The organism is Ruegeria sp. I3, assembly GCF_056532525.1.
This window is the reverse complement of record NZ_JBQFNI010000005.1, coordinates 168,648-222,718: the sequence shown is the minus strand read 5'-3', so window position 1 is coordinate 222,718 and position 54,071 is coordinate 168,648. Positions and strand designations below refer to the sequence as shown.

The 54,071-nt window shown below is 58.5% G+C and carries 62 protein-coding genes (2 of these 62 cut by a window edge); 33 read left to right on the top strand and 29 right to left on the bottom strand.

All coding sequences use genetic code 11. The annotated features are described in order from the left end of the window. Positions 1 to 377, top strand: the end of a protein-coding gene (pheT, locus tag ACR0L9_RS15195) for a phenylalanine--tRNA ligase subunit beta (RefSeq protein WP_480895991.1). Its footprint begins 2,020 nt before the window's first position; 377 of the gene's 2,397 nt are visible here — the last part of the coding sequence; the start codon falls outside the window, past its left edge; its stop codon occupies positions 375 to 377. Positions 378 to 457: 80 nt separating this feature from the next. Next, complete coding sequence (locus tag ACR0L9_RS15190; RefSeq protein ID WP_170423625.1) at positions 458 to 904, top strand: YtoQ family protein; 447 nt, start codon at positions 458 to 460, stop codon at positions 902 to 904. A 51-nt stretch (positions 905 to 955) separates the two neighbouring features. Here the strand turns inward: ACR0L9_RS15190 and ACR0L9_RS15185 are convergent, their stop codons facing one another. Further along, the gene (locus tag ACR0L9_RS15185) at positions 956 to 1,654 is read right to left on the bottom strand and encodes a glutathione S-transferase N-terminal domain-containing protein (RefSeq protein WP_170423627.1); all 699 of its coding nucleotides are present in this window, start codon (positions 1,652 to 1,654) and stop codon (positions 956 to 958) included. A 223-nt stretch (positions 1,655 to 1,877) separates the two neighbouring features. Here ACR0L9_RS15185 and ACR0L9_RS15180 point away from each other — a divergent pair, with 223 nt between their 5' ends. Continuing rightward, positions 1,878 to 2,684: a mechanosensitive ion channel family protein gene (locus tag ACR0L9_RS15180; RefSeq protein ID WP_170423629.1), complete on the top strand. Its 807-nt coding sequence runs from the start codon at positions 1,878 to 1,880 to the stop codon at positions 2,682 to 2,684. A gap of 187 nt (positions 2,685 to 2,871) precedes the next feature. Here the strand turns inward: ACR0L9_RS15180 and ald are convergent, their stop codons facing one another. Continuing rightward, positions 2,872 to 3,987 carry an alanine dehydrogenase gene (gene ald, locus ACR0L9_RS15175; RefSeq protein ID WP_480895990.1) on the bottom strand — a complete coding sequence of 372 codons (1,116 nt, stop codon included), beginning with the start codon at positions 3,985 to 3,987 and terminating at the stop codon, positions 2,872 to 2,874. Positions 3,988 to 4,122: 135 nt separating this feature from the next. On the opposite strand from ald, the gene ACR0L9_RS15170 reads away from it, so the two are divergent. Together ACR0L9_RS15170 and ppk2 are read left to right on the top strand one after the other, a co-directional pair. Then, a complete protein-coding gene (locus tag ACR0L9_RS15170; protein WP_170395646.1) occupies positions 4,123 to 4,581 on the top strand; it encodes an Lrp/AsnC family transcriptional regulator in 459 nt (152 codons plus the stop codon). 151 nt (positions 4,582 to 4,732) lie between these two features. Beyond that, on the top strand, positions 4,733 to 5,671 hold the full coding sequence (gene ppk2, locus ACR0L9_RS15165) for a polyphosphate kinase 2 (RefSeq protein ID WP_170395648.1): 939 nt from the start codon (positions 4,733 to 4,735) through the stop codon (positions 5,669 to 5,671). 51 nt (positions 5,672 to 5,722) lie between these two features. Here the strand turns inward: ppk2 and ACR0L9_RS15160 are convergent, their stop codons facing one another. Next, positions 5,723 to 6,919, bottom strand: coding sequence for a CAP domain-containing protein (locus tag ACR0L9_RS15160; RefSeq protein WP_480895989.1), 1,197 nt, complete (start codon positions 6,917 to 6,919; stop codon positions 5,723 to 5,725). Positions 6,920 to 7,215: 296 nt separating this feature from the next. Continuing rightward, entirely contained in the window at positions 7,216 to 7,422 is a 207-nt protein-coding gene (gene rpsU / locus ACR0L9_RS15155; protein ID WP_005614280.1) for a 30S ribosomal protein S21, read from the bottom strand. Positions 7,423 to 7,534: 112 nt separating this feature from the next. Here rpsU and ACR0L9_RS15150 point away from each other — a divergent pair, with 112 nt between their 5' ends. Beyond that, entirely contained in the window at positions 7,535 to 8,227 is a 693-nt protein-coding gene (locus tag ACR0L9_RS15150) for a COQ9 family protein (protein ID WP_170636679.1), read from the top strand. Positions 8,228 to 8,299: 72 nt separating this feature from the next. Next, positions 8,300 to 9,286, top strand: a complete 987-nt coding sequence (locus ACR0L9_RS15145; protein ID WP_480814683.1) for an NAD(P)H-quinone oxidoreductase — start codon at positions 8,300 to 8,302, stop codon at positions 9,284 to 9,286. A gap of 15 nt (positions 9,287 to 9,301) precedes the next feature. Here ACR0L9_RS15145 and ACR0L9_RS15140 read toward each other — a convergent pair whose 3' ends face one another. Then, the gene (locus tag ACR0L9_RS15140; RefSeq protein WP_170408392.1) at positions 9,302 to 10,159 is read right to left on the bottom strand and encodes a DUF2189 domain-containing protein; all 858 of its coding nucleotides are present in this window, start codon (positions 10,157 to 10,159) and stop codon (positions 9,302 to 9,304) included. 214 nt (positions 10,160 to 10,373) lie between these two features. On the opposite strand from ACR0L9_RS15140, the gene ACR0L9_RS15135 reads away from it, so the two are divergent. Then, positions 10,374 to 11,357, top strand: coding sequence for a quinone oxidoreductase family protein (locus ACR0L9_RS15135; protein WP_170513199.1), 984 nt, complete (start codon positions 10,374 to 10,376; stop codon positions 11,355 to 11,357). Positions 11,358 to 11,398: 41 nt separating this feature from the next. Here the strand turns inward: ACR0L9_RS15135 and ACR0L9_RS15130 are convergent, their stop codons facing one another. The 8 genes from ACR0L9_RS15130 to ACR0L9_RS15095 all read right to left on the bottom strand — a co-directional run bounded on the left by ACR0L9_RS15130 (position 11,399) and on the right by ACR0L9_RS15095 (position 16,815). After that, complete coding sequence (locus tag ACR0L9_RS15130) at positions 11,399 to 11,932, bottom strand: porin family protein (RefSeq protein ID WP_170395659.1); 534 nt, start codon at positions 11,930 to 11,932, stop codon at positions 11,399 to 11,401. 261 nt (positions 11,933 to 12,193) lie between these two features. Beyond that, positions 12,194 to 12,667 carry a YHS domain-containing (seleno)protein gene (locus ACR0L9_RS15125; RefSeq protein WP_170395661.1) on the bottom strand — a complete coding sequence of 158 codons (474 nt, stop codon included), beginning with the start codon at positions 12,665 to 12,667 and terminating at the stop codon, positions 12,194 to 12,196. A 172-nt stretch (positions 12,668 to 12,839) separates the two neighbouring features. Continuing rightward, positions 12,840 to 13,115 carry a hypothetical protein gene (locus ACR0L9_RS15120; protein ID WP_480895987.1) on the bottom strand — a complete coding sequence of 92 codons (276 nt, stop codon included), beginning with the start codon at positions 13,113 to 13,115 and terminating at the stop codon, positions 12,840 to 12,842. After that, positions 13,112 to 13,717, bottom strand: coding sequence for a glycerol-3-phosphate 1-O-acyltransferase PlsY (gene plsY, locus ACR0L9_RS15115; RefSeq protein WP_480895985.1), 606 nt, complete (start codon positions 13,715 to 13,717; stop codon positions 13,112 to 13,114). The genes ACR0L9_RS15120 and plsY overlap by 4 nt, the downstream gene beginning before the upstream one ends. Continuing rightward, positions 13,717 to 14,997, bottom strand: a complete 1,281-nt coding sequence (gene pyrC, locus ACR0L9_RS15110; protein WP_480886283.1) for a dihydroorotase — start codon at positions 14,995 to 14,997, stop codon at positions 13,717 to 13,719. The genes plsY and pyrC overlap by 1 nt, the downstream gene beginning before the upstream one ends. Continuing rightward, complete coding sequence (locus ACR0L9_RS15105) at positions 14,994 to 15,380, bottom strand: hypothetical protein (protein WP_480454241.1); 387 nt, start codon at positions 15,378 to 15,380, stop codon at positions 14,994 to 14,996. Before ACR0L9_RS15105 ends, pyrC begins: the two co-directional genes overlap by 4 nt. Further along, positions 15,365 to 15,883 carry a hypothetical protein gene (locus ACR0L9_RS15100; RefSeq protein ID WP_170395671.1) on the bottom strand — a complete coding sequence of 173 codons (519 nt, stop codon included), beginning with the start codon at positions 15,881 to 15,883 and terminating at the stop codon, positions 15,365 to 15,367. The genes ACR0L9_RS15105 and ACR0L9_RS15100 overlap by 16 nt, the downstream gene beginning before the upstream one ends. Next, complete coding sequence (locus ACR0L9_RS15095) at positions 15,880 to 16,815, bottom strand: aspartate carbamoyltransferase catalytic subunit (protein WP_170566212.1); 936 nt, start codon at positions 16,813 to 16,815, stop codon at positions 15,880 to 15,882. Before ACR0L9_RS15095 ends, ACR0L9_RS15100 begins: the two co-directional genes overlap by 4 nt. Before the next feature lie 758 nt (positions 16,816 to 17,573). Between ACR0L9_RS15095 and ACR0L9_RS15090 the strand changes: the two genes are divergently transcribed. The 6 genes from ACR0L9_RS15090 to ACR0L9_RS15065 all read left to right on the top strand — a co-directional run bounded on the left by ACR0L9_RS15090 (position 17,574) and on the right by ACR0L9_RS15065 (position 25,070). Beyond that, positions 17,574 to 18,338, top strand: coding sequence for a uracil-DNA glycosylase (locus ACR0L9_RS15090; RefSeq protein ID WP_480895983.1), 765 nt, complete (start codon positions 17,574 to 17,576; stop codon positions 18,336 to 18,338). Next, entirely contained in the window at positions 18,335 to 18,934 is a 600-nt protein-coding gene (locus tag ACR0L9_RS15085) for a metallophosphoesterase (RefSeq protein ID WP_170733549.1), read from the top strand. The genes ACR0L9_RS15090 and ACR0L9_RS15085 overlap by 4 nt, the downstream gene beginning before the upstream one ends. Then, a complete protein-coding gene (locus ACR0L9_RS15080) occupies positions 18,931 to 19,551 on the top strand; it encodes a LysE family translocator (protein ID WP_170733550.1) in 621 nt (206 codons plus the stop codon). The genes ACR0L9_RS15085 and ACR0L9_RS15080 overlap by 4 nt, the downstream gene beginning before the upstream one ends. A 6-nt stretch (positions 19,552 to 19,557) precedes the next feature. Further along, entirely contained in the window at positions 19,558 to 20,100 is a 543-nt protein-coding gene (gene moaB, locus ACR0L9_RS15075; RefSeq protein WP_480895982.1) for a molybdenum cofactor biosynthesis protein B, read from the top strand. Positions 20,101 to 20,205: 105 nt separating this feature from the next. Further along, positions 20,206 to 21,663, top strand: a complete 1,458-nt coding sequence (locus ACR0L9_RS15070) for an RND family efflux transporter (protein ID WP_170597249.1) — start codon at positions 20,206 to 20,208, stop codon at positions 21,661 to 21,663. Positions 21,664 to 21,668: 5 nt separating this feature from the next. Then, positions 21,669 to 25,070, top strand: a complete 3,402-nt coding sequence (locus tag ACR0L9_RS15065; protein WP_480895981.1) for an efflux RND transporter permease subunit — start codon at positions 21,669 to 21,671, stop codon at positions 25,068 to 25,070. Here the strand turns inward: ACR0L9_RS15065 and ACR0L9_RS15060 are convergent. Both ACR0L9_RS15060 and ACR0L9_RS15055 read right to left on the bottom strand, forming a co-directional pair. Beyond that, positions 25,037 to 25,486 (bottom strand): NUDIX hydrolase, encoded by a 450-nt coding sequence (locus tag ACR0L9_RS15060; RefSeq protein ID WP_170513167.1) that lies wholly within the window; start codon positions 25,484 to 25,486, stop codon positions 25,037 to 25,039. The two genes, ACR0L9_RS15065 and ACR0L9_RS15060, sit on opposite strands and share 34 nt — an antisense overlap. 4 nt (positions 25,487 to 25,490) lie before the next feature. Next, positions 25,491 to 26,303, bottom strand: coding sequence for a protein-disulfide reductase DsbD domain-containing protein (locus ACR0L9_RS15055; RefSeq protein ID WP_170636687.1), 813 nt, complete (start codon positions 26,301 to 26,303; stop codon positions 25,491 to 25,493). 148 nt (positions 26,304 to 26,451) lie between these two features. Between ACR0L9_RS15055 and ACR0L9_RS15050 the strand changes: the two genes are divergently transcribed. After that, on the top strand, positions 26,452 to 27,006 hold the full coding sequence (locus ACR0L9_RS15050) for a YqgE/AlgH family protein (protein ID WP_170395693.1): 555 nt from the start codon (positions 26,452 to 26,454) through the stop codon (positions 27,004 to 27,006). Here ACR0L9_RS15050 and ACR0L9_RS15045 read toward each other — a convergent pair. Then, positions 27,003 to 27,950, bottom strand: a complete 948-nt coding sequence (locus ACR0L9_RS15045) for an L-threonylcarbamoyladenylate synthase (protein WP_170513159.1) — start codon at positions 27,948 to 27,950, stop codon at positions 27,003 to 27,005. The two genes, ACR0L9_RS15050 and ACR0L9_RS15045, sit on opposite strands and share 4 nt — an antisense overlap. A 132-nt stretch (positions 27,951 to 28,082) precedes the next feature. Here ACR0L9_RS15045 and ACR0L9_RS15040 point away from each other — a divergent pair, with 132 nt between their 5' ends. From ACR0L9_RS15040 to ACR0L9_RS15010, 7 genes are all read left to right on the top strand, one after another. Then, entirely contained in the window at positions 28,083 to 29,786 is a 1,704-nt protein-coding gene (locus tag ACR0L9_RS15040; RefSeq protein WP_480895980.1) for an acyl-CoA dehydrogenase family protein, read from the top strand. Beyond that, positions 29,786 to 30,832 (top strand): MBL fold metallo-hydrolase, encoded by a 1,047-nt coding sequence (locus tag ACR0L9_RS15035; RefSeq protein ID WP_480895979.1) that lies wholly within the window; start codon positions 29,786 to 29,788, stop codon positions 30,830 to 30,832. The genes ACR0L9_RS15040 and ACR0L9_RS15035 overlap by 1 nt, the downstream gene beginning before the upstream one ends. Positions 30,833 to 30,836: 4 nt before the next feature. Next, positions 30,837 to 31,286, top strand: coding sequence for a DUF6173 family protein (locus ACR0L9_RS15030; protein WP_170395701.1), 450 nt, complete (start codon positions 30,837 to 30,839; stop codon positions 31,284 to 31,286). Positions 31,287 to 31,350: 64 nt separating this feature from the next. After that, positions 31,351 to 33,189, top strand: a complete 1,839-nt coding sequence (locus ACR0L9_RS15025) for a glycerophosphodiester phosphodiesterase (RefSeq protein ID WP_170626191.1) — start codon at positions 31,351 to 31,353, stop codon at positions 33,187 to 33,189. Further along, on the top strand, positions 33,176 to 33,730 hold the full coding sequence (locus ACR0L9_RS15020; RefSeq protein ID WP_480895978.1) for a hypothetical protein: 555 nt from the start codon (positions 33,176 to 33,178) through the stop codon (positions 33,728 to 33,730). The genes ACR0L9_RS15025 and ACR0L9_RS15020 overlap by 14 nt, the downstream gene beginning before the upstream one ends. A 68-nt stretch (positions 33,731 to 33,798) precedes the next feature. Next, positions 33,799 to 33,933 carry an aa3-type cytochrome c oxidase subunit IV gene (locus tag ACR0L9_RS15015; protein ID WP_170395707.1) on the top strand — a complete coding sequence of 45 codons (135 nt, stop codon included), beginning with the start codon at positions 33,799 to 33,801 and terminating at the stop codon, positions 33,931 to 33,933. A gap of 21 nt (positions 33,934 to 33,954) precedes the next feature. Continuing rightward, complete coding sequence (locus ACR0L9_RS15010; protein WP_170395709.1) at positions 33,955 to 34,587, top strand: hypothetical protein; 633 nt, start codon at positions 33,955 to 33,957, stop codon at positions 34,585 to 34,587. Here ACR0L9_RS15010 and ACR0L9_RS15005 read toward each other — a convergent pair. Together ACR0L9_RS15005 and ACR0L9_RS15000 are read right to left on the bottom strand one after the other, a co-directional pair. Further along, positions 34,576 to 34,908, bottom strand: coding sequence for an AzlD domain-containing protein (locus tag ACR0L9_RS15005; RefSeq protein WP_170395711.1), 333 nt, complete (start codon positions 34,906 to 34,908; stop codon positions 34,576 to 34,578). The two genes, ACR0L9_RS15010 and ACR0L9_RS15005, sit on opposite strands and share 12 nt — an antisense overlap. Further along, positions 34,905 to 35,615 (bottom strand): AzlC family ABC transporter permease, encoded by a 711-nt coding sequence (locus ACR0L9_RS15000; protein WP_170423672.1) that lies wholly within the window; start codon positions 35,613 to 35,615, stop codon positions 34,905 to 34,907. The genes ACR0L9_RS15005 and ACR0L9_RS15000 overlap by 4 nt, the downstream gene beginning before the upstream one ends. Here ACR0L9_RS15000 and ACR0L9_RS14995 point away from each other — a divergent pair. Genes ACR0L9_RS14995 through ACR0L9_RS14980 form a run of 4 tightly spaced genes read left to right on the top strand, consistent with a single transcriptional unit; the run spans position 35,614 to position 38,954 of the window. Next, positions 35,614 to 36,555, top strand: coding sequence for a formate dehydrogenase accessory sulfurtransferase FdhD (locus tag ACR0L9_RS14995; RefSeq protein ID WP_255612005.1), 942 nt, complete (start codon positions 35,614 to 35,616; stop codon positions 36,553 to 36,555). The genes ACR0L9_RS15000 and ACR0L9_RS14995 overlap by 2 nt on opposite strands. Next, positions 36,548 to 37,204 carry a molybdenum cofactor guanylyltransferase MobA gene (gene mobA / locus ACR0L9_RS14990; RefSeq protein WP_480587292.1) on the top strand — a complete coding sequence of 219 codons (657 nt, stop codon included), beginning with the start codon at positions 36,548 to 36,550 and terminating at the stop codon, positions 37,202 to 37,204. Before ACR0L9_RS14995 ends, mobA begins: the two co-directional genes overlap by 8 nt. Further along, entirely contained in the window at positions 37,201 to 37,692 is a 492-nt protein-coding gene (gene mobB / locus ACR0L9_RS14985; RefSeq protein WP_170626189.1) for a molybdopterin-guanine dinucleotide biosynthesis protein B, read from the top strand. The genes mobA and mobB overlap by 4 nt, the downstream gene beginning before the upstream one ends. Beyond that, a complete protein-coding gene (locus ACR0L9_RS14980) occupies positions 37,689 to 38,954 on the top strand; it encodes a molybdenum cofactor synthesis domain-containing protein (RefSeq protein WP_480587289.1) in 1,266 nt (421 codons plus the stop codon). The genes mobB and ACR0L9_RS14980 overlap by 4 nt, the downstream gene beginning before the upstream one ends. On the opposite strand, the gene ACR0L9_RS14975 is transcribed toward ACR0L9_RS14980, so the two are convergent. The 3 genes from ACR0L9_RS14975 to ACR0L9_RS14965 all read right to left on the bottom strand — a co-directional run bounded on the left by ACR0L9_RS14975 (position 38,951) and on the right by ACR0L9_RS14965 (position 41,043). Then, complete coding sequence (locus ACR0L9_RS14975) at positions 38,951 to 39,943, bottom strand: hypothetical protein (RefSeq protein ID WP_170566247.1); 993 nt, start codon at positions 39,941 to 39,943, stop codon at positions 38,951 to 38,953. The genes ACR0L9_RS14980 and ACR0L9_RS14975 overlap by 4 nt on opposite strands. Positions 39,944 to 39,957: 14 nt before the next feature. Then, positions 39,958 to 40,428 carry a transcription elongation factor GreA gene (gene greA / locus ACR0L9_RS14970; RefSeq protein ID WP_170395722.1) on the bottom strand — a complete coding sequence of 157 codons (471 nt, stop codon included), beginning with the start codon at positions 40,426 to 40,428 and terminating at the stop codon, positions 39,958 to 39,960. Between the two features lie 234 nt (positions 40,429 to 40,662). Then, a complete protein-coding gene (locus tag ACR0L9_RS14965) occupies positions 40,663 to 41,043 on the bottom strand; it encodes a VOC family protein (RefSeq protein ID WP_170408363.1) in 381 nt (126 codons plus the stop codon). Between the two features lie 89 nt (positions 41,044 to 41,132). Here ACR0L9_RS14965 and soxR point away from each other — a divergent pair, with 89 nt between their 5' ends. From soxR to ACR0L9_RS14945, 4 genes are all read left to right on the top strand, one after another. After that, a complete protein-coding gene (soxR, locus tag ACR0L9_RS14960) occupies positions 41,133 to 41,588 on the top strand; it encodes a redox-sensitive transcriptional activator SoxR (RefSeq protein WP_170395726.1) in 456 nt (151 codons plus the stop codon). Between the two features lie 136 nt (positions 41,589 to 41,724). After that, on the top strand, positions 41,725 to 43,371 hold the full coding sequence (locus ACR0L9_RS14955) for an electron transfer flavoprotein-ubiquinone oxidoreductase (RefSeq protein ID WP_170626187.1): 1,647 nt from the start codon (positions 41,725 to 41,727) through the stop codon (positions 43,369 to 43,371). A gap of 104 nt (positions 43,372 to 43,475) precedes the next feature. Continuing rightward, entirely contained in the window at positions 43,476 to 45,188 is a 1,713-nt protein-coding gene (locus ACR0L9_RS14950; RefSeq protein WP_170395730.1) for a tetratricopeptide repeat protein, read from the top strand. Continuing rightward, on the top strand, positions 45,178 to 45,996 hold the full coding sequence (locus ACR0L9_RS14945; protein WP_480895977.1) for a 4-(cytidine 5'-diphospho)-2-C-methyl-D-erythritol kinase: 819 nt from the start codon (positions 45,178 to 45,180) through the stop codon (positions 45,994 to 45,996). The genes ACR0L9_RS14950 and ACR0L9_RS14945 overlap by 11 nt, the downstream gene beginning before the upstream one ends. On the opposite strand, the gene ACR0L9_RS14940 is transcribed toward ACR0L9_RS14945, so the two are convergent. Continuing rightward, positions 45,989 to 46,987 carry a polyprenyl synthetase family protein gene (locus ACR0L9_RS14940; protein WP_170513123.1) on the bottom strand — a complete coding sequence of 333 codons (999 nt, stop codon included), beginning with the start codon at positions 46,985 to 46,987 and terminating at the stop codon, positions 45,989 to 45,991. The two genes, ACR0L9_RS14945 and ACR0L9_RS14940, sit on opposite strands and share 8 nt — an antisense overlap. A gap of 56 nt (positions 46,988 to 47,043) precedes the next feature. On the opposite strand from ACR0L9_RS14940, the gene ACR0L9_RS14935 reads away from it, so the two are divergent. From ACR0L9_RS14935 to ACR0L9_RS14925, 3 genes are all read left to right on the top strand, one after another. Next, a complete protein-coding gene (locus ACR0L9_RS14935) occupies positions 47,044 to 47,259 on the top strand; it encodes a putative signal transducing protein (RefSeq protein ID WP_008755664.1) in 216 nt (71 codons plus the stop codon). Further along, on the top strand, positions 47,256 to 48,023 hold the full coding sequence (locus ACR0L9_RS14930; protein WP_480895976.1) for a tRNA1(Val) (adenine(37)-N6)-methyltransferase: 768 nt from the start codon (positions 47,256 to 47,258) through the stop codon (positions 48,021 to 48,023). The genes ACR0L9_RS14935 and ACR0L9_RS14930 overlap by 4 nt, the downstream gene beginning before the upstream one ends. Positions 48,024 to 48,147: 124 nt before the next feature. Further along, positions 48,148 to 48,312 carry a YdcH family protein gene (locus tag ACR0L9_RS14925; RefSeq protein ID WP_170395738.1) on the top strand — a complete coding sequence of 55 codons (165 nt, stop codon included), beginning with the start codon at positions 48,148 to 48,150 and terminating at the stop codon, positions 48,310 to 48,312. A 4-nt stretch (positions 48,313 to 48,316) separates the two neighbouring features. Here the strand turns inward: ACR0L9_RS14925 and yddG are convergent, their stop codons facing one another. The 7 genes from yddG to ACR0L9_RS14890 form a co-directional block, all read right to left on the bottom strand. Further along, positions 48,317 to 49,183 (bottom strand): aromatic amino acid exporter YddG, encoded by an 867-nt coding sequence (gene yddG, locus ACR0L9_RS14920; RefSeq protein WP_480707106.1) that lies wholly within the window; start codon positions 49,181 to 49,183, stop codon positions 48,317 to 48,319. Continuing rightward, positions 49,180 to 50,127, bottom strand: coding sequence for a transcriptional regulator GcvA (locus ACR0L9_RS14915; RefSeq protein WP_170513880.1), 948 nt, complete (start codon positions 50,125 to 50,127; stop codon positions 49,180 to 49,182). The genes yddG and ACR0L9_RS14915 overlap by 4 nt, the downstream gene beginning before the upstream one ends. A gap of 303 nt (positions 50,128 to 50,430) precedes the next feature. Further along, positions 50,431 to 51,153, bottom strand: coding sequence for an acetoacetyl-CoA reductase (phbB, locus tag ACR0L9_RS14910; protein ID WP_170395744.1), 723 nt, complete (start codon positions 51,151 to 51,153; stop codon positions 50,431 to 50,433). 187 nt (positions 51,154 to 51,340) lie between these two features. Beyond that, a complete protein-coding gene (locus ACR0L9_RS14905) occupies positions 51,341 to 52,516 on the bottom strand; it encodes an acetyl-CoA C-acetyltransferase (protein WP_170395746.1) in 1,176 nt (391 codons plus the stop codon). A 194-nt stretch (positions 52,517 to 52,710) separates the two neighbouring features. Next, positions 52,711 to 53,544, bottom strand: a complete 834-nt coding sequence (locus tag ACR0L9_RS14900) for an EAL domain-containing protein (RefSeq protein ID WP_480895975.1) — start codon at positions 53,542 to 53,544, stop codon at positions 52,711 to 52,713. Between the two features lie 110 nt (positions 53,545 to 53,654). Continuing rightward, positions 53,655 to 53,843: a hypothetical protein gene (locus ACR0L9_RS14895; protein WP_170395750.1), complete on the bottom strand. Its 189-nt coding sequence runs from the start codon at positions 53,841 to 53,843 to the stop codon at positions 53,655 to 53,657. 90 nt (positions 53,844 to 53,933) lie between these two features. Continuing rightward, positions 53,934 to 54,071: the 3' portion of a sterol desaturase family protein gene (locus ACR0L9_RS14890; RefSeq protein WP_170395752.1), read on the bottom strand. It continues 834 nt past the right edge of the window; only the last 138 of its 972 coding nucleotides appear in the window; its start codon lies off the right edge, out of view — the gene reads right to left on this strand; its stop codon occupies positions 53,934 to 53,936.

Here is a 54,071-nt window from a genome sequence, read left to right as displayed (position 1 = left end):
TCAAGGGTCCGGCAATGGCGTTCACCATCTGGCCGGATCAGGTGCCGATGCCACGTAAATCCGGTGCGACCCGTTCTGCCTTGGAATTGCGCGACCTGCAGGCGGTCGAGCGCGATTTCGCCTTTGTTGTAAATGCGGATATCGAAGCTCTGACGTTGGTCAATGCGGCTGCGGGTGCTGATAAGGCTCTGATCGAGGACGTGCGCGTCTTTGACGAATTCATTGGCGGTAGCGTCGGCGAGGGCAAGAAGTCTCTGGCCATTACCGTAAGGCTCCAGCCGTCGGACGCGACCCTGAAGGAAAAGGATATCGAGGCGGTCAGCACCAAGATTGTCGAAAAAGTGGTGAAAGCCACTGGCGGCGTCTTGCGGGGATGAGTTGGTTTTCGCCTCCGGCGGGAGTATTTTTGAAATGATAAAGGGGCCATTGCGCCCCTTTTTCACGGGAGGAGAGAAAAATGCTGAAGGTCTATTTGTCCGGTGAGATTCACACGGATTGGCGCGAGCAGATCATTGCGGGCGCCGATGGGTTGGATGTTGAGTTCAGTAGCCCGGTCACCGATCACGGTGCTTCGGACGATTGCGGTGTCACGATCTTGGGGGCCGAGCCGAACAAGTACTGGCACGATCACAAGGGTGCCATGGTCAACGCGATCCGGACCCGCAAGGGCATATCAGACGCGGATGTTGTGGTTGTACGCTTTGGGGACAAATACAAGCAGTGGAACGCGGCATTTGACGCGGGCTATGCGGCAGCACTGGGCAAGTCGATCATTGTTCTGCACGGGGCTGATCATCAGCACGCGCTGAAAGAAGTAGATGCAGCAGCCCTCGCCGTCGCTGAAGAACCCGCGCAAGTTGTTGAGATCTTGCGCTACGTTCTAACAGGCGCGCTGCCTGGGTAACCCGATGGCCCGTGGCGGCGGATTTGGATCCCGCCGCACAGGCCTTGTGTATCAATCCCGTGAGGGGATGTTCAGTCCTCTTTGCACTGCGGGTCGATCCAGGAACCTGTCCAGATAGCGCGTAACGTTGCCATAGCTTTCCCAGCCTATGACATCCTTGACGCCGTAATAATCTAAACCGCGCAGCCAGGGCGCGATTGCGATATCGGCGATCGAGAATTCTCCGGCGATCCAGTCTTGGCCGTCCAGTTGCCGGTCGAGAACGTTCAGCAGGCGTTTGGCCTCGGACACGTAGCGTTCGCGCGGGCGGGGGTCTTCGATTTCAGCCCCTGCGAATTTGTGGAAATACCCAAGCTGGCCAAACATTGGTCCGATACCGCCCATCTGAAACATAACCCATTGGGTGACCCGGTGCTTGTCGCCTTTGTTCTGACCCAGCAGCTTACCGCTCTTTTCAGCGAGGTACAGAAGGATTGCACCGCTTTCGAACAAAGCCAACGGAGCATCGTCGGGCCCGTTGGGATCAATGATCGCCGGGATCTTGTTGTTCGGGTTCAGCGAAAGAAACTCCGGGCTTTTGACATCTGCATCGGCCAGGGTGACACGATGTGCCTCATAAGGCAGGCCGGTTTCTTCCAGCATGATCGACGCCTTTACCCCGTTGGGTGTGGGGAAGGAATAAAGCTGAATCCGCTCGGGGAACTGTGGGGACCATTTATTCATGATCGGGAATTGGATTGTGTCCAGCATGATGGGCTCCTTTTATCGCGCGTGTCTCGGTCAATCTGGTAATTTGTGGCGCTTTTGTAAGGTCCAATTCTGTGCGTGATCGGTCAGTCGATGTTTGCTGGGGAACAGCAGGGGGGAAAACTCGGAAATCCCGCACCTAGACCTGCGCGCAAAATTAGCCCAGACTTTTCAGCGATCCCGCGCCAAAAGGCGCGGGTTTGCTGTTGGCGCAAAGGAGAAGCGTGTGGAAGATGTCGTAACACAGGTGGGCGCATTTGGTCCGCTGATCATGAGCGCGATCAAAGCGTTGATCGTTCTGGTATTGGGTTGGATCGTTGCCGGAGCCATTAGCGGTCTGGTGCGGCGGCGGATCAACGCCACGCCACATATCGACCCGACTTTGGGGAATTTCGTTGCGAGCCTCGTGAAATGGGTGCTGCTGGCGATTGTCTTTGTCGCCGTTCTGGGCATTTTTGGAATCGAGGCGACCAGCATCGTGGCCATTCTGGGTGCCGCATCCCTGGCCATCGGTTTGGCGCTGCAGGGAACACTCAGCGATCTGGCCGCGGGCGTGATGCTGGTGGTGTTCCGGCCCTATAAGCTGGGCCAATATGTCGATATTGGTGGCACAGCGGGTACTGTGAAAGACCTGAACCTGTTCACGACCGAGCTGGTGACGCCGGACAACGTGCAGATCATCGTGCCAAACGGTCAGGCTTGGGGTTCGGTGATCACCAACTATTCCGCCCATGACACCCGCCGGGTCGATCTGGTGTTTGGCATCGATTACGGCGACAGCGCGGATGAGGCGATGAACATTATCCTGGATGTGGCCAAAGCTGACGATCGTATCATGGCTGATCCTGAGCCTTGGGTGCGCGTGACAAATCTTGGGGATAGTTCGGTTGATCTGACCGCGCGCCTGTGGTGCGCAGCGGCTGACTATTGGGATGTGAAGTTCGAACTTACCAAAGCGATCAAAGAAGCGTTTGACGCCAAAGGCGTATCCATCCCGTATCCGCATTCTGTGGAGATTCACAAAGAGGCGTAAGCCTCCCGCCCGTCGATCGGGCATTGAAATGCCCTCCTCTGGTTGGGCCGGGCACCGCGCTAAGGCGCGGTGCTTTTTTGTGCGACCCTTGGTCCAGAAAAAACAGCGCCGCGCTATTGGCGCGGCGCTGGGCCCAAGTCTGTAAAGCGTCCTTTGGAAAAGGACGCTTTCAGAGGCGGGAGCGCTCTTAGTTCAACAGAGTTGTTGGATCGACAGAGGCGATGTTGAGGGCGGTGCCCACCGCTTCGTAAGTCAGCTTGCCGGCGTGGACGTTCAAACCTGCCAGCAGGTGTACGTCGTCCTTACAGGCCTGCTTCCAGCCCTTGCTTGCCAGCGACAACATAAACGGCATGGTTGCGTTGCCCAGTGCGATGGTCGAAGTCCGGGCAACCGCACCGGGCATGTTGGCGACGCAGTAGTGCATGATGCCGTCAACTTCGTAAACCGGATCGGCGTGGGTGGTGGCTTTCGAGGTTTCAAAACAGCCGCCCTGATCGATCGCAACGTCTACCAGAGCCGCGCCGGGCTTCATGGTCGACAGCTGTTCGCGCGAGATCAGTTTGGGAGCAGCTGCGCCCGGGATCAGGACCGCACCGATGACCAGGTCGGCATCCTGGATCAGCTCGGCTGTCGCACCAGCGGTTGAATACTGGTTCTTGAAGGTTCCGCCGAACACATCGTCCAGATAGCGGAGACGCGGCAGCGAACGGTCCAGTACGGTCACATCCGCACCCATGCCTGCGGCAATCTTCGCTGCATGGGTGCCTACGACGCCTCCGCCGATGACGATCACTTTGGCAGGGCCTACACCCGGTACACCACCCATCAGAACGCCGCGGCCACCGTTGGCCTTTTGCAGAGTCCAGGACCCGACTTGCGGAGCCAAGCGACCGGCAACCTCGGACATCGGCGCCAGCAGCGGCAGGCCGCCATTGGAGTCAGTCACGGTCTCATAGGCAATCGCGGTGCAGCCGGATTCCAGCAGATCGTGGGTCTGGTCTGGATCGGGTGCCAGGTGCAGATAGGTGAACAGCAACTGACCTTCGCGCAGCATTTTACGCTCGACCGCCTGAGGTTCCTTGACCTTGACGATCATATCAGCCGTGGCGAACACTTCTTCTGCAGTGTCGACGATGCGGGCACCTGCCGCTACATAAGCGTCGTTATCAAAGCCCGAGCCCATCCCGGCACCGGTTTCGATAATGACTTCGTGACCGCGGGCCACAGCTTCGCCAGCAGCGTTCGGGGTCATCCCGACGCGGAATTCCTGAGGTTTGATTTCCTTGGGGCAGCCGATTTTCATGTGAGACTCCATTCATAAACTGCCTAAATTATGGGCATAAATTGGCGCAATTTTTGTGAAACCCCACTTGCTAAACACACAATATGCGGGAAAATATTCAGCGTATAGACAACTTGACGCAATGGATGTGCGCAAATGACGATTGACGCAACAGATAGGAAGATTCTGGCTGCCCTGCAGCGTAAAGGGCGGATGTCAAATTCGGAATTGTCCGAACAGGCGAATCTATCCCCTTCGGCCTGCCACCGGCGCGTGCAGCGACTTGAGGCTGAGGGTTATATCAAGGACTACGTCGCCCTGTTGGATGCACGGAAGTTGAACGTTCCAACCACTGTGTTTGTCGAGATCACGTTGCAGGGTCAGGCGGAAGAAGTGCTGGAGGCGTTTGAAAAAGCCGTAGCACGGATTCCGGATGTGCTGGAATGCCATTTGATGGCGGGCACGGCGGACTACATTCTGAAGGTCGTCGCAGAAAATACCGAGGATTTTGCTCGCATCCATCGGCAATACCTGTCTCGCTTGCCTGGGGTGGCGCAGATGCAAAGCTCATTTGCTTTGCGCACGGTGTTCAAAACCACGGCTTTGCCTGTCTGAAACCAACTATTGGGGGTTAGCCTTGCGTCAATTCTGCCGCTTGTATCTGTCGTGCGGTCGGGCCAAAATCCATGTTTCCGACCTTATGTACGACCTCGGCACTTTGCGCTGACACTCCGTGGTTACACTGGCCGTGTACGGTCCGAACCCGATGAACGATAAGGAGCAGACCTTGGCTTACGAAAACAACAGCACGCCGAAAGATTGGCTGGAAGCTGAACTGGAAGACACGCTGGACGAAGATTTCGAGATCGAATTCAGCGAACCCATGCTTTCGATGGAAGTGCGCAAGATTTACAAGGACCAGCATCCTGACATGCTGGATCGCAAGGTCTATTTTCGCAACCTTTTGCGGCTGCAGGCTGAACTTATCAAAGTTCAGGATTGGGTGGTCCATACAGGGGCCAAGGTCTGTATTCTATTTGAAGGGCGCGACAGCGCCGGGAAAGGGGGCGTGATCAAGCGGATCACGCAGCGTTTGAACCCTCGTGTAGCGCGTGTGGTCGCCTTGCCTGCACCCAGCCGACGCGAACAAAGCCAGTGGTATTTTCAGCGCTACGTGCCCCATTTGCCTGCGGCCGGTGAGATCGTGTTCTTCGATCGGTCCTGGTACAACCGCGCTGGTGTTGAACGCGTGATGGGATTTGCCAACGAGGATCAGGTCGAACAGTTCTTTCAGGACGTTCCCGAATTCGAACGGATGCTGGTGCGGTCGGGGATTATCCTGCTGAAATACTGGTTCTCGATTACAGACGAAGAACAGCAATTGCGATTCCTGATGCGTATTCACGATCCGATGAAGCAGTGGAAACTGTCACCGATGGATCTGGAATCCCGCATCCGGTGGGAGGCATACACCAAGGCCAAAGAGGATATGTTCTTTCGCACCAACATATCTGAGGCGCCTTGGTATATCGTTGAAGGCAACGACAAGAAACGCGAACGGCTCAATTGTATCGAGCACCTGCTGACCAAGATCCCCTATGAGGATGTGCCGCAGGAAAAGGTCAATCTGCCGGATCGGCGCTATAACCCCGAATACGAACGGCGCATTTTGCCGGATGAGCTACACGTGCCTAAGATATATTGATTTGGCAGGAAAGTGGTGCGGGAAAAGGATCCCCGCACCTGAACGGTTTGATTAACCCCAATCAAATCCGCAGTTCGTTTCGAAAACATACACGCCGCACATGTCGTCATTCATGTCTTCGACTGTGGCTTCAACGGTTTCGATCATGTCGTCAGCGAAGTCGGTGTCGAACACCAGATCGAAATCATCCATCTCCGGGGTCGTGTCAGCCTGCTGCACCGGAGACCATTCGAACTGGTCAAATTGGGCTTGCAGCGCATTAACAAACGCTTCGATCCCGGCAAGGAAGGCCTGAACGTCAAAGCAGTCCGCGCCCGGTGCACCATTGTCAACGACAACTTCAGGTGTTTCTGGCTCGGGTTCTTCGACCTCGGTGACGTCGGTCTCCGGAGTTTCGGGTTCCTCGACCTCGACGACTTCAGTATCCGGCACATCGGGTTCCGGCTCTTCAGTTTCGGTCACGTCTGTTTCCGGAGTCTCCTCAACCGGGTCCTCGGTCTCGGTAACGTCAGTTTCTGGCGTTTCGTCTGACGGTTGCTCGGTTTCCGTCACATCAGTGTCGGGTGTTTCGTCCGATGGTTCTTCGGTTTCGGTGACGTCTTCCTCCGGGGTCTCCTCTGCCGGTTCTTCGGCATCGGGAACTTCCGCTACCGGTGTTTCGTCAACTGGTTCCTCAGTCTCGGTCACATCGGTTTCCGGCACTTCTGGTTCGGTCGGGGTGGTAACCTCTTCCTCTTCTGGCTCAACAACTTCTTCAACCGGAGGCGTCACCGGCGGGGTGGTGCCGCCGTTATCAAGATCGACATCGCCCTGAGTCGCCGCAAAGTTCTGCGTCACCATGACAGCGTCGTACCCCTGCATGTCGCCTTCTTCGATCCCGATGCCGATATATTTGAAATCGGGGTTCAGAATGTTGGCGCGGTGACCGGGGCTATTCATCAGGTTCTGGTGCAACTGGGCGACATCATCGCTGATACCGGGTGCGCCACGCTCGGATTGCCAGGCGATGTTTTCTCCGGTGCGCCAGCTCCCGGACAGGTCGAACCCTGCGGCTTGCATCCGTTGGGTCGCGGATGAACCACCCTGACCGGTGTGGCTGAACCGGTCGGTGTCCAGCATCCAGCTGCTGTGGTCCTCGGAAGATTCGTTCAGGTTGCGTTCAAGTTCCAGGGGATCAAGACCGCGGGATGTGCGCTCTTGGTTGATCAGCGCGAGCATTTCGCGCTCGACCGTACTTGCTGTCGACATCAGTGCCTCCGTTTTTGGTTATGTCTGAGTGGACGGCCTCACTTACAGACGATCAAAGAACGCTGAATAGGGCGGGTACGGCGATGGGCGTTTTTCGGCGGCAGAATGCAACCGAACGGCGATTCGCTGCGCTGTAAAATGCCGACTGCGGCGATTGCATCAAAATCGGCAGGTTGCCGCGAGGGTAAAGCCGGGAATTGGCGGGATCATCCGCCCTAAAAACGACAAACCCCCGGGCAGGGCCTCGGGGGTCGTCAAATAGTGTCATCCAAAGCTGGACGAGTCGCAGGAAGCTCTTAGAGCAAACCTTCGCGCTGTGCTTTCTTACGTGCCAGTTTACGGGCACGGCGGATCGCTTCAGCTTTCTCGCGCGCTTTTTTCTCGGACGGTTTCTCGAAATGTTGCTTCAGCTTCATTTCACGGAACACGCCTTCGCGCTGCAGCTTTTTCTTCAGGGCACGAAGCGCCTGATCGACGTTATTGTCGCGAACACTAACCTGCATGTGGTTGTCACCACCTTTCTAGATAGAGTTGCAAGGAAATTGCAGGAAGTGGCCGTATAGCAAAGCACGCCTAACTTGTCTAGTACTGGACCCGCAGCCTCGGAGACCCGACATGACAGCAACCTATGAAGACACCAAAGAGCAGCTTCTTGATGCGATTCTGAACCATGTGCCGTTCGACGGCTGGTCGGAAACCAGCTTTCGTGCGGCCATCAGCGATTGCGATCTGGAGCCTGCGCTGGCCCGAGCGATCTGTCCGCGTGGTGCCGTCGATCTGGCACTGGCCTTTCATGCGCGCGGGGATGCCGCGATGTTGGAGCGGTTGAAATCCGAAGACCTGAGCGGGCTGAAATTCCGTGAAAAGATCGCCGCCGCCGTCCGTTTCCGCCTGCAGGCGGTCGAAGACAAAGAAGCAGTGCGCCGAGGTATGACTTTGTTCGCGTTGCCGATCCATGCCGCGGATGGGGCCAAGGCGGTCTGGGGCACCTGTGACCAGATCTGGATAGCGCTTGGCGATACTTCCGACGACGTGAACTGGTACACCAAACGTGCCACTCTGTCGGGCGTCTATTCTTCGACACTGTTGTATTGGCTGGGTGATGACAGCCCGGATTATCAGGCGACATGGGAATTCCTGGATCGGCGGATCGAGGGCGTAATGCAGTTTGAAAAGTTCAAGGCGCAGGTGAATGGCAACCCGCTGCTGAAACCGTTTCTGGCCGTCCCCAACTGGCTTGCGGGTCAGGTGAAGGCTCCGACGAAGTTGCCCGACAACCTGCCCGGTTCGCTGTCATCGGGAAAATAGTCGCAGCGTTTCCACTTGCCGCTGGGCCTCTGCGTTTTCGCCTGCTAGGCATTGGGCAAAGGAGATATGCCCATGACCCAGACAATGCGCGCTGTCGAGATCACTGAAGCTGGTGGCCCGGACGTTCTGCAACTGACGGAACGCCCGATGCCGGAACCAGCAGAGGGTCAGGTGGTTCTGAAAGTCGCGTACGCCGGGGTAAACCGTCCTGATGCGCTGCAGCGGGCAGGGGCGTATGATCCACCTCGCGGTGCAAGCGATTTGCCGGGGCTGGAAGCCTCAGGAGAGGTCGTCGCCATCGGCTCGGGTGTCGAAGGTCTGGTCGTTGGCGATCGGGTTTGCGCCCTGTTGCCCGGCGGCGGTTATGCTGAATATGTCGCAACGCCCGCCGCTCATTGCCTGCCTGTGCCTGCGGGTATGGGTTTGAAAGAAGCTGCCTGCCTGCCCGAAACCTTCTTTACTGTTTGGTCCAATGTCTTCACCCGTGGCGGCTTGAAACCAGGGGAGCGGTTTCTGGTCCATGGCGGTTCCAGCGGGATCGGCACGACGGCCATTCAGCTGGCCAATGCGTTTGGCGCCCGCGTCTTTGCAACCGCCGGGTCGGCTGAGAAATGTGAGGCTTGTATCAAGCTAGGTGCCGAAAAGGCGATCAACTATCGCGACGAAGATTTCGTGGCTGCGATGCGCGCCGAGGGCGGGGCGAACCTGATCCTGGACATGGTCGGTGGTGATTATATCCCGCGCAACATCAAGGCTTTGGCGGAAGACGGGCGGCTGGTTCAGATCGCTTTCCTGCAAGGTCCGGTAGTCGAACTGAATTTTGCGCTGATGATGGTGAAACGCCTCACCCTGACTGGCAGCACCTTGCGCCCACAAAGCGATTTGGCCAAGGCGCGCATCGCGCAAGACTTGCGTGAAGCCGTGTGGCCATTGCTTGAGGCCGGGAAGGTCGCACCGGTGATGGATTCAGAATTCGATCTTTCTGATGCCGCCGTTGCACATGCGCGGATGGAAGCATCGGGCCACATTGGCAAGATCGTTCTGAAGGTCTCTGGTTAAGCTGCTGCCATGTAGTCAGGCGACCGCCCGGCGATACAGGTGCCATGTGGCGTGGCCTAGAACGGGCATGACGACGATCAGCCCCAGCAACATCGGGATCGCGCCCAGTACCAACATCGCGGCCACAATGGCCCCCCAGGTCAAGATCACACCCGGGTTCTGACGCAAGACCCGGACCGAGGTTACGACGGCCACGGGAACGCCCACTTTGCGATCCAGCAACAGCGGAAAGCTGACCACGCTTAGCGCCAATGCGACCAGTGCAAACAGGAAACCGGTGGCGGTGCCGATGATGATCATGCTCCAGCCTGCTCCGGTGGTGAACACTTCTGTCACGAATGCCATGGCCGAGGCCGGAGGTTCTGGCCCTAGGGTTTGCGCATAGATGCCTTGCGCGACCATCAGCCAGATCATCAATAGCATGACCAGATAGAAGCCCAGTGCCAGTATGGCTCCGAAGGAAGGCGAACGGAATACGCCGAACGCGTCCAGCCAATGAACGTCTCCGCCCTGTTCCCTCTTGCGACTGATCTCATAAAGCCCGACGGCGGCGACCGGCCCGATCAGGGCAAAGCCCATGACAAGCGGGGCCAGCAGGGGCACCATGTCTTTGTTGAGCCCAATACCGAACATCAGCAGACCTGCGATTGGATAGATCAGAACGACAAAGATCGCATCGGCCCGGGTTTCGAGAAAATCGTTATATCCAGCTTTCAGGCATTCGCGCAGATCCTGCAGGGTCAGCGTATGCACCGTCGGCAGAGCCTGAACATCCGCGCTGCCGATCTCGGTCACGGATTCAGTGACATGATCGCTGGTTGCCCGCAGATTTCGGGCGACCCAGGTGATTGGGTTACCGATTGTCTTGTCCATGTTCATCCCCTTTTCTGGCGTGGGTGCGCCGCGGGATGCATCCGGCGTGGCAATTCGCGTGACCGGATCAGCCGGCAACGTCTGCCCAATTACAACGTCTCGTTGCATTATAGCACATATTGCGAAATTTTGCCCGATCACCCTTGCAGAGCCGGAAGGATTGCTCTGCCGCACAGGCGTGTTAGCTTTGTTTCCACAGGCAAGGGAGGCATTCATGCAGCAGACAGCACGCACAGTCGTCATACACGAATCCGGCGGCCCCGAGGTTCTTCGGATTGAGGATCGCCCGCTTGGCGATCCCGGCCCGGGTGAGGTGCGCATTCGCCATCATGCCTGCGGATTGAATTTCATCGATGTGTACCAGCGTACCGGCCTTTATCCGCTGGAGTTGCCTCATGCGTTGGGAATGGAAGCGGCCGGAGTCGTTGAGGCGGTAGGCGAAGGCGTTACGCATCTTACCCCCGGCCAACGCGCGGCCTATGCCGCAGGCCCATCGGGAGCATATTCCGAAGCGCGCGTGATGCCTGCAGCACAGGTTTGTCCGCTGCCCGAGAGTATCTCGTTCCGCACCGCCGCGGCCATGATGCTAAAGGGCATGACGGTTGAATACCTGTTTCACCGCACAACGCCGCTGCGGCGCGGAGATACCGTGTTGTTCCACGCGGCTGCCGGAGGTGTGGGACTGATCGCCTGCCAATGGGCGAAATCCGAAGGCATCAAACTGATCGGGACAGCGGGAACGGATGAGAAATGCAGCCTGGCGCAATTCAATGGCGCGTCACATTGCATCAACTACCGGACCGAGAATTTTGTCGAGCGTGTGGCCGAGATCACCGGAGGCAAAGGGGTTGATGTGGTGATGGACTCCATCGGTGCGGACACGTTTGAGGGATCGCTAGATTGCCTGAAACCCTTGGGCATGATGATCTCATTCGGAAACGCTTCGGGGCCAGTGCCGCCTGTCGATCTGGGAATGCTTGCGCAGCGGGGATCTCTGAAGGTGACGCGGCCAACCTTGTTCACGCATATCTCGGATCACGCCACCTGTCAGGCGATGGCGCGACGCTTGTTTGGCAAAGTGGACGGGCGCGAGGTCAAGATCCATGTCGATCAGGAGTTTCCGTTGGATCAAGTTGCTGATGCGCATCGTGCTTTGGAAGCACGACAAACCACCGGCAGCACAGTCTTGGTGCCCTAGCGGCACGGGCCCGGCGCAAATAGCCGGGCCCTACTTTCTCATCAAAACCGATATGCGACGCGCAGTTGAACTGTAGTTGCGTCAACATCGACGCCCGATGAGTTGAAGTCGTCGAACTCATGATACAGAATCTCGCCTCCAACGCTGATATTGGGGGCTACGATCTGCTCATAGCCTGCGCCGATGAACCAGCCATCGTCACTGCCCAGATTATCGGTATCCGCATCGGCATAACCGGCGGTGCCATAAAGCAGGCCCTGCGGGTTCACCTTGTAGCCCGCGCGCGCTTTGAGCCGCCAGACATTCTCGACCGTGGCGGCGCCGGAAAGGTCTACGTCGCTCCAGTCATAGTCGAAGCCACCTCCGACGACCCAATCGCCCAGATCGTAATCATATCCAAGGATGATACCGCCGATCGCACCATCGCCGTCGACGCCTGATACGTTTGTGTCGATGTCCGCATAACCAAACTGTGCACCGCCGTAGAATCCAGTCCAGTTGCCTGAGGATTGCGCCATGGCGGATCCCGCAGCCAATACGGCGACCGAGGTGATCAGTGCCAATCTTCCTGTCATCGTCTCATTCCTTTCGCTCGAAACCTGCTGCCAATCAAATCTAATGGCAGCGTTATGATTGAATCTACGTTCCGGCCCTTAGGCCGGATCAGTGATGTTTTGACTGTCCCGAACAACTTTATTCTGGCCGGTGCCCCGGCGTGGGCCCACTCAGGTTGGGCTCTTTTCTCACATGCTAGATAGGGTGAAACATGATGCCTTCAAACGAAGATCGGCGGCAGATACGATCTGCCGCCGATGCACAAAGGTCTTGTCAGCGAATTATTGCTGTAGTTCAGCCGGGTCTTTGTCGGCGATGTCTTCCCAGTTCGCGCTGGCTTTCTCAACAAAGCCCGGAATGTCGCCTTCCCAACGCTCCTGAATGTCTTGTGACAGGTTCAGATACAGCTTGTTGTCGACGATTTTCCAGTAGTTCGGGTCACCATCGAACTTGAAGCCCATTGCGGTGCCAAATGCGCAATAGCCGCCGTAAGCAGGCAGATAGGCCTCTGGGTTCGCCTCAAAAGCGGCTTTGTTCTCTTCCGATGCAAAACGGTACAGGGCGTCGTTGTGCAGCGTGGTGATTTTGTAATCACCCTTGGTTGCTTCGCCAACGGTGAAATAGGCAACCGGGTCATAGCCCTGCATTGCCAATCCGGTCGAGCTTGCGTTGATTTCGACGCCAGCCGCCATTGCTGAGCTTGCGATCGCAACAGACAGCGCGACTCCGCTGATGATGGATTTGAACGTGTTCATGACTTCACCTTTCGTGAATAGGCTCGCTGAAGAGCACTGTAATTTTGCCCGGGCGAACCGGATTTGATTGTCGCGACGCCTGTAATTGGCCGTCACAAAATCCCAGTTGGGGAATGGCCCGATCACGTTCAAAGCAATCAATTGTGATTGTGCAATCACAAAGACCGGTTGTTCATTCCTGCACGTCAGGCACCAGCGCCAGGACAAAATCGACCACCTTTTCCGCAGGCATTTCGCAGGGGCGAAGCAATGCGCCGCTTTTCTGTGTGAGATAAAGGTTCAGGCTGATGTAATCCGGCCCGCCCAATTGATGAGCCACCAGTTTGTGAGATTTCCCGCAGACCATGATCTGATGCGATACCAAATATCGATGCGGCCCAACGGAACCGGTGAACGTGCCGACCGGCAGATCATGGAACGCTTTCAGAAACGCGCTGGGCGCTGTCACGATTTCCCGATTTTCGGTTCTGTCCCCGCCTTGATCCGCGCTAGGTTGGCGCTGTGCCGCCAGTAGAGCAGCAAGGTCAGAGCAATTCCAAGAACGAAGGTACTGCCATCTGTCAGCACCATGATCCAGGTGGTGGATAGGGCGGCGGCGGCCAGCGCACCAACGGATGAAATACGCCAGATCAGCGCCGCGACCAGCCATGTCAAGCAGCAGGCGACACCCACGCGCCAGTCAAGTGCCAGCCAAAGGCCCAGAAAAGTCGCAACGCCTTTGCCGCCTTTGAAGCCCAGCCAGACCGGAAAGCAATGCCCGAGGAACGCGGCCAACGCGGCGATCTGCGCGGCATCTTCACCAGCCAAAGCGCGTGCCAGCAGAACAGCAACGGCACCCTTGGCTGCATCAAACAGCAATGTCAGCGCTGCCGCTGCCTTATTGCCGGTTCGCAGGACGTTGGTTGCGCCGATATTGCCCGACCCGATTTGCCTCAGATTTCCCAGACCCATCACGCGCGCGACGATCATGCCAAAGGGTATGGAGCCTAGCAGGTATCCCAACGCGGCCCACAGTATGAGCTGAATCATTGTGCTGTCGATCAGGGGCATCAGGCTCTCCGGTACACTTCTTGTCCAGCGACAAAGGTTGCGGTGACCTTACCCTGCATCCGCTGACCGTCAAACGGTGTGTTCTGCGATTTCGATTTCAGCGTAAATCGGTCCAGAACAAAGGGAACATCCGGGTCGAACTGCACCAGATCGGCAGGCGCGCCTAGGGCCAGGCGACCGCTCTCCAACCCCAGCCGTTTGGCCGGATTGAGGGCCATGGCGCGGAACAGGGTCGGCAAGTCCAGCTGTTCGGAATGATATAGCCGAAGCGCAGCAGGCAGCAGTGTTTCCAGCGCCACCGCGCCCGAGGCCGCCTCTTCAAACGGCAGTCGCTTGCTTTCCTCATCCTGCGGCGTGTGCATGGAGCTGATCGTATCGATCAGACCGGTTCGCACCGCTTCGATCACGGCTTGCCGGTCATTTTCGGATCGCAGTGGAGGCTTAATCTTGAAGAAGGTGCGATAATCGGACACGTCCAATTCGTTCAACGTCAGATGGTGGATCGAGGTGCCTGCTGTGATGTCCAGCCCGTTGCGCTTGGCGCGCTCCAGTGCAGGCAGGGCGCGGGCCGTGGTGATCTGATCGGCGTGATAGGCGGCCCCGGTCATTTCAAGCAGGGCGATGTCGCGGTCCAACCCCATACGCTCGGCCATAGGCGATACGGCAGGCAAGCCTCGCAGTGCGGCGAATTTGCCGCTGGTAGCCGCGGCACCGCTGCTCAGGCCCGGCTCCTGCGGGTGGGCAATCACAAGAGCGCTGCAGGATTTGGCGTAGGTCAGCGCGCGTGAGAAGACCTTGGTATTGGTCACGACATGATCGCAATCGGTAAACGCCACGGCCCCTGCGTCTTGCAGGAACCCGATCTCGGTCATCTCACGCCCTTCGCGTTCTTTGGTCAGGGCGGCCATTGGCAAAACGTTGACCGGAGCGTCCGCTTGCGCGCGGCGGGTGGCGAACTCCAGCGTCTCGGGTGTGTCGACGGCAGGCAGCGTGTCTGGACGGGTGACGATGGTCGTCACTCCCCCGGCGGCAGCGGCCAAACCCGCAGATTTATAACTCTCCTTGTGTCGCTCACCGGGCTCGCAAACCTTAACGCCAATGTCGACGATACCGGGCGCAAGGCATTGCCCACCGCAATCGACCACCTGCGTGTCAGCGTCTGGGGCCGTGCCTTCACCAAGCGCTGCGATCCGACCATCGGCAATCTGCAGCCAGCCGATGCTATCTGTGCCAGCTTCTGGGTCGATCAGGCGAGCGTTAGTAAAAATCAGATTGCTCATGCCATGGCCCTTTCGATTGCAGCTTTGGTGGCGGCGGGGTCCGCCTGATATTTGATCAGGTGCTTGTCGCCGCCTTTTGTGACGATCTGGACAAAGCTGCCAATGGTATTGACCGCCTGAATTTGGTTCAGCGCCACCTTACGCGGACCAGGACCAGTGAGAGTGGTGCCCGTCATTTCCCACTTGGCGACCAGTTCTTCCGAAGCCAAATACCAAGCGCGGATGGTGATGGCGGCCAACCCTGCGGGTGCGCCGGTCCAGACGTAAGGATTGCCGATCAACCATAGCACGACCATTGCGGCCGCCATTGCAAAGGCGGCGAGCCATGCGTTGGTGCGGACATAAGCGCCCTTGTCTGAGGAGAAGGTCACAGGATCAGCCACAAGGCACCTCCGACGGCGATCAGAATCAGCAAGGCAATGACGGCTGAACCGATGCGGCTTGGTTTATTATCCACTGGCGGGCTTTGCGGGGCCGAGAACGGTTTTGCGCTTTCGGTCTCAATCGTGCCGCCGGACCAGTTGGTAGCCTCTTCGGTGAACAGGCCAATCAGATGCAGGCGGGGATCGAGGGAAAGGGTTGCAGATCGACCACCCAGCGCCGCACTGCGCAGGACCATCACCCAGCCTTCAATGGCGTCCAACTTCGCGCGATCCAACTGGTCTTCCGAGACACCACAGCCTTCGCTGAGATAGCCATAAAGCCCGAGATCTTCGAGGTCGGATACCGGAAAAATGTCGATCTGTTCTGGATCCAGCCCCTCGACACCCAACACCTGATCAACAGCCCCCGGTTCGCGCAGGAATTTCGCCTCTTCTGGGCGCATGTCCAGCGAGAACAGGCGGATCACGCCGCGCTCATGGGGGGCGATGGCCAGATCGTTCATGCGGCTTCTCGTACGTTGCGCGCTAGCAGGTCCATGGCGGCCATGCGGACGGCGACGCCCATCTCGACCTGCTCTTGAATAACGGATCGGTTGATGTCGTCCGCCAGCGTCCCGTCAATCTCGACCCCGCGGTTCATTGGACCGGGGTGCATCACGATGGCGTCTGGCTTGGCCAGCGCCAGCTTTTCAGCGTTCAGACCGTAGCGGTGATAATACTCGCGTTCCGAGGGGATAAAGCCGCCGTCCATCCGTTCCTTCTGAAGACGCAGCATCATCACAACGTCGACGTCTTTCAGACCCTCATTTATATCATCATAGATCTCGGCCCCGAATTCCGCGAATTGCGACGGCACCAGCGTCGGCGGGCCGATCAGACGGATGCGGTTTTCCATCTTGCCCAGCAAGATCAGGTTCGAACGCGCCACGCGCGAATGCGCCACGTCTCCGCAAATCGCGATGTTCAGCCGGTGTAGGCGGCCTTTGGCACGGCGGATGGTCAGCGCGTCCAGCAGGGCTTGCGTCGGGTGTTCGTGCCGCCCGTCGCCTGCGTTCAGCACAGCGCAGTTTACCTTCTGCGCCAGCAGGTCCACCGCGCCGGAATGAGGATGCCGTACCACCAGCAGATCGGGATGCATTGCGTTCAGCGTCATAGCCGTATCAATCAGCGTCTCGCCCTTTTTGATCGAACTGGCCTGCATCGCCATGTTCATCACATCCGCGCCCAATCGCTTGCCCGCAATTTCGAAACTCGCCTGCGTACGGGTCGAGTTTTCAAAGAACATGTTGATTTGAGTCAGGCCCGACAGCACATCGGAATGCTTAGCCGATTGCCGGTTCAGATCGACATAGGTTTCGGCCAGATCAAGGATAGCGGTGATATCGGATTGCGACAGATGCTCGATGCCAAGAAGGTGACGATGGGCGAAACGCATGGGCGGGCTCCTGTCTGACAATCGGACCGCTTATAAGAAGCCATGCAGGCCAAGGCAACCTAAGGTTCCGACCCTTCGGTTAGTTTCTCACATCCGCCTTCGGGCAGGCATTGTTCGCCGGGTTTGCACCACTTGCCGTAGCCGCAATCGATAGCCTTGATCGGAACGCAGCCCTGATGAGCCGAGCATTTAAAGCCGGGTCGGCATTGCGAACCGGTTTCTTCACACAGAAACCAGCCGGGGCGCGAACATCCGCCGCCCGGCAAGCAGGATGAACCGGCTCCGCAACTCCTGCCATCGGCGCAGGTTGTGGGTGGAGCGGGGACCAAATCCGGTCTGCTGCGCTCGCATTCACCGCGTCCGTTGCAGAAGCTACCACCGGGGCAATCCAAGCGCGAGGTGCACTTATTCGCCCCAGCAGGGGCGCAACGGGTTCCTCCTGCCACGCAGCGCTCGAACGGGCCGCAGGTGCGCCCACCTCCACAATAGGTGTGTCCCGGCGGGATACAGCGGCCATCAAAGCTGCAGCGCTGGCCTGCGGGGCAACAACCGCGCCCGCATTGCAACTGTCCGGCGCGGCATTGTGTATCCCGATCAAACAGCTGCGCACTCGCCGAACCGCCAGAGGTTGCCAGCAATAGAGCAATCAGAAGGAATCGCAGAAATGACAGCATGACCCTGCCATGGTCGGTGCGACCCTGTGCCATGGCAAGGTCTATTCGCTTTCCCTCGGTCAAAAGCTGGTTAGATTGAGGGTTATGGAATCGGGCTTGGACCATCATACCGCGCGGGCGCTGCTGGAATGGCAGATCGAGCTGGGCGCAACCGAGGCGATCGGCGACGCGCCGGTGGATCGCTATGCGTTGCCGGACAAAGCGGCCAAGGCTAAGAAACCAGCTGCGGTTGAACCTGCGAAAAAACCAGAGCCGGTCGATGCCGCAGCTGTTGCAAAACAGGCGGCGAAAACCGCTGCATCGCTCGTCGATTTGCGTGCGGCGATGGAGGCGTTTGATCTTTGCGACCTCAAACGCGGCGCGCGGCAGTTGGTGTTTTCCGATGGCACCCCCGGCGCACGGGTAATGATCATCGGCGAAGCGCCCGGCCGTGATGAGGATCGCGAAGGTAAGCCCTTTGTCGGGCGCGCTGGGCAATTGCTGGACCGGATGCTGGCCGCGATTGATCTGGATCGGCGCGAGAATGTCTACATTACCAACGTGTTGCCGTGGCGGCCCCCGCAGAATCGCGATCCCAAGCCGGAAGAGATTGGCATGATGAAGCCGTTTCTGGAGCGGCATGTGGCGTTGGCCAAGCCCGAGGTGCTGGTGGTGATGGGCAATATTAGCTGTCAGGCCTTGCTGGGCAAACGCGGTATCACGCGGCTGCGCGGGAAATGGGATCAGGCGCTGAACCTGCCGGTCATCCCGATGTTCCACCCGGCCTACCTGCTGCGTCAACCGCTGATGAAGCGACAGGCCTGGGCCGATTTGCTGGATTTGCAAGCAAGGCTGAGGGGCGCGGGATGAGAGTTCTGGCGTTTTCCGATCTTCATATGGCGCGCAACCGGGCCGCTGATCTGGTGGTCGCCAGCGCCGAGGCTGATCTTGTCATCGGAGCGGGGGATTTTTGCAATGCGCGGCGGGGCCTGAATGAAGCGATGCAGATGCTGTCGGGCATTGCAGCGCCGCTGATCCTGGTGCCGGGCAACGCTGAGAGCGCCGAGGAACTGACAGCCGCTGCGCCCGAAGGCGCGCATGTTCTGCACGGGACGGGCATGACATTGGATGGTCTGCGCCTGTTCGGGCTGGGCTACGGCGTGCCGGTGACGCCTTTTGGAGACTGGTCCTGCGATCTTACTGAAGCTGAAGCATCGGAACTGCTGGACCGGTGCGAGGCTGCGGATGTTCTGATCGCGCACTCTCCGCCAAAAGGATATGGGGATGTGACATCTCAAGATGTGTCGGTCGGCTCGACCGCAGTTCGGGACGCGGTTGAACGAATCCAACCCGATTTTGTCTTTTGCGGTCATATCCACGACAGCTGGGGATATCGCGGCATGCTGGGGCGGTCTCAGATTGCCAATCTGGGTCCGAAACCACATTGGTTCAAGGTAACAACGTGATCGAGACAGTGACATTGATGGCCTTCATCCCAGCCGCACTGGTGCTGAATTTTACACCCGGCGCTGACATGATGTTCTGTTTCGGGCAAGGGTTACGGTCCGGGTCACGCCCAGCGATGATGGCCAGCCTCGGTGTTTCGACGGGTCTGATGGTGCAAGTTTTGCTGGCGGGGCTTGGACTTGGGGCGTTGGTATCAGCCTTGCCTTGGCTGTTTGACGTTATCCGGTGGATGGGCGTTGCTTATCTGTTGGCCCTTGCATGGGGCGCAATCCGGAAAGGGGCAGTGTCGGACGATGCAGCAATCAAGCCTGCTCATTTCGCGTTTCGCGAGGGGTTGCTGGTGAACCTGACCAATCCCAAGGTCATTCTGTTTGTTTTGGCCTTTATCCCTCAGTTCGTGGACCCAGCAAACGGCCCGGTTCTGCTGCAATTCCTAACCTTTGGTGCAATTATCACCTTGGGCAGCATTCTGGTGAATGGGGTGGTCGGTATCTTTGCGGGCGGAGCAGGGCGCATTTTGATCTCAAACCCACGCGCTTCACGTATCATTGGATGGGTCACGGGCGGGATATTCGCGGCTCTTGCCATCCGGCTTGCCATTATGGAAAGGGCTTGACGACATATGTCGCGCATTGATGAAAGCATGGAATTCATCCCCGTCCGCATTGCGGTTCTGACTGTGTCGGATACTCGCTCGCTGGACGACGACCGCTCGGGCCAGACGCTTGTCGACCGGATCGAAACGGCTGGACATTCAGTGGCGGACCGCAAGATCATTCAGGACGAACGCGCCCAGATTGCCGAGCAATTGCGCAGTTGGATCGCGGATCCTGAAATCGACGTCGTGATCTCGACCGGCGGCACAGGTCTGACGGGTCGCGATGTTACAGTCGAGGCGCACCGGGACGTTTATGAAAAAGAGATCGAAGCGTTTGGCACCGTTTTCACCATCGTGTCTATGGAAAAGATAGGTACTTCTGCCGTGCAGTCCCGCGCCACAGGCGGAGTTGCAGGCGGAACCTATCTGTTTGCGTTGCCGGGCAGCCCGGGTGCCTGCAAAGACGCTTGGGATGCGATTCTGGAGAAGCAGTTCGATTATCGCCACCGGCCCTGTAATTTCGTTGAAATAATGCCCAGGTTGGACGAACACCTGCGACGGAAGTAGACTGGTTCTGCGTTTAATGGATCATAACCGCTTTGTGGCTTGGCATTTTTTGCGACCCGGCTACCTTTGCGGAAGGCAGCATGTGCGACCAAAGGTGAGTGACCGATGCGATTTCTGCGGCAAAGCCTTGTTGGGGTCTTCCTGGCGTTTCTGACGCTGGGCCTGCTGATCGTTGCCGCACAGATGATCTCGGGCGCGGTTCAGGATGTGCTGACGCGGGACAATCAGGCACCTGAGGCGCGGGAACGCATATTCGCCGTTACCGTACGAACCGCCGAGCCGGAAACCGTCACTCCTTATCTGGAAGCGTTTGGCCAGATTCAAAGCCGCCGCCGGTTAGAGCTGCGCGCGGCCTTGGGTGGGCGCGTTGTATCACTGGCCGAAGACTTTGAAGATGGCGGTACAGTAACGGCGGGAGAATTGCTGGTCGAACTGGACCCAGCCGATATGCAATCGGCTCTGGACCGTGCCAAATCCGATCTTCTGGATGCCCAGTTTGAAGAGCGGGACGCCGAACGCTCGCTGCTGTTGGCGCAGGATGAGTTGAAATCAGCCGAGGCACAGGCCGAACTTCGCGACCGGGCGCTGCAGCGCCAGCAGGACCTGCAGACGCGAGGTGTCGGGGCTGCTGCAAGCGTCGAAGAAGCGGAACTGGCCGCAACATCGGCTCATCAGGCAGTTCTCGCGCGCAGGATCGCTTTGGCGCAGGCCGAATCTCGTGTGGATCAGGCAACAACCTTGTTTGCGCGGGCTCGTATCGCGTTGGAAGGGGCCGAGCGTGACCTGGAGGATATGACGATCCATGCCGGGTTTGATGGGACGCTGACCGAGGTCACTTTGGTTGAAGGCCGCTTGGTCGCGGCCAACGAAAAGCTGGCCGAACTCGTCGACCCCAATGCGCTTGAGGTCGCGTTTCGGGTTTCCACCGCGCAATTCGTGCGTTTGCTGGACGCGCAGGGTGATCTGATCTCAGCCCCGGTGACTGTATCGCTTGAGGTCACGGGGACCGATCTCACTGCCACCGGCCGGATCAGTCGCGATAGTGGCGCGGCGGGTGAAGGGCAAACCGGGCGTCTGATCTATGCGCGTCTCGACGACGCGCCGGGATTCAAGCCGGGGGATTTTGTCACCGTTTCGATTGAAGAACAGCCGCTCGATAATGTGGTCCGTCTGCCATCCTCGGTTCTGGACGCCACGGGCAATGTGCTTGTTCTCGGCCCCGATGACCGGCTGGAACCGTTGGCTGTGCAATTGATCCGTCGTCAGGGCGATGAGGTGCTTTTGCGTGGTGAAGGCCTGGAAGGCCGCGAGGTTGTGATTGGCCGGACGCCTCTGCTGGGTTCGGGTGTACGTGTGCGGCCCCTACGGATTGAGGCGAATGCCGAAGCTGATCCGGGCATGGTCGAGCTTTCGGACGAAAAGCGCGCTCAGCTTGTGGCTCAGGTCGAGGCCAGTGATGCCATGTCTCAGGAAGACAAAGCCCAAGTATTGGGCCAGTTGAGCGAGGCCAAAGTGCCCGCCACCCTAATACGCCGTCTTGATGACAATCGGGCCGGGGGCTAAGCGCGATGATCCGCGACATTCCCAACGCGGCGGGCGGTATCCTCAGCTATTTCACCCGGCACCGGACTGCGGCCAATCTGTTGCTGCTGATCATGCTGGTGCTGGGGGCCGCCGCGATCCCCAACATGCGGGCACAGTTCTTTCCTGATGTGATTCTCGAACGCGTCGATGTGAATGTCCAATGGGACGGCGCAGGCCCCGAGGATGTCGACAATGGCATCATCCAATTGCTGGAACCTGCGCTTTTGGCGGTTGAGGGCGTTGCCAGCACGGAATCGACCTCACGCGAGGGAACGGCGCAGGTCCGGCTGGAGTTTGAGCCGAACTGGGACATGTCTCGCGCGGTTGAGGAGGTCCGGACCGCCGTCGATAGCGTCACCAACCTGCCCGAAGACGCCGAGGAACCAACCATCAGGCGCGGCGCTTGGCGGGATCGTGTCACGGATGTGGTCATCACGGGGCCCATCGAAGCTGAACAACTGGCCAAATTCACCGATGAATTGATAAGCCGCCTGTTTGCAGTTGGTGTCACGCGCACCACGATCCGGGGACTGGCCGCGCCACGTGTGGTGGTCGAGGTGCCCACCGCACAGTTGATCGCCAATGATATCTCGCTTTCGGACATTGCCGAGGCCATCGCGGCAGAAGTCACCGCGAACCCTGCGGGCGATGTCACAGGTGCCAATGCGCGTATTCGGACAGGCGTTGAGAAACGCACCCCGGAAGAGATCGAAGGTATCGCCCTGCGCAACTTTGCCGATGGCTCAAAGCTGGTTGTGGGCGATGTGGCTGAAATTCGGGTCGAAGGGGTCACGCGCAACCGCAGCTATTTCGTTGGTGACAATCCGGCGATGTCGATCCGCGTCGACCGGTCCAATTTGGGCGATGCCATCGGAATTCAGCGCGATGTCGAGGATGTCGTGGCCGAGATGCAGGCCAGCCTGCCCGAAGGTATCACGATTGAGCTGATTCGCACCCGCGCACAAGCGATCACCGACCGACTGGATATTCTGGTCGACAATGGGCTGGTTGGGCTTGGGCTGGTGGTTTGTCTACTCTTCCTGTTTCTGAACGCCCGCATCGCTTTCTGGGTGGCTGCCGGTATTCCGGTGGCAATGTCCGCGGCGATTGCGCTGATGTATCTGGGCGGGTTGTCGCTGAACATGGTGTCTCTGTTCGGTCTGATCATTACCTTGGGCATCGTGGTTGATGACGCCATCGTCGTGGGAGAGCACGCCGATTTTCGTGCCCGCCGGTTGGGCGAAGCGCCAATCGTAGCTGCAGAACGCGCCGCTCGCCGTATGGCGATGCCGGTGTTTGCTGCAACAGTGACCACGGTCATCGCCTTCTTTGGTCTCACCGCCATCGGTGGCCGCTTCGGAGAGCTGATCCGAGACATCCCGTTCACCGTTATCGCTGTCCTGATTGCCTCACTGATCGAATGCTTCCTGATCCTGCCGAACCATATGGCCCATGCCATCGCGCATTCGGCTAAGGAGCATTGGTATGACTGGCCCAACCGGGTTGTGAACAAGGGCTTCCGCTGGGTGCGCGACCACCTGTTCCGCCCGTTGGTCGCTTGGGTGGTCTGGGCACGGTATGTGGTTGTTGCACTGATGGTATTGATTCTGGCCAGTCAGATCGCTCTGTTCATTCGGGGTGATGTGAATTGGCGGTTCTTCAACGCACCGGAACGCGGCTCGGTCACGGGCAATTTCATCATGGTCGAAGGCGCGACGCGCGCTGAGACGCTGGAAATGATGCGCATGGTCCAGAAAGCCACGGAAGAACTGGGTCAGGTTTACGAAGAACGCCATGGCCGCAATCCAATCGAATACGTTCTAGCCGAGGTTGGCGGTTCGGCCGGATGGGGGCTGCGCGCGGCGGATGGCAAGGATGACGATTTGCTGGGCGGCATCTCGATCGAGCTGATCGATGCCGACTTGCGCCCCTATTCCAGCTTTGAATTTGTGGGCGAGCTGCAGGATTTCGTGCCGCGCCACCCGAAGGTCGAGCTGCTTAGCTTCCGTGGTTGGCGTTCAGGGCCCGGTGGCGATGCGATTGACGTGCAGTTCTACGGTGCGGATGTGAACACGTTGAAATCTGCATCCGAGGACCTCCAGGCGGAACTCGCGAAATACCCTGAAGTTTCAGCGCTCGAGGATAACCTCGCCTATGACAAGGAAGAGTTCATTCTGGACCTCACCGCGCAGGGTCAGGCGCTGGGTTTCCGCATCGAAACACTGGGCCGCGTGTTGCGAAACCGGCTGAATGGGATTGAGGCCGCGACCTTCCCGGATGGTCCGCGTAGCACCGAGATTCGGATCGAACTGCCCGAGGGCGAACTGACTGCTGATTTCCTCGAACGCACATTGATGCGGACTCCGGATGGCGTTTATGTCCCGCTCGCCGATATCGTCTCGGTCGAGCGTAAATCGGGTTTCTCGACCGTCCGGCGCGAAAATGGTCTGCGGGTCATCTCGGTGAATGGTGATATTTCCGAGGACGACCCGGCGCAGGCTGCCGAAATCGCCCGCGCCATGCGCGAAGAGATATTGCCAAACATAGCCGCCGAACGGCAGGTCGAATGGCGCATGGCTGGCCTGAGTGAGCAGGAGGATGAATTCCTATCCGAGGCCCGCACAGGCCTGATCCTGTGTCTGACCGGAATTTATCTGGTATTGGCTTGGGTCTTTGCCAGTTGGACAAGGCCCTTGGTGGTCATGGCGATCATTCCCTTTGGCCTCGTGGGCGCGATCTGGGGGCATTACCTGTGGGGCGTGCCGTTAAGCATGTTCACCGTCGTCGGCCTGTTGGGCATGACCGGGATCATCATCAACGACTCGATTGTTCTGGTGACCACAATCGACGGATACCGGAAAGAGCGCGGGTTGGTGCCGTCAATCGTAGAAGGTACGGCAGATCGTTTGCGGCCTGTGATGCTGACCACGCTGACCACGGTACTGGGGCTGACGCCCTTGATGTACGAAAGTTCGCAGCAGGCGCAGTTTTTGAAACCGACCGTGATCACACTGGTCTATGGGCTGGGCTTTGGCATGGCCCTGATCCTGCTGCTGGTGCCTGCGTTGCTGGCCATCCTGAACGACATCTCACGCCCGATGACATCGATGAGACGGGCCTTGCGCGCGCCGGACAGGGTGGTACGCAATGCCGTGCGCGCAACGGGCGCAGCGTTGGCGATCTGGCTGGGTGCCTCGATGATCTGGCCCGTAGTGACAGGTGCGCCGTTGGCGCTGCTCTCGGGTCTCTACCCAGCCGCCGAAGGTCCAAGTGTGCTGCAAATGGGCTTTGGCGTTTTCGTGGCGGGTGCGACCGTGATCCTGCTGGTGGGTGTCGTGCTGTCCAGCGTGCTTTATGCACGCTTGTCGGATCGGGTTGAGGCTTGATCCATCTCTAAAGCACGCCGCAAAAGATCGGGAACGCGGTCGCTCATTAGCAGGTCGCCGCTGGTGATCTGGTCCACCGGAAACCACTGAGCGTCCTGCGCGTCGTCTGCAGCGACAGGCGTGCCGGTTACATAGCGACACGCAACTCCGACCAGCAGGTAGTGCGCCCGGGTCTGCCCGCTATCATCGCGCAGCAAAAGGTCGAGATTGTCGAGATAGACCAAAGGCTCAGCAATCACACCGGTCTCTTCCCGCAGCTCGCGGGTGGCGGCGTCCAGAACCGTTTCACCCCATTCCACATGGCCGCCTGGAAAGCCCCACAACCCCTGATCGGGTTGCTTGCTGCGTTGCACCAAAAGTACCTGGCCATCGTGCAGCACGACAGCCAAGGCACCGATCTTTGGGGTCTGGCTCATCCGGTCAGCCTGCGCTGCATCCTTGGATATCAACAGCGTGGTTTGCCCCCAGAACCGTGATGCGCACTTCGGACCGATCCAGCGCAAATGGCCCGCCGGAGGCACCGATAATCTCAGAGCTTGCGATCAGGGTGTTGCCCTGACGGCGTGTATCGGGCTGCGATGCCCAGAGTGCCGGGTTTCCTGGTTCAATGACGGCGAATTCGGACCCGCCCGCTGAAGGCATGGTGATACGCGCCTCGATCCGCATTCCGTCTGCAGTGGGAGTCAATTGGCACGTCGCATCCGCCACGCCTGCTTCGCGTTCGGAAAACGGGCGCTGGGCGAGGGCTGCGGCGATGGCCGGATTGCGTGCAGCGTCGGCATCCATTGTGTGATCGAATTCCAACCGACCCGGCACGCAGACATCCTTACACACGCCCAAGTCCATCTCGCCGCGCAAACGCACGGGTTTGGCAGGGTTTTTAGGCGTAATTTCAACGGGCAGTACAAGTTGATCCTCATACCCGACCGAGCGCAGCCCGTTCTGATCAAACACATGCGGCGCGGGCCATGTGAAGGCTATGTCTGCAATATTGCGAGAGCCTTTCCAATCAAACTGCGGCGGAATGCCCGCATCGCCGGGTGCGCGCCAATAGGTCTTCCACCCGTCCTTGAGCTTTAGACGCAAGGCCCCCTGATAGGTACCTTCGGCGGTTTTGCCGCCGTCCAACACCTCAAGCTGAACCAGATTATCAACCCCCTGCGCAATGGCGGGGGCACCAAAACAAAGGCTAACGGCCAACACGGCTGCAGCAGGTTTGCAAAGCGCTTTCATATGCAGAACATGCGCATTCCGGTCGGGATTGCCAAGTCACGTTCCGGTCACTTCTGTGAAATGCACCGAAATCCCGGCTGATCCCTTGCCATTCCCCGGTTCACAGGGTCATTCTAGGGATATCCTATGGCGCAAGAGATATCTGCTGATGGACCTTACGGGAAAACTGTTGATTGCGATGCCCGGAATGGGCGACCCGCGATTCGAGCATTCGGTCGTCTATATCTGCAGCCATGGTGATGACGGCGCGATGGGATTGATCGTGAATAAGCCTTCGGACTTGCGGATCAAGACCTTGCTGGAACAGCTCAACATCCCGTGTCGGATACCTGTAATTGGCGAACGGCTGGTGCAGTTTGGCGGCCCGGTCGAGATGTCGCGTGGCTTTGTCCTGCATAGCGCAGATTACGAGGCGAATCTGCATTCAATGCAGATTTCCGAAGATTTCAGCATGACCGCAACGCTGGATGTGCTCGAGGATCTGGCCTCGGGCAAGGGGCCGCTGAATTCGATGCTGACTTTAGGTTATTCCGGCTGGGGGCCGGGTCAGTTGGAAGATGAGATCGCGATGAATGGTTGGTTAACGACTGATGCGTCGTCGAAACTGGTCTTTGATGTCCCTGATGACGAGAAATGGGAGGCGGCTTTGGCTACGCTTGGTGTTGATCCGCTGACCCTATCAGCCAGTGCAGGCCGCGCCTAATCGCGTGGGGCCGCTGCGCGGCGTAGACGGTCGTTGATGGCCGCACCTAATCCGTGTTGGGGAATTGGTGATACGGCGATTGGCTGACCGGTATCGTTAAGTTTGTGAAGGGCGGCAAACAGGTTGGCGGCGGCCTCGGGCAGGTTGCCGGTGCTGGAGAGGTTCAGATCACAATCAACGGGGCCAAAACCCAGCAACACCTCGTCCCCCTGCCGTGACCGGGCGTTCAGCCGCACCGGCGCGTCCGGCGCGTAGTGGGATTGCAACTGCCCCGGCGCGGTAAGCAGATCGCCGGGTTGGTGGTGATGCAGTTCTGCCTTTAGAACCTCTTCGATTTGTTCCAATGCGACACCACCTGGACGCAACAAGGCAGGGGTGCCGGCCAGACCCACAATAGTGGACTCAAGCCCGACACCGCACGGCCCATCGTCCAGAACTGCGGCTATGCGTCCCTCCAGCCCCGCTCGGACATGGGCCGCCGTCGTTGGGCTGATCTGACCAGAGGGGTTGGCCGATGGCGCTGCCACAGGACCGTCAAAAGCGGTCAGTAAAGCGTGCGCTGTGGGATGCGCAGGCACGCGAACGGCCAGAGTATCCAAGCCAGCTGTGACCAGCGACGAAATCCCGTGATCGGGGCGCAGAGGAAGAACCAGAGTTAACGGTCCGGGCCAGAAGGCATCAGCCAACAAATCAGCCTGATCGGTCCATTCGACGAAGCGTTTCGCGGTCTCGGTTGAGGCGACATGGGCGATCAGTGGGTTAAAACTGGGTCGCCCCTTGGCCTCATAGATCGCGGCCACAGCCTCGCCGTTCCGTGCATCGCCACCCAGTCCATAGACGGTCTCGGTCGGGAAAGCGACCAGCAGCCCCTGCCGCAACAGGTCAGCGGCCTTGGCGAGCCCGTCGGCGTTTGCTGGTAAGTCTTGAGTACCGAGAAGGGTCATGGATCGTGACGCCGCGTTTTGGTTGCTTGCAGTTCAGGTAACGGTAGGTAATCGTGCCAGCCCAGATGAATACCGGCGTGGGGCCGGGATTCCAACCCCACGCTGACAACTTGCCAGAACCAGAGGGAAACCATGCCCTATCGCGCCCCGATCTCAGACTATGAATTCCTGTTCCGCAACGTGATCGGCTTTGACCAGATCGCCGCGACCGAAAAGTTCTCGGAAGCCAGCGAGGATGTGGTCAGCGCCATTCTGACCGAAGCCGGAAAGCTGTGCGAAGAGATCATGGCCCCGCTTCAACGCCCTGGTGATCTGGAACCCGCGCGGCTGGAGAACGGCGTGCTGCGGACCTCTCCGGGCTATGCCGAGGGCTGGAGGGCGATTGCCGAAGGCGGCTGGATCGGGATGAGCGGCGATCCCGAATATGGCGGTATGGGTCTGCCCATGACCATGACCACTGCCGTGAATGAGATGATGAGTGCTGCTTGCCTGTCGCTGCAACTGGCCCCGCTGATGACCCAAGGTCAGATCGAGGCGCTGGAGCATCACGCAAGCGATGCGTTGAAGGCGCTCTATCTGCCCAAGATGATGGCGGGTGAATGGTCAGGCACCATGAACCTGACCGAACCGCAGGCCGGATCGGATGTGGGCGCGCTGACCTCGAAGGCCGAAGACAATGGCGACGGCACCTATTCGGTGTCCGGGCAGAAGATCTATATCTCTTGGGGCGACAACGACTTTGCCGAGAATGTCTGCCATCTTGTTCTGGCCCGCCTGCCAGACGGTGTTCCGGGGACCAAGGGGATTTCGCTGTTTCTGGTGCCGAAATACATCCCCGACGAGAACGGCAACCCCGGCGTGGCCAATGACCTCAAGGTGGTCTCGCTGGAACACAAAATGGGCCTGCACGGCTCGCCAACCTGCGTGATGCAATATGACGGGGCCAAAGGCTGGCTGGTCGGCAAGGAACATGGCGGGATGGCCGCGATGTTCACCATGATGAACAACGCGCGTTTGGGCGTGGGTGGCGAAGGTGTGGGTGTCGCCGAAGGGGCCTACCAGCATGCGCTGGCCTATGCGTTGGAGCGTAAACAGGGCAAGACGCCCTCGGGCGCGATCATCGACCATGCGGATGTGCGGCGGATGCTGATGTCGATGCGCGCAGATGTGTTTGCGGCGCGGGCGATCATGCTGGCCAATGCAGCTGCAATCGACATGGCGCAGGCCACGGGTGAGGCCGATTGGGCGGCACGTGCGGCGCTGCTGACGCCGATCTGCAAGGCTTTTGGCACCGAGACCGGCATGCGCGTTTCCGAGACCGGCGTTCAAGTGCATGGTGGCATGGGCTTCATCGAAGAAACTGGTGCTGCACAATATTATCGCGATGTCCGTGTGACCGCGATCTACGAGGGCACCAATGGTATTCAGGCCATGGACCTCGTAGCGCGCAAGATGATGGATGGGGGTGAGGCGGCCTCGAACCTTCTGGATGAGATCGAGGATCAAGCCGAGAAGGCGCGCGCCACGATGCCTGAACTTGCTGGTCCTGTTTGGGAAGCTTCCGAGTCGCTGCGGGAAGCGACGGAGTGGCTCGTTGCTCAATCGGATATGAACAACCGGTTTGCTGGCGCGGCTTCGTATCTAAAAGCGTTCGCGCGGGTTCTGGGCGGGCATTACCATTTGTCAGCGGCTCTGGCCGATCCCGATGGACCGCGCGCCAAGTTGGCACGCTATTATATCAATGTGCTGCTGCCTGAACATACAGGCTTGCTTGCGCAGGCGCAGAACGGGGCGGATGACCTCTATGCCCTCAGCCCAGAGGAACTGGCGGTTTGATGGATGGCGAGGCTCCGCAAGTGATGCGATATCCGTGGGAGGAACCACCCGCTCCTGGCGAATGGGTCGAAGTTGCAGAAGGAGTTCTGTGGATCAGGCTGCCTTTGCCGATGGCGCTGGATCATGTGAATGTCTATGCATTGGATGATGGCGACGGCTGGACCATCGTCGACACAGGGCTTTCTTCAAAGAAAACACGGGGAATCTGGCAGGCCCTGATGGAAGGGCCATTGGCTGGCAAACCCGTCCGTCGCGTTGTCGTGACTCATCACCATCCTGACCATGTCGGCAATGCGGGCTGGTTCCAGTCCGAGCATGGTGCAGAACTGGTCACCAGTCGTACCGCATGGTTGTTCGCGCGTATGCTGACGCTGGATGTGCAAGAGAATTGGCCGAAGGAAACGTTGGATTATTACCGCAGCGCGGGGATGGATCCGGACGTGCTGGCCGGTCGGATGGCCGAGCGTCCGTTCAACTTTGCAGACGCCGTGTACCCTATGCCGCTGGGATTTACCCGTGTCAAACAGGGCGACGTGATCCGCATGGGTGGCCGCGACTGGGATGTTCACATGGGCAACGGCCATGCGCCTGAGCATTGCACCTTCTGGAGCCGCGAGGACAATCTGGTGCTGACCGGCGATCAGATCCTCAGTTCGATCAGTTCCAACTTGGGCGTCTATGCCACCGAGCCGATGGCAGATCCGGTGGCCGACTGGTTGGAGGCGTGTGAACGCCTGCAACCGCTGGCCCGGCCCGATCATTTGGTTTTGGGCGGGCACAAACTGCCGTTCACCGGGTTGCCGATCCGCATGCGGCAGTTGATCGATAACCACCACGGCGCGCTGGAGCGTCTGCTGAACGATCTCGATCAACCCAAAACTGCCGCCGAGTGCTTTGCCCCGCTGTTCAAGCGCCAGATCAGGGGCGGGGAATACGGCCTCGCGCTGGTCGAGGCGGTTGCACATATGAACCATCTCTACCACATTGGAACTGTCGCCCGGACGCGGCGCGCGGACGGAGCTTGGGAATATCAGCGCAAAGGGTAGAGCAATGGACAAGATCGAAACCTCAGCCGAGGCAGCGGAATCTGCGGCGTTGCCGCGGTGCTATGAGGTGCACGCCAACCCTGAAGCGGCATCGGGGAACAAGGATTTGCCCAAGCCATTGCAAAAGCCGGTCGAAAGCAAAAGCCCTGCTCAATGGGCCTATGAGCGGCTGATCATGTATATTCAGAATTTCGAGAAGACTCTGGATGGCGATCACGAGGTTGCCATGGGATTTACCGGTGGTGATGCCGGTGTAATGCGGATCGAGGGCATGGGCTATTTCGATCCGGATGTGATTACCTTCTATGGCTCGGACGGAGGCGGCGCCAAAACGCAGCTCGTCCAGCATGTCAGCCAGTTGAATGTGATGCTGCGTGCCTTGCCGAAATCGATCGAGGATAAACCAGCCAACCGCATTGGTTTCCGGCTGGCGGCTGATCTGGAAGAAAGCTGACGCCCACTCTTGCAATTCACACTTACGCAGCCTTGAATGGATAGACCATTCTGGAGGCAACCGCGTGACCAATTTCTCAGCCGTTACAACTGCCTACCGGGGCGCATGGGCGCGGCGGCGCGTGTTTGTGCCTGTTTATGTCGCCGTCCGGTTGCTGCTGGTTGCACTGATCGCTCCGGGCGTTGCCATCGCCGTCAATGTTGCTGTTTCATTGTCTGATCAATCGGCGCTGACGGATCAGGACATTGCGATGTTCCTGCTGTCACCAGCGGGCTTCATCGCCGCGGTTGTAGTTCTCAGCCTGTTCTTACTGGCCGAGGTCTTTGTCTTCTCGGTCATGGCCGGATCATTGCGGATGGGTGAGCGTGACCCTTGGCGCGCGGGCAGTGCTTCCATCCGGTTGATCCTGACGCGTTTACCTGCGCTTTTCGGCTTTGCCGCACGGTTCATTTTGCGTGTGCTGGTACTTGCGCTGCCTTTTGTCGCCGTGGCTGGCCTGATCGCCTGGTGGATGCTGACTGAATACGACATCAACTATTACCTCACCTTCCACCCGCCTTCATTCTGGGTGGCGGTAGTGCTGATCGGATTTGTGGTGCTGTGTCTGGCTTGGGTTCTGATCCGCAGGCTCTCGGCCTGGGCGCTGTCGCTGCATCTTGTATTATTTGAGGGCTGCAAACCCGCCGAGGCCTTCTCCGCCAGCACGGATCGAATGGAAGGCAAACGCGGTCGCCTCAAGATCGAGCTTGGCCTTTGGCTTGCGATGCGTCTCGTGATCGCCGCACTGATTGCCTTTGTGGCCGGACTGTTGTTCGATCTGGTACCGTTGCAGGAAAGCACGAACCTGCGCTTTGCGCTGATCTTCAGTATGATCGTAGCGGGCCTCTGGTCGCTGGCTGGGCTTGTGCTTGCAGCCGTCGCTCTGGGAGCATTGGCGGTTCTGCTGGATGGGTTCTTCGACACACAAGGCCGAGAGGTCCCTCATCCCGAACCAGGCAACCTGCGCGCGCCGCTTTACGCTGTGGTCGGTGGCGCGGCAATCGCCCTGCTGATCGGGCTCTGGTCCGGGCAGGAGTTGCTGGTCCGCATTCAGGCCCCCGATCATGCGGATGTCATTGGTCATAGAGGTGCGGCGGCGATAAGGCCGGAAAATACCATGGCGGCAGTGTTGAAGGCTATCGAAGATGGCGCCGATTGGGTTGAGATCGACGTTCAGGAGACCGCGGATGGTGTGGTCATCATCGCGCATGACAGCGATTTCATGAAACTGGCTGGTGTGCCGCTCAAGGTCTGGGACGCGACCATGGAGGATGTGGCCGAGATCGATATCGGCAGTTGGTTCGGCCCCGAATATGCCTCGGAACGGACGCCCACGCTGCGCGATGTTCTGGAAGCTGCGAAGGGCAAATCCAAGGTCATCATCGAGCTGAAATACTATGGCCATGACGTCGACCTGGAAAACCGAGTCGCCACAATTGTCGAAGAGATGGGGATGCAGGACGACATCGCCACCATGTCGCTGAAATACCCGGCAGTACAGAAGATGAAAGCGCTGCGCCCCGATTGGCGGGCAGGCGTTCTGGCCGCAACCGCCATCGGCAATCTGTCGGGGCTTGAGGGCGATTTTGTGGCCGTAAACGCAGCAACGGTGTCACCGGGTCTGATCCGCTCGGTCCATGAGGCGGGCAAGGACATCTATGTCTGGACGGTGAATGACCCGTTGCAGATGTCGGCGATGGCATCGATGGGGGTCGACGGGCTGATCACCGATCGTCCTGCCATGGCCCGCGAAGTGCTGCGTGTTCGTGCCGAGATGGGACCGGGCGAACGCCTGATGCTTTGGTTGGCGACGACATTCGGATTGTCCATTGATACTGCCGAGATGCGTGATGCGGAACCATAGACTGGCCGCCCTTCTGGTCTGTTGCGCGCTGCCTGCAGCTGCGCAGGACCTGATGCGTAGCGTGGAAATGCCCGCTCACCGGGCGTTGGCCGACACGATAGAAGGCGCTGAACTGACCCCCTTTGAAACGGATGGCTGTTCGGGCGGATTATCTTCCAGCTGGCGTATGGTTGCCGAGGCCTTTCCGAAGTTCAGTCTGCTTTATGAAGAACACCCGCCATGGGAGTACTGCTGCGTTACTCACGATCGCGCCTATTACAACGCAGGCGGCGCATCGCAGGCCGAGGCCAGCTTTGACGCCCGGCTCGCTGCCGATGACGCGCTGCGCGCCTGTGTCAAAACCCACGGCGAAAGCCATGCTGATGAATATGCCGAACGCTATGATATGTCGCCGGATCAAATCCGCTCGGTTCATTCGATCACCTCCGAGGCGATGTTTCTGGCCGTGCGTTTTGGGGGTGGTCCCTGCAGCGGGTTGCCCTGGCGCTGGGGGTTTGGTTATCCAGGCTGCACGATTTTTGGACCAACTGCGCGCGAATGACGTCGTGACAGGCCCTGATTTTTGCATTATCCAACATTTCAAATACGCGAATTGGGATTCTAATAAACATGGCTGATCACAAGCACGGCGAGATGGACATCACCGTTCAAACAAAAACCTTTGACGGTTTCATCAAATTCACCACGTGGTGCGTGGTGGCAATTGTACTCCTTTGCCTGTTCCTGGCGGTCTTTGCGGCCTAAACGGTACACGAGGCGCATCTCTTGTTCAGGATTCTGATTGCCTGCCTGCTGGCAGTGACAGTTGCGGGTTGCGCGGGATCGCAGCGCCCGCAGGCTGATCCCTCGGAAATCGTGGCCCGGTCCTATCGTGATCCGGGGCCATCGACACTGACGCTCTATACGATGATCAGCACGCGCACCGGGTCGGGGGCACACACGTCGCTGATGATCAGCGGGAGCGAGCGGGTCATATTTGATCCTGCCGGATCGTTCCGGGCGGATGTGGTGCCGATCAAGAATGATGTCCTTTATGGCATCACGCCAAATGTCGAACGCGCCTATCGTAGCAGTCATGCGCGCGAGACGCATTATGCCCGTATTCAGACGATCGAAGTGACGCCACAGCAGGCCGAGATCGCGCTGCAATTGGCCAAGCAAATGGGCCCGGTTTCGCAGGCTTTTTGTGCAAATTCGACCTCGCAATTGCTGCAACAGGTCCCGGGGTTCGAGCAAATCAAAACAACATTCTACCCGGTGAAGCTATCCGATCAGTTTGGTCAGATTCCAGGCGTTGTCACCACGGATTATCGTGAGAATGACTCGGCTGATCTGCAGCAGGGGCTGGCGGAAAACAATGCGCGACTCAATCAGCTTGAAGCGGTCTCAACCAACTAGGTAAAGCAGACCGTAAAGCGTGGCGGCCCCTGAAAAGATGGCCGCTATGACGTTTTTCGTTACAATTCCCACCGTCAACGCAACTGCCGCAGCCGCCATGCGCGGCATATCCGGTTGTCCTTCGGTGGCTGTCGGCCAGACTACCAAAGGTGCGATCAGGGCAGGCAGAATCGCCACTGCTGTGTATCTCAGGTGCCGCAGAAGCCAGGGCGGCATCGGGCGGTCGCCAACCAGCCCGATAAAGGTAAAGCGCAGAAGGTAGCTGCCTATCGCCAGACCTACGATGATGATCCACATGGTTGTCGGGTCGATCTGCGTCATGACTTTTTTCGCTCTAACATCAATTCAGCCTGCGCACCTGCCATCATCCCGGCTATTCCTGCGATCAACAGTCCAAGATTGAACGGCACTGCCACGCAGAGCAGGGCGACAACAATCGCCACCAGCGCGGCTACAACATGCGCCATGGTGCGCATCATCGGTCCGATCATGGACAAGAACGTGATCGGCAGCGCAAAATCCAGAGCCCAGCTTTCCGGAATCTGCGCCCCCAGAACAGCACCCAGATAAGTGGCGAGTATCCAAAGCGGCGTGATCGGCGTGACCGAGCCGACAAAGTACGCCATGCGCTGAGGCACGGACATATCCGGTTCTTTCTCGAATCGGACAATCGAACAGGCGTAAGACTGATCAACAATAAGATAGGCTCCAAGGGCCCGTTGCCACAGCGGAGCCGCCCCCAGATAAGGGGTCAGTGAAGCCGAATACATGGCCACCCGCAGGTTCACAGCCAGGGCCGAGATCAGAACGATAACCGTTGGTGTATTGTCCTGCAGCAATTGCAATGCGGTGAACTGAGCAGCGCCGGCAAACACGGTGGCGGAAAAGGCCATCGTCTGGATGATATCCAGCCCTGCTTCTGTGGCAAAAACACCAAACAGAAGGCCAAAGGGCATGGCGACGAAGATAAACGGCGTCCCGTCGCGAAAACCTTTCCAGAAGTATGACTTGGATGTGGCAGAGGCCATGGCTAAATCCTATGGTGACGCGAGCAGCAGTAGCCGTCTTGGGAAGGGGTTGCAATTGGCCACGGAGATCGACCTGTCAGACTACCTCATTGCGCCCGATCCGGGGGCTGCGCGCCTGACGCGCGGTGTCGAGGGTGTGGACCAGAATGGTGAGATAAGTCAGATCTCGGTGGTCGAGGAACGCCCGCTGACCATTTTCCTCAACTCACAGGAAATCGTGACGGCAATGACCATCGGCGACTATCCCGAATACCTTGCGCTCGGGTTTCTGCGTAATCAGGGGATGCTGCTTGCAGATGATGAAATTACTCGGGTCGACTATGACGACGATCTGGAAACCGTGGTCGTGCGTACCGCGCGTGAGACCTCATACGAGGACAAGCTGAAGAAGAAGACCCGCACCAGCGGTTGCGCAGTAGGCACTGTGTTCGGAGACATGATGGAGGGGCTAGAGGACGTGCGCCTGCCACAGGTCTCGGTGCGCACCTCGTGGCTGTATGAGTTGGCGTCGAAGATCAACCGCACCCCGTCTCTGTACCTTGAGGCGGGTGCCATCCATGGCACGGTGCTTTGTCATGAAAGCCACCCGTTGGTTTATATGGAAGACGTGGGCCGCCATAACGCGGTCGACAAGATCGCAGGCTGGATGCTCTCCGAGGGTGCGACTGCGTCTGACAAGATCCTCTATACGACCGGTCGTTTGACTTCGGAAATGGTGATCAAAACGGCAATGATGGGCATCCCTGTTCTCGCTTCGCGATCGGGATTCACCGCCTGGGGTGTCGAGATCGCGCGCGAGGTCGGTTTGACTCTGATCGGCCGGATGCGCGGGCAGCGGTTCGTGTGTTTGTCGGGCGAAGACCGATTGGTGCGCGATGTTGATCCGTCGAGCGTGGCGATTGAGGACAAAAAACATCGCAGGAAAAGTGCCGATGGCTGAACAGTCGCAAAAACCGCTGGGGGTTATTCTGGCAGGCGGCCTCGCAACGCGAATGGGAGGCGGCGATAAAGGGCTGTTGCAGATCGGCGGGCAGAGCCTGCTGGATCGGGTGATAGACAGGCTGCGCCCTCAGGTCGGCGGGCTGGCTTTGAACGCCAACGGCGATGCCGAACGGTTTACCCGCTTGAACTTGCCGGTTGTTTCGGACTCGATCGAGGGCTTTGCAGGACCGCTGGCCGGTGTTTTGGCCGGGCTTGATTGGGCCGCTGAACAGGGCGCTCAATCTATCGTGACGGTTGCGGCGGATACTCCGTTCTTTCCGCATGATCTTGTGGCGCAACTGGTGCACGCATCCGAAGGTCAGAAACACCCACTCGTTCTGGCAACCACCCCGCGCACGGGTGACGAGGCTTTGAAATCCGGCGGCGGCAAGCGGGTCAATCGGCACCCGACCTTTGGGCTCTGGCCGGTGGCATTGCGCGATGATCTGAGGGAGGCGTTGAACGCTGGATTGCGCAAGGTTGTCCTGTGGACTGACCAGCATGATGGGCGAGAGGCGCTGTTTTCGGCCCAGCCGTTTGATCCGTTCTTCAACGTCAACACTCCCGATGATCTGGCCCGCGCTGAAACCTTGTTGGAGCAGGTATGAGGGTCTACGGCGTCACCGGTTGGAAAAACGCGGGCAAAACCGGTCTAGTGGAACGGCTGGTGGCTGAAATCACCGGACGTGGGTATACCGTTTCCACCGTCAAACATGCGCATCATTCCGTCGACGTCGACCAGCCGGGTACCGACAGCCAGCGGCATCGCGCGGCGGGTGCGTCCGAAGTGCTGTTGGCATCCGGCCAGCGGATCGCACTGATGCAGGAGTTGCGCGGTGCGCCCGAGCCGAAGCTGGACACCTTGCTGTCGCGTTTGTCTCCGGTCGATCTGGTGTTGATCGAAGGCTTCAAACGCGAGCGTCACCCCAAGATCGAAGCGTTTCGCGCAGAACCCGGAAATCCGCTGATCGCCACGGATGATGAGACGGTTCGCGCGGTTGCAAGTGATACGCCTTTGGAATTGGATTGCCCGGTGTTTGATCTGGATGATACGGCGGCCATTGCAGATTTCATCCTGGAAGAGGTCGGATTATGAGCACGCCGGATATCTCACCTCCGCCCTTGCGCAATGATTGTTTCGCCTTGCCTGCAGGGGTGAACTGGACACCCGTTGATGAGGCTCTGGCGCTTTTGCGAGACAGATTGTCGGTGGTAGCTGGGGTTGAAAACGTGCCCGTGATGCGGGCGGCGGGCCGAGTTCTGGCGGTGGACGTGTCGGCCAAACGATCAAACCCGCCTCAGCCCAACACCGCTGTCGATGGGTACGGATTTGCCGGTCCGGTGCCGGACGGACCCTGTGTCATGCCTTTGGTAGAGGGCCGGGCGGCTGCGGGTGTACCCTTTGACGGTGAGGTCCCAGAGGGCCATGCGATACGCATTCTTACCGGAGCTGCACTGCCAAAGGGTGTTAATACGGTCATATTGGAAGAGGATGTGACCTTTGATCATGGGCACATTGCATTCCGAGGTCCGTTGAAACAGGGCGCGAACACGCGAAAGGCAGGCGAAGACGTGGTTGAAGGCGCGCTGACCTTGCCAGTTGGGCGGCGTTTAACACCAACGGATCTGGCGCTTTTGTCGGCGGTTGGTCTGGCTGAGGTTTCCGTCCGCAAGGTTTTGCGCGTCGGGGTACTATCGACCGGGGATGAGCTGGTCGAGCCGGGTGACAGCGCCGGACTGGGGCAGATTTATGATGCAAATCGTCCGATGCTGCTGTCACTGGCCGAGCGGATTGGATTCAAAGCGGTTGATCTTGGGCGCGCCGAGGATGATCGCGCGGCGCTGAAACAGCATTTGGATCGCGCGGCTCAGCAAGTGGATGTAATCCTGACCAGTGGCGGGGCCTCCGCCGGCGATGAAGATCACGTCTCGGCATTATTGCGAGAGGCCGGGGCGATGCAGGAATGGCGCATCGCATTAAAACCCGGGCGACCATTGGCGCTGGGCATGTGGGATCAGACGCCGGTGTTTGGCTTGCCGGGCAATCCGGTGGCAGCACTGGTTTGCACGTTGATCTTTGCCTGCCCGGCACTGAACCTGCTGGCCGGTGCAGGCTGGCAAGAGCCGCAAGGCTTCGACGTGCCCGCCGCTTTCGAAAAGCGCAAGAAACCGGGGCGTCGCGAATATCTGCGGGCACGAATCCGTGAAGGACGGGCCGAGGTGTTCCATTCGGAAGGATCTGGCCGGATCAGCGGGCTGAGCTGGGCCGAAGGCTTGGTCGAAATCGAGGACGGTGCCCGCGATATCAAGCCCGGCGATCTGGTGAGGTTCATACCCTACGGGAGTTTTGGGCTTTAATCGAACGTCCCTGCGACACGCCCCACCAGCATGAAGGCACGCGCTGTGCGGGTTTCGCTCAGGGCTGTAAGCTCGGCATCGCTGGCATTAGGTTCGAACTCGACGATCATATGGTCAAAGCGGCGCAGGAAATGGTGTGCGGCATCGCGAAAGATCGGATCCTGTTTCATCCGCGCCGCAGTCAGCGCCAGTGACGAACGGTCCCGAATGCCACCCAAGGCAGCCACCGACCGCCCGCGCGCGCCTTGGGCAAATTGCCGCCAGACTTCGGGTCGCGCCATATCGGGGCGCAGGTCATCCATATAGATGCCTTCCTGGCTGAGAAGGGTCAGAACATCTTGTGAGGCCTGCACAAGTTTCGAGGTCTTGCGATCTTTCAATGCAAGCCGCAGCGCGTTAAATCCCTCGGCATCGCTTTGCGTCTCGGGGAAGTTCAGGGCGCGGATAAAGATGTCGGTGGGCAACGGGGGCGCAATTTCTTCCGCTGAGGTGCCAAGTTCCAACGAAGTCTGATTGGCCATGTCCGGCGCGGGCCTTTGGGTGCGCCCGGGTTCACCGCGATTGGTCGAGAATGTCGCCAGCGCGCTCTCGGTCTTTTTTGCGCTTTCGGCGATTTCATCCAGTTTCTTGCCGACCGTCGGTTCATACGTGCTGGCCGCGCGTTGTTGCTGAACGACATAGCTGTTGCGGATCGCATCGATGGCTGTCTGCAGGCGGGCGCTTTCTTCGCGCATCACCCGGCTGGCGCGCATCGCGAGGGCTGCGACCCAGATCATTGCAACCGGCATGAACACCGCCAGGAAGGTGACGATGAACCCTCCTTGTTGCCCGCCGGGCAGTACCAGAAACACGACCGACACCACCAGCCAGATCAGGCTGAGAACAACTGCTGCAATCTCGATCTCGGTGACCGAACGGTGCGCCGGACGGTCGTAGATACCCAGCGAGGTGGGTTTCTCGGGTTCTTGCTCAGGTTCAGACCCTGACATGACAAACGCTCCGGTCAGGCGTATTCGATACTCAGAACTTCATAAGAGCGCACGCCTCCGGGGGTGCGGACCTCAACACTGTCGCCTTCTTCTTTGCCAATCAGGGCGCGGGCGATGGGGGATTTGATGTTCAGAAGGCCCGCTTCGATATTGGCCTCATACTCACCCACGATCTGCCAGGTCTTTTCTTCGTCGGTATCTTCATCCACCAACGTGACCTTCGCGCCGAACTTGATGGCCCCTGACAGTTTGGCCGGATCAATGACATCTGCCAGCGACAGGATGCCTTCAAGCTCTTTGATGCGGCCTTCGATAAAGCCCTGCTTTTCGCGCGCCGAGTGGTATTCGGCGTTTTCTTTCAGGTCGCCCAGTTCGCGGGCTGAGGCAATCGCCTCGATGATCGCCGGGCGCTCGACGGATTTCAGATTCTTCAGCTCTGCCTCGAGCGCGGCATTGCCCGAAGGCGTCATGGGGATCTTTTCCATTGTCTTGTCGTCCACGCAGAAATTGTTACGCCCCGCCGCACAATAGCGTCGGGGCGAAGGATGGGTTGGCATTTACCTGACCCAAATGAGGCGTGAATTGCAAGAGGGGAGGTGTGCGTTGTCAGTAAACTCGCAACTTAGCGCCGCCGTTCCGGGGGGCGGGTGCGCCTGTGGCGCTGTCCCAACAATTCTCCACTTCGCCAACGGCTGGCTTCGTGCCCAAGCCACAGCATCTCAATCATACTGAACCACTTCGAATTCGATGCCATTGTCATCTTCGAAATAGAACCGCTTGCCTGGCTCATAGTCTGCGTGGTTGTGCGGTTCAAATCCCGCTTTGCGGACCTTTTCCTCGGTGGCGTCGATATCCTCGACCAGCACACCTACATGGTTCAAGCCGCCCACGAAATCATAGCTGTTTTCGCCTGATGGCTTGGGATCGCCGGGGGCGTAGAGTGCCAGATAGGTATGTGGGCTGCCCACATGCACCGTATAGCCACCGGCAATAGCAGGGCCTTCCCAGCGTGTTTTCCAGTCAAAGACTTTCTGCATCCACGCCGCAGATGCCTTTGGGTCGCGGACCGTGAAATTAGTATGTTCCAGCGTCGCCATCATGGGATTCTCCTTCCAATTTGAGGCTTGTCCCGACTCACTGTAATTTCTAAACCTAACTTTAGGTCAAGAGATTTCTTTGGGAGGATGTAATGGTTGTTTCGGAAGGTCTGGCGATTGGAGCATTGGCCCGGCGCACTGGGTTGGCAGTGTCGGCGATCCGATACTACGAGGCGCAAGGTTTGATATCTCCATGGCGTAACGCGGGTGGGCAGCGGCGTTATCAGCGCGCCGATATCCGACGGCTAAGCTTTGTGATGATCGCGCAGCAATTCGGTCTGACTTTGCCCGAGATCCGCGAGGTATTGTCGGGCTTGCCAGGAAACCGCACACCGACGCCTCAGGACTGGAAGAGTATCAGCGAACGGCTGCGCACGCATCTGGATCAGCGAATCGATACGCTGATGCGACTGCGCGACAATCTGGATGGATGTATTGGTTGCGGCTGCCTCAGCCTGCCGAAATGCAAGCTTTACAACCCCGATGACAGGGCCAAATCCCATGGTAGCGGTCCCAGATACCTCATGGGGGACGCACCCGAAGCCTGAAGTGTCGAATAGCGGCGTTGTTACGCCGTGTTTCGATTGACCAAAGTCTTTATGACCATGTAATCAGCCGTGAAACAATATTGCGCCGACCGCATGAAGAAAGCGCCAATTCGGAAAGTTAGCTAAGGAGCCCGCGATGGCCGAGATTGAACGCGAAGCGATGGAATATGACGTGGTGATCGTGGGTGCTGGCCCTGCGGGCCTGTCTGCGGCCATCCGTCTGAAACAGCTGGATGCCGACCTGAACGTCGTGGTTCTAGAGAAGGGTTCGGAAGTGGGTGCGCATATCCTGTCGGGTGCGGTGCTGGACCCTTGTGGTCTGGATGCTCTGATCCCCGATTGGAAGGAAAAGGGTGCCCCGCTGAACGTGCCTGTGCATGAAGACAATTTCTACATGCTGGGCGAGGCTGGCAAGATCCGCATCCCCAATTTCCCGATGCCGCCGCTGATGAACAACCACGGCAACTACATCGTCTCGATGGGCAATGTCTGCCGCTGGATGGCCGAACAGGCCGAAGAGCTGGGCGTCGAAATCTTCCCCGGCATGGCCTGTTCCGAGCTGGTCTACGGTGAGAACGGTGAAGTCAAAGGCGTTGTAGCCGGTGTATTTGGTCTGGAGCCAGACGGATCCTACGGCCCCAACACCGAGCCGGGCATGGAACTGCATGGCAAATATGTCTTCCTGTCGGAAGGCGTGCGCGGCTCACTGTCCAAGGAAGTCATCGCCAAATACGACCTGTCTGCCGGTAAAGAGCCGCAGAAATACGGCGTCGGCATGAAAGAGATCTGGGAGATCGACCCGGCCAAGCACAAAGAAGGCAGCGTCACGCACACCATGGGCTGGCCGCTGGGCAGCAACGCGGGAGGCGGGTCGTTCATCTATCACCTTGAAAACAATCAGGTATATGTCGGCTTTGTGGTTCACCTGAACTACAAAAACCCGCACCTGTACCCCTACATGGAATTCCAGCGCTTCAAGCACCACCCGATGGTGGCTGACCTGCTTAAGGGCGGCAAGCGTGTGGCTTATGGTGCCCGCGCGATCACCGAGGGTGGCTACCAGTCGATGCCGAAACTGGTCGCACCGGGTGTTGCGCTGTTGGGTTGCTCGGCGGGCATGGTCAACGTGCCACGCATCAAGGGCAACCACAACGCGATGCTGTCAGGCAAGGCCGCGGCCGAGGCCGCCTATGATGCCATCAAGGCCGAGCGTTCGGGTGATGAGCTGACCGCTTATGAGGCCGACGTTCGCGATGGTGCAATCGGCTCGGATCTGAAGAAGGTGCGCAACGTCAAACCTCTTTGGTCGAAATACGGCCTGACCGCCAGCCTGGTACTGGGCGGTATGGACATGTGGACCAATACGCTGGGCTTCTCGCTGTTGGGCACGCTGGGCCACGGCAAGAACGACGCGGAATCGACCGAAGATGCCAGCAAGCATCAACCCATCGACTATCCGAAACCCGATGGCACACTGTCCTTTGACCGCCTGACGAACGTATCGTTTGCGGCCACCAATCACGAGGAAAGCCAGCCTTGTCATCTGAAACTGGCCGACCCGGACATCCCGGTTAAGGTCAACCTGCCCAAATTCGACGAGCCAGCACAGCGTTACTGCCCCGCAGGCGTCTATGAGATGGTCGAGGATGAAGACGGGCCGCGATTCGTGATCAACTTCCAGAACTGTGTTCACTGCAAGACCTGTGACATCAAGGATCCCAGCCAGAACATCACCTGGACTACACCGCAGGGCGGCGACGGGCCGAACTACCCCAATATGTAGGCAAGAACACGGGCGTTGGCAGGGTCGTGAAGGCTCTGCCATTGCCTCTCGCCCAGCAAAGCCCTAGCTTGTCGGTCAGTCAACGACAGCAAGGCAGATTATCAGTGGTTTCCCTGGTTCGACGCGCGGCTCTGGCCGTGATCCTCAGTTCTTCAATCGCGTTTCCTGCGGTATCGGATACCGGATCGGGGTCGTATCTGGCCGGGCGTCAGGCGATTTATGAGAGCGACTATCCCGCTGCCGAGCGTTACTATGCGCAGGCGCTTCGCGCTGATCCCCAAAATCCGAAACTGCTGGAAAACGTGGTCGTCGCCCGGCTCGCTTTGGGTGAGATTGAGCGGGCCCTGACCGTCGCCGAAGTTATCGAGGAAAATGAACTGCCCAGCCAGGCCGCTCGGATGGTGATCGCCGCCAATCTGGTGGCAGATGGCAAGCTGGATGAATTTCTGGCCCGCGATCCTGAAACGCAAGGGGTTGGACCGCTGGTTGATGGCCTGATGATTGCTTGGGCTCATATGGGGCAAGGCGCCATGACCAAAGCGATGGAACAATTTGACGTTGTTACCACGCAGGAAGGTCTGAAAGAATTTGCACTTTATCACAAGGCCATGGCGTTGGCGTCGGTCGGAGACTTTGAGGGGGCCGAGGCGATCCTTGCCGCAGATGATGGCCTGGTCGCCCGTTTTTCACGCCGGGCTGCGCTGGCGCGTGCCGAAGTGCTATCGCAGCTGGATCGCAACGACGATGCGCTGGAATTTCTGGATAACGTCTTTGCCGCCGGCAGTGATCCGACCATCGAAGGTTACGTCACTCGGCTGTCTGATGGCGAAACGCTGCCCTTTACCCATGTCCGTTCTGCACAGGATGGCATGGCCGAGGTTTTCTTCACCGTTGGCGCTGCGCTGAGTGCGGAGGCCGCGCAGGATTATGTTCTGCTATATGCCCGCGTCGCGGCCTTTCTGCGGCCTGACCATATTGATGCGCTTTTGCTAAGCGCTGAGTTGTTGGATGGGCTGGAACAATATGATCTGGCGGTTGATGTCTATCGGCAGGTGCCTCCGGACAGCAGCGATTATCATGCCGCCGAGCTGGGGCGCGCCGAGGTCCTCAGTCGCTCTGACAGAAAAGAAGCTGCCGCCGAAGTCCTGCAAAACCTTGCCGCTCAAAGCCCCGATTTGCCCGGTGTGCATGTAGCTTTGGCCGACCTGCGGCGCCAGCAAGAGGATTACGCGGCAGCGGTCACCTCTTACGACAAGGCGATTGGCCTGACGGAAGAGGGTGCAGGCGGAAACTGGTTCCTGCATTATGCCCGCGGGATATCGCATGAACGTCTGAAGAACTGGGACGAGGCCGAGGCCGATTTCCGCCGCGCGCTTGAGTTGAACCCGGACCAACCACAGGTGCTGAACTATCTCGGGTATTCGCTGGTCGAGCGGCGCGAGAAATTGGACGAAGCGTTGAATATGATCGAACGCGCAGTCGCAGCGCGCCCTGACAGCGGCTATATCGTTGACAGCTTGGGCTGGGTGTTGTTCCGCCTGGGCCGGTACGACGAAGCAGTCGACCACATGGAGCGCGCCGTTGAACTGATGCCGGTCGATCCGGTGGTAAATGACCATCTGGGCGATGTTTACTGGGCCGTAGGTCGCGGGCGTGAAGCCGAGTTCCAGTGGAAACGAGCACTATCTTTCATTGATCCTGAAGATACCGACGGTGAAGCCGATCCTGAACGCATCCGCCGCAAGATTGAAGTCGGATTGGATGCGGTTCTGGCCGAGGAAGGTGCCGAACCCCTGAAGGTCGCCAATGAAGGCTGAGGCATTTGCCCCCGCCAAGATCAACCTGACCCTGCATGTGACCGGCCAACGCGCGGATGGCTATCATCTGCTTGATTCGTTGGTGGCCTTTGCCGATGTTGGGGATCAGTTGAGCCTCAGTTCCGACCCCGAGCTGTCTCTGTCGGTCACGGGTGAGTCTTCGGATGGCGTACCGACCGATGATCGCAATCTGGTCTGGCAGGCCGCCGAGGTCGCAGGCTGGACCGGTCGCATTCATCTGAACAAACAACTGCCGCACGGTGGCGGTGTCGGGGGCGGCTCATCGGATGCTGCGGCGGTTTTGCGCACCGTGACGAAGGGGGGAGAGTGGCCCGATAGCGTGTCGCTGTCGCTCGGCGCGGATGTCCCGGTATGCATACATGCTGCTGCAGCGCGTATGCGCGGGATTGGTGAACAGATTGAGCCGATGGCGTTGCCGCCCCTCCCGGCGCTTTTGGTCAATCCGGGTATTGAAGTTCCCACCGGCCCGGTGTTTTCCGCTTTGCACAGCAGAGACAACGCACCGATGCCTGCTGAGATCCCTGCATTCAAAACACCGGAAGACTGCGCCACGTGGTTGCAGGTTCAGCGGAATGATTTAGAGGCACCTGCAATATCTGTAGCGCCGGGCATTGCGGAGGTCATAGCGGCGTTGGAAGGCACCCGAGACGCGTTGATGGTTCGTATGTCGGGTTCAGGCTCAACCTGTTTCGCACTTTTTCCAACGCTCAAAGCAGCCCATTTTGCCGCCTATGAGATCGGCGCGGCCCAACCCGGTTGGTGGTGCCGCGCAACGACGCTCAGTTAAGGCGCGATACGACGTAATCGGCCAGATCGCCTAACAGGGTGCGGATTTCGTGATCCGGAAGAGGCGCCAGCGCAGCCTTGGCCTTGGCCGCCCAACCAAACGCATCCGCGCGGGTTGCATCCAGCGTGCTGTATTTGGCCATCAGCGACAAAGCGTGATCCAGATCACCCTCTTCCTGCCGCCCGCGACCGATCGTCCGTTCCCAAAACGCGTGTTCCTCGGCAGTTGCCTGAGCCACGGCTTTGATCACTGGCAGGGTCAATTTGCGTTCACGGAAGTCGTCGCCGACGTTTTTGCCTGTGGCCGCACTATCGCCCTGATAATCCAAAAGATCATCTGCGATCTGGAACGCGATTCCAAGCGCATCGCCATAGTCATACAGCGCCTTGACCTGAGCCTCAGTCGCGCCTGCGATCACACCACCCACTTCGGTTGCAGCAGAAAACAGTGCCGCTGTCTTGCCGCGCACAACCTGCAGGTAGACACTTTCATCCGTGCCCAGATCGGTGGCCGCTGTCATCTGCAGCACCTCGCCTTCGGCGATTGTGGCCGACGCATTTGCAAGGATATCCAGAACCCGCAACGAACCGGTTTCGACCATCAACTGAAAGCTGCGGGAAAACAGGTAATCGCCAACCAGAACACTGGATTTATTGTCCCATAGCAGGTTTGCCGTCGGTCGCCCGCGCCGCTGCCCGCTTTCATCTACGACATCGTCATGCAGCAGGGTTGCGGTATGAATGAACTCAACCGTTGCAGCCAGCTTGACGTGATGGTCGCCTGAATAGCCGAACAGCTGCGCCGCCGCCAGGGTCAGCATCGGGCGCAGACGCTTGCCGCCCGCCTCGACCAGGTGCGCGGTCACTTCGGGAATGCGCGGGGCGTGTTCCGACGCCATACGCGTCCGAATCAGCGTATTTACTGCTGCCATTTCGCCCGCAAGCATCTCTGCCAGACGCTCATGCGGTTTCGAGATCGTGCTGACGTTCATCACTCTCCTGATACAAGGCTCGACATCCCTGTCACCTTGCCCTTACATCCATCCCCATGAAAGAACTATTGCGCAGCACCGATCCGACAATCCTAGCCTTTGCAACGGCTCTCCTTGAGGGCGAGGATATAGACTGCTTTCAGATGGACGTAAATATGAGCATCCTAGAAGGTGGCATCGGAATCTTTCCCCGTCGCCTGATGGTGCGGGCAGATGATCTGACCCGCGCCGAACGGGTCATGCGCGATAACGAGATCCCGCTAGGGCGATGAGCAGCTTTTCCGACAGTGATCTGACCTGCAATGATTTTCTGGGCGGGCGTGTGCGTCTGTGGCAGCCGCGCTCAGGATATCGTGCAGGGGTCGATCCGGTCTTACTGGCGGCATCGGTGCCGGCACAAGCTGGCCAGTCGGTGCTGGAATTGGGCTGCGGGGCAGGGGCTGCTATTCAGTGCCTAATGGCGCGAGTGCCGCACCTGAAGGCAACTGGGGTTGAACTGCAGGCTGGCTATGCAGATCTGGCCCGCCGCAATTCGGAACAAAACGCAGCGATCACCGTGGTTGAGGCGGATTTGAACGCACTACCGAATGATCTGCGACAAGAACAGTTCGATCATGTGATCGCCAATCCGCCCTACTACCGGGCAGGCGCGCACAGCCCTGCCACCGACGCGGGTCGGCAGATCGCACTAGGTGAAGACACGCCGCTTAAGGACTGGATCAGTGTCGCCGCTCGACGTCTGGCGCCGCGCGGTTATCTTCACATGATCCAGAGGGCAGACCGGCTGCCCGATATGCTTGCGGGGTGCGCGGGCCGCTTGGGCTCGATTCAGGTGCTACCTCTGGCCCCTCGTGCGGATCGCGCGTCCGAGCTGGTGATTTTGCGTGCCAGAAAGGGCGGGCGCGCCGCATTTCGGCTACACGCACCGCTGATTCTGCACCTCGGTGACCGGCACTTAGAAGACGGTGAAAGCTATACCCCCAAGGTCTCGGCGGTGTTGCGCGATGGGGCGGATTTGACCGGGCACTTTGCCTGATCGGCAATGACCAGCCGAATTTGTCGGATTTATTATAGATTTCGTGCGTCTGCAGCGTGACAGGCTGGAAATGATGTGATCAACTTCCTACGTGACACTTACAAACCAGAGAAGGAGGACCGCCATGAGCGTGAGCGCACATCTGACGGAGTTGAAGAAAAAACACGAAATTCTCGGTCTTGAAGTGGAAGAAGCGCAACGCTCACCTGGTATTGACGATCTCCATATCGCACAGCTTAAAAAACAGAAGCTGAAGCTAAAAGAAGAGATCGAGCGCCTGTCGACCTAAGGTTCTAGGCCTTCAGGCTGGCGCGGGCCGCGATGGCAGCGCCACCGGTGACAAACAAGGCCGCGATCGCCAAGCCCCAGGACGGGGCGGCGATCCCGGCCAGAACCAGTACAAGCGTCGATAACAAAGGTGCCGCGTATGAGGCGGTGCCCAGGATTTGGATGTCTCCGCGCTTGACCCCGATATCCCAGACATAGAATGCCAGCCCCACAGGCCCGAGGCCGAGCGCAAGGGTCGAGGCCCAGCCGAATGCGCCTTGCGGCCAGATCGTTTCTTCCACCGCGAAATGCAGGCCCCATGAGGCGATGGCCGTCAGGACGCAGAACACCGCGACCGAGCTTGTGGGCACATCGCCCAGCCGACGCGACAGTACTGAATAGCTGGACCATGTCAGCGCGCAGAGCAAAGCCAGCCCGTAACCGGGCAAGTGTTGAATCTGGAAGCCAGCGCTGCCTCCACCGGTGATGATGACGGCGGCTCCGGCAAAGCCAAGGCAGGCTCCGATAAGGTGGCCCGGTTTCAGATGCTCTCCGGGCAGCAGGCCTGACAGAAGAACGATCAGCAAAGGCCAGAGATAAGCGATAAGCCCAGCCTCGGCTGCAGGGGCCATGCGAAGGGCTGAAAAGTACAGCGCGTGGTAGCCAAAAAGGCCAATTGATCCAAGCAGGTATGTCGTCCACGCGACCCGGCGCAGTTGACCCAGCCCGCCGCTGGCGAATGTCCAAATCAGACCCAGCGTACCGCCGATGGTAAAACAGATCGCGTTCAACAACAAAGGCGGCGTCGGGGCCGAACCCACAGTGAACAGCGCCAGCAGAGACCATAGCAAAACGGCGACAAAACCAATCGCGGTCGCGCCCATTCTGCTCATTCACCAGCTACCTTCTCAACAGGGATGATTTCAAACTCATCCGATATATGCGCGGTCTTTTCAATCTCGGAAATGAACCAGTCGCGGAACGCTGCGATCTGCGGTCGCTTCTCTGCCCCTTGCAGGCAGAGGAAACGAAATCGCCCGGCGGTCTCCAGTGCCACTTTGAACGGCGCGACCAGTCGCCCTTCGGTCAGGTCTTTCAGGATCATGGCGCGCCGCCCCAGAACCACGCCCACCCCGGCCACGGCAGCGTCGATGGCGTGATCGGCGTTCGAAAAATGCGCCCCATGGGTCGGAGTGAAATCCAATCCAACCGCACGGAACCACGCGGGCCAGTCGCAACGCGGCTTGAGGAAACTGATCGAATCGTCATGGATCAGGGGGGCGTCGCGCAACGACGCAGGCGTGGGGAATTGTTCGGCCAGCTCCGGGGTCATAACCGGTGTCAGCCACTCCTTGCGGACGGGAACCGAATAGAGCCCCTCATCCGGCCCGTAGCCAAAGCGGATCGCCACGTCCACGTCATCCCGTTCAAGGTCCATGTTGCGCAGAGTGGCCGAGAATTTCAGGTCAATCCCCGGATTTGCACGGGCAAACTCATAAAGGCGCGGTGCCAGCCATTTCGCTGTCAGGGCAGGGCCTGCTGTAACCGTGAGGCTGGTTTCATCCTGCAGCCTCCGCGTCGCCTGCCACGCGGCTTGCAGGGCGGCAAAGCCATCTGCGGTTCCGGGTGCCAATGTGCGCCCGGCTTCGGTCAGTTCGACAGCGCGATTGAGCCGGCGAAACACGGGGTGGCCCAGATGCTCTTCTAACGACTTGATTTGAAAGGACAGAGCCGCAGGTGTCACATTCAGTTCCTCCGCCGCCTTGGCAAACGACATATGTCGTGCGGCGGCATCGAAGGCGCGCAAAGCAGTCAGCGGAGGCAGGCGGTCGGTCATGACGGTTAAGTTTTTCTGAACTGAAGGATAGAAAACTCTCGTTTGTGCAATTTAAAATCAAAGGCCATGTTGATGGCAAGACAAATCCAACTTGATTGAGAAGGGTTCAGCATGATCGAGATGACAACAAACCCAGCCATTCAGAACGCCATTCACCGCGCGCATGAAGAGCGCGGCAAGGCGGTTGTAGGATTCTGGTCCTGGCTATTCGGTTCCCGCTGATCGCAGCGCGCGTGATCTTACGGGATAAAAGAAGGGCCGGTCCTTGATGGACCGGCCCGTTTTCATTCTCAGATCGTCGGTTTAGACGAAGAACTGTGCACCGTTTGCGGAAATGGTCGAGCCGTTGATGAACTGCGAATCGTCCGACGCCAGGAAGGCCACGCAACGCGCGATTTCTTCCGGTTCACCCAGACGACCAGCCGGGATTTGACCGATGATCGATTCGCGCACTTTTTCCGGCACGGCCATGACCATTTCGGTCGCGATGTAGCCGGGGCAGATCGCGTTGGCCGTGATACCGGCCCGCGCACCTTCCTGCGCCAGAGATTTCACGATGCCCAGATCGCCCGCTTTGGTTGCGGCATAGTTGACCTGCGCAAACTGGCCTTTCTGACCGTTGATCGAGCTGATCACGATGATACGACCAAATTTACGCTCGCGCATACCCGGCCATACCGGGTGCACGGTGTTGAAAACACCAGTCAGATTGGTGTCGATGACCTGATGCCACTGTTCAGGTGTCATCTTGTGGAACGGTGCGTCGCGGGTGATACCGGCGTTGGCGACCACGATGTCGATCGGGCCAACCTCGGCCTCGACTTTTTCGATGCCCGCTTTGGATTCGTCGTAATCCGCAACATTCCATTTATAAGTTTTGATACCGGTTTCGTCGGTGAACTTTGCGGCGGCTTCGTCATTGCCTGCATAAGTGGCGGCAACATTGTATCCTTCGGCCTTCAGCGCCTTGGAAATTGCTGCGCCGATGCCGCGGGAACCGCCGGTTACGAGTGCTGTACGTGCCATTTAGGACTCCTCCAAATTTAGTCGTCTTGGTAATTCTGTTACTCTGAGAGTTAAGGATGCGCAATATCGTTTCGTGATCGATCTTGTCTTTCTGTCCGGCGATATTGTCGCATCTAAGGGGTATGATCCGATTGTAACAAAAAAGGGCGCCCAGTGGACGCCCTTTTGTATTTAGTTTTCAGCGCACTTAGTCACGCTCCACACACAGGGCGACACCCATGCCGCCGCCGATGCAGAGGGTCGCGAGACCTTTCTTGGCATCCCGGCGCTTCATTTCGAACAGCAGGGTGTTCAGAACCCGGCAGCCGGACGCGCCGATTGGGTGTCCGATGGCAATTGCACCACCATTGACGTTTACGATCGACGGATCCCAACCCATGTCTTTGTTTACAGCGCAGGCTTGCGCTGCGAAGGCTTCGTTTGCTTCGACCAGATCCAGATCATCGACCGACCATCCAGCTTTCTCCAGCGCCTTGCGCGAAGCGTAGATCGGGCCAACGCCCATGATCGACGGGTCAAGTCCGGCGGTCGCGTAGGATGCAATTCGGGCCAAGGGCTCAATCCCACGCTTTTCGGCATTCTCAGCCGACATCAGCAGGGTGGCAGCGGCACCGTCATTCAGGCCCGAAGCGTTTGCGGCCGTGACAGAACCGTCCTTGGCGAAGGCGGGGCGCAGTTTGCCCATGGCTTCGATTGTCGCGCCGTGGCGGATGTATTCGTCCTTGTCCATCACGATGTCGCCCTTGCGGGTCTTGATGGTGAAGGGCACGATTTCATCGGCGAACTTGCCAGCGTTCTGGGCCGCTTCGGCTTTGTTTTGCGAGGCGACCGCAAATTCATCCTGCATATCGCGGCTGATCTGCCATTTCTCGGCGACGTTCTCAGCCGTTTGACCCATGTGATAGCCGTTGAAGGCATCCCACAGACCATCGCGGATCATCGTGTCGATGTATTTCATGTCACCCATTTTATGACCGGCGCGCAGGGCGGCGGCATGGGGCGACAGGGTCATGTTTTCTTGTCCACCAGCCGCAACGATGTCGGCATCGCCCAATTGGATATGCTGTGCACCCAGAGCAACAGCACGCAGACCCGAACCGCAGACCTGGTTGATGCCCCAAGCCGCGCTTTCCTGCGGCAGGCCCGCATTTATATGCGCCTGGCGCGCTGGGTTCTGACCTTGGGCGGCAGTCAGGACCTGGCCCATGATGGTTTCGCTTACTTCGCCCTTGTCGATCCCGGCACGTTCGACAACTGCTTCAAGGACGGCAGCGCCCAGATCATGTGCGGGGGTGTTCGCAAACGAACCGCTAAAGCTACCGACGCCCGTACGTGCGGCGGATGCGATTACTACGTTGGTCATAAAGTCAATCCTTTACCGTCATGGTCCTGTGGGAAATCTGACGGCGCGGTTTGAGGAGAAGTCTTCTCCGGGTGCAAGAGCGCCTCGTGATCCCCCGCTCAAGCATCTTCTGCAATAACGCAATGCTGCATCTGCAGCAACGGACAGCTTGTCTCAGAGTGAGCCTTGGCGGTGTTCCGCGCGACCAGCTGCTATCAACTGCCCGTTTTTGCAGCTTTTTCCGAGCTCCAGGGCGGAGTGACTGAAGGCGCCCCATATAGGAAGCCCTGCAGACAATCGACACCGTTTGCGATCAGGAAATGAGCATCTTCGTCACTTTCGACCGATTCGGCGGTAACAAGAATTTCGAATTCCCGCGCAACTGCAATCAGTGCGCGCACCAACGATTGATTGTCGGGATTGCTGCTGATGCCCCTGATGAACTGCCCATCGATCTTGGCGGCATCGAACAGAAATTCACGAAAGTGGCGAAAGCCAAAGTTACTGGCCCCAAAATCATCCAGCGCAAAGGCGATACCGCGGGCTTGTTGGCGATCCATGAAATCTACCACCAGTTCGGGCACCTGCATCGCCGAAGATTCTGAGATTTCCAGAATCAACCTTTCGCCCAAGCTTGCGTCTTTTTTCAGAAACCTATCCAGCACACTCGACCAGTTGGAATAACCGATGGACCGCGCGGACATGTTGATCGACAGGCGGATGCTAGGGTTGCGGATCAGAGTGCGCAGCCCCATTTCAAGCGCGACGCAATCAAGGTCCCGGCCAATTGGCGTGTTTTCAACCTGTGGCATGAACTCGCGCGCGGGGATGACGCGGCCGGTTTCATCCAATACACGGATGAACCCTTCGTAGAACGCGATGCCCTGAGGAGGATGTGCTTGAACGACAGGCTGGAACGCCAGCCTGCATTGTCTATGCTTCACGGCTTCGGTCGCCATCTGTACCACCGATCGATCCCGTGAAGTGACGGCGGCGCTCAAAGGGTCGTCCGATCCCTCGGGCAGGTCTGCGCGTTTCCTGTTTCCCATGACGTACCGTTCCCCTGATCCCGATGATTTTGGCCGGGGCCAGTTTCAGGGAAGACAGGTAAAACCGGGGTTAACACTCAAAATTTTATCGCAGGTGGCGGGGTGGAAGATCAGTGTGTTGATTGCCAAGCATGACGCAGCGAAGCAGCCGCACCGATAAGCGCTCCTAAAAGTCCCAGCGCGGCCATGACAAATCCCAGCCCCAATAGCGCGGGCATTGCTCCGTTGAGTGCGGCGGTCATTGTGATGACGAGGCCCAGCAAACCTGTGATCGTAGAAATTCTCATCAGCTTTGACATGCGGACCTCCGGAAATGCTCTCTTAAAACATCTCAGGGGATATGGAGCGCTTGTGCCAAATTTCAAGCAAAGAAAAGGTCTTTTTGAGACCTAGGCCCGCTTGGCTGTGGAAGCAGGTGATTTGGTGCCGAACTGCTCGAATCCCGGTGTGCCATGATCTTGCGGATGGCGGACAAGGTGCTTGGCCTTGATCTGTTGGGAATTGTCGCGGCTGCCATCGTGGCTATA

Bases quoted from the DNA above. Each gene is read 5' to 3' on its own strand.
- ACR0L9_RS15190 (WP_170423625.1), top strand. From the start codon at position 458: ATGCTGAAGGTCTATTTGTCCGGTGAGATTCACACGGATTGGCGCGAG.
- ACR0L9_RS15185 (WP_170423627.1), bottom strand. From the start codon at position 1,654: ATGCTGGACACAATCCAATTCCCGATCATGAATAAATGGTCCCCACAG.
- ald (WP_480895990.1), bottom strand. From the start codon at position 3,987: ATGAAAATCGGCTGCCCCAAGGAAATCAAACCTCAGGAATTCCGCGTC.
- ACR0L9_RS15170 (WP_170395646.1), top strand. From the start codon at position 4,123: ATGACGATTGACGCAACAGATAGGAAGATTCTGGCTGCCCTGCAGCGT.
- ppk2 (WP_170395648.1), top strand. From the start codon at position 4,733: ATGAACGATAAGGAGCAGACCTTGGCTTACGAAAACAACAGCACGCCG.
- ACR0L9_RS15160 (WP_480895989.1), bottom strand. From the start codon at position 6,919: ATGTCGACAGCAAGTACGGTCGAGCGCGAAATGCTCGCGCTGATCAAC.
- rpsU (WP_005614280.1), bottom strand. From the start codon at position 7,422: ATGCAGGTTAGTGTTCGCGACAATAACGTCGATCAGGCGCTTCGTGCC.
- ACR0L9_RS15150 (WP_170636679.1), top strand. From the start codon at position 7,535: ATGACAGCAACCTATGAAGACACCAAAGAGCAGCTTCTTGATGCGATT.
- ACR0L9_RS15145 (WP_480814683.1), top strand. From the start codon at position 8,300: ATGACCCAGACAATGCGCGCTGTCGAGATCACTGAAGCTGGTGGCCCG.
- ACR0L9_RS15140 (WP_170408392.1), bottom strand. From the start codon at position 10,159: ATGGACAAGACAATCGGTAACCCAATCACCTGGGTCGCCCGAAATCTG.
- ACR0L9_RS15135 (WP_170513199.1), top strand. From the start codon at position 10,374: ATGCAGCAGACAGCACGCACAGTCGTCATACACGAATCCGGCGGCCCC.
- ACR0L9_RS15130 (WP_170395659.1), bottom strand. From the start codon at position 11,932: ATGACAGGAAGATTGGCACTGATCACCTCGGTCGCCGTATTGGCTGCG.
- ACR0L9_RS15125 (WP_170395661.1), bottom strand. From the start codon at position 12,667: ATGAACACGTTCAAATCCATCATCAGCGGAGTCGCGCTGTCTGTTGCG.
- plsY (WP_480895985.1), bottom strand. From the start codon at position 13,717: ATGCCCCTGATCGACAGCACAATGATTCAGCTCATACTGTGGGCCGCG.
- pyrC (WP_480886283.1), bottom strand. From the start codon at position 14,997: ATGAGCAATCTGATTTTTACTAACGCTCGCCTGATCGACCCAGAAGCT.
- ACR0L9_RS15100 (WP_170395671.1), bottom strand. From the start codon at position 15,883: ATGAACGATCTGGCCATCGCCCCCCATGAGCGCGGCGTGATCCGCCTG.
- ACR0L9_RS15095 (WP_170566212.1), bottom strand. From the start codon at position 16,815: ATGCGTTTCGCCCATCGTCACCTTCTTGGCATCGAGCATCTGTCGCAA.
- ACR0L9_RS15090 (WP_480895983.1), top strand. From the start codon at position 17,574: ATGGAATCGGGCTTGGACCATCATACCGCGCGGGCGCTGCTGGAATGG.
- ACR0L9_RS15085 (WP_170733549.1), top strand. From the start codon at position 18,335: ATGAGAGTTCTGGCGTTTTCCGATCTTCATATGGCGCGCAACCGGGCC.
- moaB (WP_480895982.1), top strand. From the start codon at position 19,558: ATGTCGCGCATTGATGAAAGCATGGAATTCATCCCCGTCCGCATTGCG.
- ACR0L9_RS15070 (WP_170597249.1), top strand. From the start codon at position 20,206: ATGCGATTTCTGCGGCAAAGCCTTGTTGGGGTCTTCCTGGCGTTTCTG.
- ACR0L9_RS15065 (WP_480895981.1), top strand. From the start codon at position 21,669: ATGATCCGCGACATTCCCAACGCGGCGGGCGGTATCCTCAGCTATTTC.
- ACR0L9_RS15060 (WP_170513167.1), bottom strand. From the start codon at position 25,486: ATGAGCCAGACCCCAAAGATCGGTGCCTTGGCTGTCGTGCTGCACGAT.
- ACR0L9_RS15055 (WP_170636687.1), bottom strand. From the start codon at position 26,303: ATGAAAGCGCTTTGCAAACCTGCTGCAGCCGTGTTGGCCGTTAGCCTT.
- ACR0L9_RS15050 (WP_170395693.1), top strand. From the start codon at position 26,452: ATGGACCTTACGGGAAAACTGTTGATTGCGATGCCCGGAATGGGCGAC.
- ACR0L9_RS15045 (WP_170513159.1), bottom strand. From the start codon at position 27,950: ATGACCCTTCTCGGTACTCAAGACTTACCAGCAAACGCCGACGGGCTC.
- ACR0L9_RS15040 (WP_480895980.1), top strand. From the start codon at position 28,083: ATGCCCTATCGCGCCCCGATCTCAGACTATGAATTCCTGTTCCGCAAC.
- ACR0L9_RS15035 (WP_480895979.1), top strand. From the start codon at position 29,786: ATGGATGGCGAGGCTCCGCAAGTGATGCGATATCCGTGGGAGGAACCA.
- ACR0L9_RS15030 (WP_170395701.1), top strand. From the start codon at position 30,837: ATGGACAAGATCGAAACCTCAGCCGAGGCAGCGGAATCTGCGGCGTTG.
- ACR0L9_RS15020 (WP_480895978.1), top strand. From the start codon at position 33,176: ATGCGGAACCATAGACTGGCCGCCCTTCTGGTCTGTTGCGCGCTGCCT.
- ACR0L9_RS15015 (WP_170395707.1), top strand. From the start codon at position 33,799: ATGGCTGATCACAAGCACGGCGAGATGGACATCACCGTTCAAACAAAA.
- ACR0L9_RS15005 (WP_170395711.1), bottom strand. From the start codon at position 34,908: ATGACGCAGATCGACCCGACAACCATGTGGATCATCATCGTAGGTCTG.
- ACR0L9_RS14995 (WP_255612005.1), top strand. From the start codon at position 35,614: ATGGCTAAATCCTATGGTGACGCGAGCAGCAGTAGCCGTCTTGGGAAG.
- ACR0L9_RS15000 (WP_170423672.1), bottom strand. From the start codon at position 35,615: ATGGCCTCTGCCACATCCAAGTCATACTTCTGGAAAGGTTTTCGCGAC.
- mobA (WP_480587292.1), top strand. From the start codon at position 36,548: ATGGCTGAACAGTCGCAAAAACCGCTGGGGGTTATTCTGGCAGGCGGC.
- mobB (WP_170626189.1), top strand. From the start codon at position 37,201: ATGAGGGTCTACGGCGTCACCGGTTGGAAAAACGCGGGCAAAACCGGT.
- ACR0L9_RS14980 (WP_480587289.1), top strand. From the start codon at position 37,689: ATGAGCACGCCGGATATCTCACCTCCGCCCTTGCGCAATGATTGTTTC.
- ACR0L9_RS14975 (WP_170566247.1), bottom strand. From the start codon at position 39,943: ATGTCAGGGTCTGAACCTGAGCAAGAACCCGAGAAACCCACCTCGCTG.
- greA (WP_170395722.1), bottom strand. From the start codon at position 40,428: ATGGAAAAGATCCCCATGACGCCTTCGGGCAATGCCGCGCTCGAGGCA.
- ACR0L9_RS14965 (WP_170408363.1), bottom strand. From the start codon at position 41,043: ATGATGGCGACGCTGGAACATACTAATTTCACGGTCCGCGACCCAAAG.
- soxR (WP_170395726.1), top strand. From the start codon at position 41,133: ATGGTTGTTTCGGAAGGTCTGGCGATTGGAGCATTGGCCCGGCGCACT.
- ACR0L9_RS14955 (WP_170626187.1), top strand. From the start codon at position 41,725: ATGGCCGAGATTGAACGCGAAGCGATGGAATATGACGTGGTGATCGTG.
- ACR0L9_RS14945 (WP_480895977.1), top strand. From the start codon at position 45,178: ATGAAGGCTGAGGCATTTGCCCCCGCCAAGATCAACCTGACCCTGCAT.
- ACR0L9_RS14940 (WP_170513123.1), bottom strand. From the start codon at position 46,987: ATGAACGTCAGCACGATCTCGAAACCGCATGAGCGTCTGGCAGAGATG.
- ACR0L9_RS14935 (WP_008755664.1), top strand. From the start codon at position 47,044: ATGAAAGAACTATTGCGCAGCACCGATCCGACAATCCTAGCCTTTGCA.
- ACR0L9_RS14930 (WP_480895976.1), top strand. From the start codon at position 47,256: ATGAGCAGCTTTTCCGACAGTGATCTGACCTGCAATGATTTTCTGGGC.
- ACR0L9_RS14925 (WP_170395738.1), top strand. From the start codon at position 48,148: ATGAGCGTGAGCGCACATCTGACGGAGTTGAAGAAAAAACACGAAATT.
- yddG (WP_480707106.1), bottom strand. From the start codon at position 49,183: ATGAGCAGAATGGGCGCGACCGCGATTGGTTTTGTCGCCGTTTTGCTA.
- ACR0L9_RS14915 (WP_170513880.1), bottom strand. From the start codon at position 50,127: ATGACCGACCGCCTGCCTCCGCTGACTGCTTTGCGCGCCTTCGATGCC.
- phbB (WP_170395744.1), bottom strand. From the start codon at position 51,153: ATGGCACGTACAGCACTCGTAACCGGCGGTTCCCGCGGCATCGGCGCA.
- ACR0L9_RS14905 (WP_170395746.1), bottom strand. From the start codon at position 52,516: ATGACCAACGTAGTAATCGCATCCGCCGCACGTACGGGCGTCGGTAGC.
- ACR0L9_RS14900 (WP_480895975.1), bottom strand. From the start codon at position 53,544: ATGGGAAACAGGAAACGCGCAGACCTGCCCGAGGGATCGGACGACCCT.
- ACR0L9_RS14895 (WP_170395750.1), bottom strand. From the start codon at position 53,843: ATGTCAAAGCTGATGAGAATTTCTACGATCACAGGTTTGCTGGGCCTC.